The sequence below is a fragment of the Acidovorax sp. LjRoot66 genome (assembly GCF_964253305.1).
Taxonomy (GTDB): domain Bacteria; phylum Pseudomonadota; class Gammaproteobacteria; order Burkholderiales; family Burkholderiaceae_C; genus Acidovorax.
Genome location: NZ_CAXUQU020000001.1, coordinates 551315 through 607068, shown reverse-complemented (window position 1 = coordinate 607068; position 55754 = coordinate 551315). Strand labels below are relative to the sequence as shown.

The 55754-nt window shown below is 67.9% G+C and carries 49 protein-coding genes, 1 pseudogene and 1 riboswitch (2 of these 51 running past the window's edge); of the genes and pseudogenes, 24 read left to right on the top strand and 26 right to left on the bottom strand.

What is annotated here, in order from left to right; translation table 11 throughout:
- The 6 genes from fdxA to ACSQ3Y_RS02835 form a co-directional block, all read left to right on the top strand.
- Positions 1-18: the 3' end of a ferredoxin FdxA gene (fdxA, locus tag ACSQ3Y_RS02860; protein WP_057202717.1), read on the top strand. 312 nt of this gene lie to the left of the window's left edge; 18 of the gene's 330 nt are visible here — the last part of the coding sequence; its start codon lies off the left edge, out of view; its stop codon occupies positions 16-18.
- A gap of 69 nt (positions 19-87) precedes the next feature.
- A complete protein-coding gene (locus ACSQ3Y_RS02855; protein WP_057202718.1) occupies positions 88-861 on the top strand; it encodes a ferredoxin--NADP reductase in 774 nt (257 codons plus the stop codon).
- Between the two features lie 61 nt (positions 862-922).
- Positions 923-1609, top strand: a complete 687-nt coding sequence (locus ACSQ3Y_RS02850) for a TetR family transcriptional regulator (protein ID WP_436176374.1) — start codon at positions 923-925, stop codon at positions 1607-1609.
- Positions 1610-1854: 245 nt separating this feature from the next.
- Positions 1855-3042: an amidohydrolase family protein gene (locus ACSQ3Y_RS02845; protein ID WP_057202720.1), complete on the top strand. Its 1188-nt coding sequence runs from the start codon at positions 1855-1857 to the stop codon at positions 3040-3042.
- A 97-nt stretch (positions 3043-3139) separates the two neighbouring features.
- Positions 3140-3889: an electron transfer flavoprotein subunit beta/FixA family protein gene (locus ACSQ3Y_RS02840; RefSeq protein ID WP_436176373.1), complete on the top strand. Its 750-nt coding sequence runs from the start codon at positions 3140-3142 to the stop codon at positions 3887-3889.
- A gap of 20 nt (positions 3890-3909) precedes the next feature.
- On the top strand, positions 3910-4842 hold the full coding sequence (locus ACSQ3Y_RS02835; RefSeq protein ID WP_436176372.1) for an electron transfer flavoprotein subunit alpha/FixB family protein: 933 nt from the start codon (positions 3910-3912) through the stop codon (positions 4840-4842).
- A gap of 16 nt (positions 4843-4858) precedes the next feature.
- Here ACSQ3Y_RS02835 and ACSQ3Y_RS02830 read toward each other — a convergent pair whose 3' ends face one another.
- Together ACSQ3Y_RS02830 and ACSQ3Y_RS02825 are read right to left on the bottom strand one after the other, a co-directional pair.
- Positions 4859-5617 (bottom strand): glycine zipper 2TM domain-containing protein, encoded by a 759-nt coding sequence (locus tag ACSQ3Y_RS02830; protein ID WP_436176371.1) that lies wholly within the window; start codon positions 5615-5617, stop codon positions 4859-4861.
- 240 nt (positions 5618-5857) lie between these two features.
- The gene (locus ACSQ3Y_RS02825; RefSeq protein WP_436176370.1) at positions 5858-6817 is read right to left on the bottom strand and encodes a YihY/virulence factor BrkB family protein; all 960 of its coding nucleotides are present in this window, start codon (positions 6815-6817) and stop codon (positions 5858-5860) included.
- A gap of 136 nt (positions 6818-6953) precedes the next feature.
- Between ACSQ3Y_RS02825 and ACSQ3Y_RS02820 the strand changes: the two genes are divergently transcribed.
- Positions 6954-8087: a serine hydrolase domain-containing protein gene (locus ACSQ3Y_RS02820; protein WP_436176369.1), complete on the top strand. Its 1134-nt coding sequence runs from the start codon at positions 6954-6956 to the stop codon at positions 8085-8087.
- A 55-nt stretch (positions 8088-8142) separates the two neighbouring features.
- On the top strand, positions 8143-8694 hold the full coding sequence (locus ACSQ3Y_RS02815) for a shikimate kinase (RefSeq protein WP_436176368.1): 552 nt from the start codon (positions 8143-8145) through the stop codon (positions 8692-8694).
- 23 nt (positions 8695-8717) lie between these two features.
- Here the strand turns inward: ACSQ3Y_RS02815 and ACSQ3Y_RS02810 are convergent, their stop codons facing one another.
- Positions 8718-9497 (bottom strand): IclR family transcriptional regulator, encoded by a 780-nt coding sequence (locus tag ACSQ3Y_RS02810; protein WP_305744071.1) that lies wholly within the window; start codon positions 9495-9497, stop codon positions 8718-8720.
- A gap of 93 nt (positions 9498-9590) precedes the next feature.
- Here ACSQ3Y_RS02810 and ACSQ3Y_RS02805 point away from each other — a divergent pair, with 93 nt between their 5' ends.
- Complete coding sequence (locus tag ACSQ3Y_RS02805) at positions 9591-10595, top strand: Bug family tripartite tricarboxylate transporter substrate binding protein (RefSeq protein ID WP_436176367.1); 1005 nt, start codon at positions 9591-9593, stop codon at positions 10593-10595.
- A 32-nt stretch (positions 10596-10627) separates the two neighbouring features.
- Positions 10628-11899, top strand: coding sequence for a fumarylacetoacetase (gene fahA, locus ACSQ3Y_RS02800; protein WP_436176366.1), 1272 nt, complete (start codon positions 10628-10630; stop codon positions 11897-11899).
- A gap of 34 nt (positions 11900-11933) precedes the next feature.
- On the opposite strand, the gene metH is transcribed toward fahA, so the two are convergent.
- The 4 genes and pseudogenes from metH to ACSQ3Y_RS02780 form a co-directional block, all read right to left on the bottom strand.
- Entirely contained in the window at positions 11934-14672 is a 2739-nt protein-coding gene (gene metH, locus ACSQ3Y_RS02795; protein WP_436176365.1) for a methionine synthase, read from the bottom strand.
- A gap of 29 nt (positions 14673-14701) precedes the next feature.
- Positions 14702-14797, bottom strand: a riboswitch (S-adenosyl-L-homocysteine riboswitch).
- Positions 14798-14814: 17 nt separating this feature from the next.
- Positions 14815-15570, bottom strand: coding sequence for a hypothetical protein (locus ACSQ3Y_RS02790; RefSeq protein ID WP_436176364.1), 756 nt, complete (start codon positions 15568-15570; stop codon positions 14815-14817).
- Positions 15571-15602: 32 nt separating this feature from the next.
- Positions 15603-16934 carry an aminotransferase class V-fold PLP-dependent enzyme gene (locus tag ACSQ3Y_RS02785; RefSeq protein ID WP_436176363.1) on the bottom strand — a complete coding sequence of 444 codons (1332 nt, stop codon included), beginning with the start codon at positions 16932-16934 and terminating at the stop codon, positions 15603-15605.
- Positions 16934-17832, bottom strand: a pseudogene (locus tag ACSQ3Y_RS02780) (amino acid ABC transporter substrate-binding protein). The gene ACSQ3Y_RS02785 and the pseudogene ACSQ3Y_RS02780 overlap by 1 nt, the downstream one beginning before the upstream one ends.
- 181 nt (positions 17833-18013) lie before the next feature.
- Between ACSQ3Y_RS02780 and ACSQ3Y_RS02775 the strand changes: the two are divergent.
- Entirely contained in the window at positions 18014-18937 is a 924-nt protein-coding gene (locus ACSQ3Y_RS02775; RefSeq protein WP_436180074.1) for a LysR family transcriptional regulator, read from the top strand.
- Positions 18938-18944: 7 nt separating this feature from the next.
- Here the strand turns inward: ACSQ3Y_RS02775 and ACSQ3Y_RS02770 are convergent, their stop codons facing one another.
- The 8 genes from ACSQ3Y_RS02770 to urtA form a co-directional block, all read right to left on the bottom strand.
- On the bottom strand, positions 18945-19967 hold the full coding sequence (locus ACSQ3Y_RS02770) for an aliphatic amidase (RefSeq protein WP_436176362.1): 1023 nt from the start codon (positions 19965-19967) through the stop codon (positions 18945-18947).
- Between the two features lie 37 nt (positions 19968-20004).
- Positions 20005-20373, bottom strand: a complete 369-nt coding sequence (locus ACSQ3Y_RS02765) for an FmdB family zinc ribbon protein (RefSeq protein WP_436176361.1) — start codon at positions 20371-20373, stop codon at positions 20005-20007.
- Between the two features lie 14 nt (positions 20374-20387).
- Positions 20388-21617, bottom strand: a complete 1230-nt coding sequence (gene fmdA / locus ACSQ3Y_RS02760; RefSeq protein ID WP_436176360.1) for a formamidase — start codon at positions 21615-21617, stop codon at positions 20388-20390.
- 57 nt (positions 21618-21674) lie between these two features.
- The gene (gene urtE / locus ACSQ3Y_RS02755; protein WP_057266746.1) at positions 21675-22364 is read right to left on the bottom strand and encodes an urea ABC transporter ATP-binding subunit UrtE; all 690 of its coding nucleotides are present in this window, start codon (positions 22362-22364) and stop codon (positions 21675-21677) included.
- Positions 22365-22393: 29 nt separating this feature from the next.
- Complete coding sequence (urtD, locus tag ACSQ3Y_RS02750; RefSeq protein ID WP_057200280.1) at positions 22394-23137, bottom strand: urea ABC transporter ATP-binding protein UrtD; 744 nt, start codon at positions 23135-23137, stop codon at positions 22394-22396.
- A gap of 27 nt (positions 23138-23164) precedes the next feature.
- Positions 23165-24367: an urea ABC transporter permease subunit UrtC gene (gene urtC / locus ACSQ3Y_RS02745; RefSeq protein ID WP_428002852.1), complete on the bottom strand. Its 1203-nt coding sequence runs from the start codon at positions 24365-24367 to the stop codon at positions 23165-23167.
- 40 nt (positions 24368-24407) lie between these two features.
- Complete coding sequence (gene urtB, locus ACSQ3Y_RS02740; RefSeq protein WP_436176359.1) at positions 24408-25322, bottom strand: urea ABC transporter permease subunit UrtB; 915 nt, start codon at positions 25320-25322, stop codon at positions 24408-24410.
- A gap of 84 nt (positions 25323-25406) precedes the next feature.
- Positions 25407-26675, bottom strand: coding sequence for an urea ABC transporter substrate-binding protein (gene urtA / locus ACSQ3Y_RS02735; protein ID WP_007860429.1), 1269 nt, complete (start codon positions 26673-26675; stop codon positions 25407-25409).
- 191 nt (positions 26676-26866) lie between these two features.
- Between urtA and ACSQ3Y_RS02730 the strand changes: the two genes are divergently transcribed.
- Complete coding sequence (locus tag ACSQ3Y_RS02730) at positions 26867-30304, top strand: hybrid sensor histidine kinase/response regulator (RefSeq protein WP_428002854.1); 3438 nt, start codon at positions 26867-26869, stop codon at positions 30302-30304.
- Positions 30288-31211, top strand: a complete 924-nt coding sequence (locus tag ACSQ3Y_RS02725; protein WP_436176358.1) for a response regulator — start codon at positions 30288-30290, stop codon at positions 31209-31211. Before ACSQ3Y_RS02730 ends, ACSQ3Y_RS02725 begins: the two co-directional genes overlap by 17 nt.
- A gap of 42 nt (positions 31212-31253) precedes the next feature.
- Here the strand turns inward: ACSQ3Y_RS02725 and ACSQ3Y_RS02720 are convergent, their stop codons facing one another.
- Positions 31254-31595, bottom strand: a complete 342-nt coding sequence (locus ACSQ3Y_RS02720; RefSeq protein ID WP_436176357.1) for a hypothetical protein — start codon at positions 31593-31595, stop codon at positions 31254-31256.
- 158 nt (positions 31596-31753) lie between these two features.
- Positions 31754-32242, bottom strand: a complete 489-nt coding sequence (locus ACSQ3Y_RS02715) for a PACE efflux transporter (RefSeq protein ID WP_057200285.1) — start codon at positions 32240-32242, stop codon at positions 31754-31756.
- 75 nt (positions 32243-32317) lie between these two features.
- Between ACSQ3Y_RS02715 and ACSQ3Y_RS02710 the strand changes: the two genes are divergently transcribed.
- Positions 32318-33298 (top strand): LysR family transcriptional regulator, encoded by a 981-nt coding sequence (locus ACSQ3Y_RS02710; RefSeq protein WP_057266754.1) that lies wholly within the window; start codon positions 32318-32320, stop codon positions 33296-33298.
- Here ACSQ3Y_RS02710 and ACSQ3Y_RS02705 read toward each other — a convergent pair.
- Entirely contained in the window at positions 33284-34069 is a 786-nt protein-coding gene (locus ACSQ3Y_RS02705; protein WP_057266755.1) for an MBL fold metallo-hydrolase, read from the bottom strand. The two genes, ACSQ3Y_RS02710 and ACSQ3Y_RS02705, sit on opposite strands and share 15 nt — an antisense overlap.
- A gap of 91 nt (positions 34070-34160) precedes the next feature.
- Here ACSQ3Y_RS02705 and ACSQ3Y_RS02700 point away from each other — a divergent pair, with 91 nt between their 5' ends.
- From ACSQ3Y_RS02700 to ACSQ3Y_RS02680, 5 genes are all read left to right on the top strand, one after another.
- Complete coding sequence (locus ACSQ3Y_RS02700) at positions 34161-35159, top strand: GlxA family transcriptional regulator (RefSeq protein WP_436176356.1); 999 nt, start codon at positions 34161-34163, stop codon at positions 35157-35159.
- 23 nt (positions 35160-35182) lie between these two features.
- Positions 35183-36052, top strand: a complete 870-nt coding sequence (locus tag ACSQ3Y_RS02695) for a PPK2 family polyphosphate kinase (RefSeq protein WP_057266757.1) — start codon at positions 35183-35185, stop codon at positions 36050-36052.
- 183 nt (positions 36053-36235) lie between these two features.
- A complete protein-coding gene (locus ACSQ3Y_RS02690; RefSeq protein WP_436176355.1) occupies positions 36236-37558 on the top strand; it encodes a Glu/Leu/Phe/Val family dehydrogenase in 1323 nt (440 codons plus the stop codon).
- Positions 37559-37831: 273 nt separating this feature from the next.
- The gene (locus ACSQ3Y_RS02685; protein ID WP_436176354.1) at positions 37832-39451 is read left to right on the top strand and encodes a class I adenylate-forming enzyme family protein; all 1620 of its coding nucleotides are present in this window, start codon (positions 37832-37834) and stop codon (positions 39449-39451) included.
- Positions 39448-40830 (top strand): MFS transporter, encoded by a 1383-nt coding sequence (locus tag ACSQ3Y_RS02680; RefSeq protein WP_436176353.1) that lies wholly within the window; start codon positions 39448-39450, stop codon positions 40828-40830. Before ACSQ3Y_RS02685 ends, ACSQ3Y_RS02680 begins: the two co-directional genes overlap by 4 nt.
- A 4-nt stretch (positions 40831-40834) precedes the next feature.
- Here the strand turns inward: ACSQ3Y_RS02680 and ACSQ3Y_RS02675 are convergent, their stop codons facing one another.
- Positions 40835-41935 carry a hypothetical protein gene (locus ACSQ3Y_RS02675; RefSeq protein WP_057266759.1) on the bottom strand — a complete coding sequence of 367 codons (1101 nt, stop codon included), beginning with the start codon at positions 41933-41935 and terminating at the stop codon, positions 40835-40837.
- A 109-nt stretch (positions 41936-42044) separates the two neighbouring features.
- Here ACSQ3Y_RS02675 and ACSQ3Y_RS02670 point away from each other — a divergent pair, with 109 nt between their 5' ends.
- Positions 42045-42641 (top strand): hypothetical protein, encoded by a 597-nt coding sequence (locus tag ACSQ3Y_RS02670; RefSeq protein WP_057200294.1) that lies wholly within the window; start codon positions 42045-42047, stop codon positions 42639-42641.
- Positions 42642-42665: 24 nt separating this feature from the next.
- On the opposite strand, the gene ACSQ3Y_RS02665 is transcribed toward ACSQ3Y_RS02670, so the two are convergent.
- The 4 genes from ACSQ3Y_RS02665 to ACSQ3Y_RS02650 form a co-directional block, all read right to left on the bottom strand.
- Entirely contained in the window at positions 42666-44009 is a 1344-nt protein-coding gene (locus ACSQ3Y_RS02665) for an SH3 domain-containing protein (RefSeq protein WP_057200295.1), read from the bottom strand.
- A gap of 2 nt (positions 44010-44011) precedes the next feature.
- Positions 44012-45436 (bottom strand): prephenate-dependent tRNA uridine(34) hydroxylase TrhP, encoded by a 1425-nt coding sequence (gene trhP, locus ACSQ3Y_RS02660; RefSeq protein ID WP_057200296.1) that lies wholly within the window; start codon positions 45434-45436, stop codon positions 44012-44014.
- Positions 45437-45467: 31 nt separating this feature from the next.
- Positions 45468-46385 (bottom strand): tRNA 2-thiocytidine(32) synthetase TtcA, encoded by a 918-nt coding sequence (gene ttcA / locus ACSQ3Y_RS02655; RefSeq protein ID WP_436176352.1) that lies wholly within the window; start codon positions 46383-46385, stop codon positions 45468-45470.
- Between the two features lie 162 nt (positions 46386-46547).
- Positions 46548-47612, bottom strand: a complete 1065-nt coding sequence (locus ACSQ3Y_RS02650) for a homocysteine S-methyltransferase family protein (protein WP_436176351.1) — start codon at positions 47610-47612, stop codon at positions 46548-46550.
- Positions 47613-47784: 172 nt separating this feature from the next.
- On the opposite strand from ACSQ3Y_RS02650, the gene recQ reads away from it, so the two are divergent.
- Positions 47785-49653, top strand: coding sequence for a DNA helicase RecQ (gene recQ, locus ACSQ3Y_RS02645; protein WP_436176350.1), 1869 nt, complete (start codon positions 47785-47787; stop codon positions 49651-49653).
- Between the two features lie 10 nt (positions 49654-49663).
- Here recQ and ACSQ3Y_RS02640 read toward each other — a convergent pair whose 3' ends face one another.
- The 3 genes from ACSQ3Y_RS02640 to ACSQ3Y_RS02630 all read right to left on the bottom strand — a co-directional run bounded on the left by ACSQ3Y_RS02640 (position 49664) and on the right by ACSQ3Y_RS02630 (position 52587).
- Entirely contained in the window at positions 49664-50731 is a 1068-nt protein-coding gene (locus ACSQ3Y_RS02640) for a serine hydrolase (RefSeq protein WP_436176349.1), read from the bottom strand.
- Entirely contained in the window at positions 50670-51803 is a 1134-nt protein-coding gene (locus tag ACSQ3Y_RS02635) for a serine hydrolase (RefSeq protein WP_436176348.1), read from the bottom strand. Before ACSQ3Y_RS02635 ends, ACSQ3Y_RS02640 begins: the two co-directional genes overlap by 62 nt.
- Positions 51804-51906: 103 nt before the next feature.
- Entirely contained in the window at positions 51907-52587 is a 681-nt protein-coding gene (locus ACSQ3Y_RS02630; protein WP_436176347.1) for a GntR family transcriptional regulator, read from the bottom strand.
- 114 nt (positions 52588-52701) lie between these two features.
- On the opposite strand from ACSQ3Y_RS02630, the gene ACSQ3Y_RS02625 reads away from it, so the two are divergent.
- The 3 genes in view from ACSQ3Y_RS02625 to ACSQ3Y_RS02615 are tightly spaced (at most 23 nt apart) and all read left to right on the top strand, a layout consistent with a single transcriptional unit that may run on beyond the window.
- Positions 52702-53601: a fumarylacetoacetate hydrolase family protein gene (locus tag ACSQ3Y_RS02625; protein WP_436176346.1), complete on the top strand. Its 900-nt coding sequence runs from the start codon at positions 52702-52704 to the stop codon at positions 53599-53601.
- 23 nt (positions 53602-53624) lie between these two features.
- Positions 53625-54653: a TRAP transporter substrate-binding protein gene (locus ACSQ3Y_RS02620; protein ID WP_436176345.1), complete on the top strand. Its 1029-nt coding sequence runs from the start codon at positions 53625-53627 to the stop codon at positions 54651-54653.
- Between the two features lie 5 nt (positions 54654-54658).
- Positions 54659-55754, top strand: the 5' portion of a protein-coding gene (locus tag ACSQ3Y_RS02615; protein WP_436180073.1) for an FAD-binding oxidoreductase. It continues 293 nt past the right edge of the window; the window shows 1096 of its 1389 coding nt (coding positions 1-1096); its start codon is at positions 54659-54661; its stop codon lies off the right edge, out of view.

Genomic DNA, 55754 nt, shown 5'->3' with positions numbered 1-55754 from the left:
CTGGACATCGCGCTCTGACGCGGCCGGCCCCAGCCTTTCAGCCAGCTTTTTCGCCCTATTTTTCAACTTTTAGCCGACGTAAGCACCATGAGCGCCTTTCTTGAAGAACGCGTATTGACCGTCAACCACCTGACGGACCGCCTGTTTTCCTTCACCACCACGCGCGATACCGCGCTGCGGTTCTCCAACGGCCATTTCACGATGATCGGCCTGCGCGTGAACGGCAAGCCGCTGCTGCGCGCCTACAGCATCGCCAGCGCCAACTACGAGGAACACCTGGAGTTCCTGTCGATCAAGGTGCCCGACGGCCCGCTGACCTCGCGCCTGCAGAACATCCAGGTGGGCGACTCCATTGTCGTGGGCAAGAAGCCCACCGGCACCCTGCTGATCGACTACCTGCTGCCCGCCAAGCGGCTGTACATGCTCTCCACCGGCACCGGCCTGGCCCCCTTCCTGAGCCTGATCCGCGACCCCGAGACCTACGAGAAGTTCGAGGAAGTGGTGCTGGTGCACGGCGTGCGCGAGGTCAAGGAGCTGGCCTACCACGACTACATCACCGAAGAGTTGCCCAAGCACGAGTTCCTGGGCGAGATGGTGAGCAAGCAGCTCAAGTACTACCCCACCGTGACGCGCGAGGATTTCAAGCACCAGGGCCGCGTGACCACCGTGATCGAAAACGGCCAGCTCGCCCGCGACCTGGGCCTGCCAGCGCTGAACCCGGTGGAAGACCGGGTGATGATCTGCGGCAGCCCCGAGATGCTGCGCGACCTCAAGCACATGATGGAAGTGCGCGGCTTCAAGGAAGGCAACACCACGAAGCCCGGCGACTTTGTGATCGAACGAGCCTTCGCTGAGCAGTAATATCCCCGGCAGGCCCGGTCCCTGCATGGCAGGGGCTGCCCTGCCACCCAACGGATCATCCATGTCGGCCACACCCACCAAGACCCGGACTGCTTCCACCCGCGCCCCCTCCGCCCGCCGCACCGGCGTGCGCGAGCAGGCGGCCCAGACCACGCGCGACAACATCCTCAAGGCGGCGATCAAGGTGTTCGCACGCTACGGCTACGAAGGCGGCAGCGTGGAGAAGATCTCCAAGGCGGCCAAGTCCTTCGACCGGATGATCTACTACTACTTCGGCAGCAAGGAAGGTCTCTTCATCGAGGTGCTCGAAGAGATCTACCGGCGCATGAACGACGCCGAGACGGCGCTGGACATCCGGCTCGAGACCCCCGTGGAGGCGCTCAAGTCCGTGGTCCGCTTCGTGAGCCAGTACTACCGCAAGCACCCCGAGTTCGTCACCCTGCTGAACACCGAGAACCTGCACAAGGGCAAGCACATCTCCAAGTCGATGCGCGCGCGCGAGTATTCCTCGCCCGCCGTCTCGGTGATCGAGCAGGTGTTGGCCGCGGGCGTGGCCAGCCAGGAGTTCCGCGCCGACCTGCGCGCGCGCGACCTGTACCTGCTGATCGCCTCCATGGGCTACTTCTACCAGTCCAACCGCTACACGCTCTCCGCCTTCCTGGGCGAAGACATCGACCAGCCCGAGGCCGTGGCCCACTGGGACGAGTTCATGATCGATACCGTGCTGCGGACCGTGCGGGCGTCCTGAGGCGCAACGCGCCCTCCCCGGGGCCCAAGGCCCATATCTTGCAAGAGCCCCCTGCCGATCCGGGCGATCGGCAGGCGCGCAGCCTGCCCGCTTCACCGCAGCGCCTGATCTGCCCCGAGACACTTTGCAGTGCTTGCCATCTTGCACGATGCTGGCCTCTTATGTAGTATTCACTACACGAATTGCAGCCCCACGATCGGCGCAGTTTGCGCCTTCCCCCTCAACCATCCGACTGGTACCTTCCCATGGCAGACATCTCCACCAATGCGGCCTCCGGCAAAGTCGTCATCAAGAACATCGGCCTACTGCTCTCGGGCGACCTGGAACGCCCCATCCTCGACGCCGACACCATCGTCGTGAACGACGGCCTCATCGTGGCCGTGGGCCGCGAGAAGGACTGCGACACCGAACACGCGCGCACCACCATCGACGCGCGCCAGACCTGCGTGGCCCCCGGCCTGATCGACAGCCACGTACACCCCGTCTTCGGCGACTGGACACCGCGCCAGAACCAGATCGGCTGGATCGACTCGACCATGAACGGCGGTGTGACCACCATGGTCTCGGCCGGCGAGGTGCACCTGCCCGGCAGGCCCAAGGACATCGTGGGCTTGAAGGCCCTGGCCATCACCGCGCAGCGCGCGTTCGACAACTTCCGCCCCGGCGGCGTGAAGGTGATCGCGGGTGCGCCCATCATCGAGAAGGGCATGGTCGAGCAGGACTTCAAGGACATGGCCGATGCCGGCGTGACCCTGCTCGGCGAAGTGGGCCTGGGCACCGTCAAGGCCGGTTACGAGGCCCAGCAGATGGTGGCCTGGGCGCGCAAGTACGGCATCCAGAGCACCATCCACACGGGCGGGCCGTCCATCCCCGGCTCGGGCCTGATCGACAAGGACGTGGTGCTGGAGGCCGATGCCGACGTGATCGGCCACATCAACGGCGGCCACACCTCGCTGCCCTGGAAGCATGTCTGCGAGCTGTGCGAGAAGTCCTCGCGCGCCATCGAGTTGGTGCACAACGGCAACGAGAAGATCGCCATCGAGGCCGCACGCGCCGCCATGGAGCTCAAGTGCCCGCACCGCGTGATCCTGGGCACCGACGGGCCCGCAGGCTCGGGTGTGCAGCCCCTGGGCATGCTGCGCATGATTGCGCTGATCTCGAGCTTCGCCAACATCCCGGCCGAGCTGGTGTTCTGCTTTGCCACGGGCAACACGGCGCGCATCCGCAACCTCAACTGCGGGCTGATCGAGCCCGGCCGCGCGGCGGACTTCGTGTTCATGGACCGCGCCCAACACACGGCCGGAGCCACGCTGCTCGAAAGCGTGCAACTGGGCGACATCCCCGGCATCGGCATGGTGATGATCGACGGCCTGGTGCGCTGCGGCCGCAGCCGCAACACGCCGCCTGCCACCGAGATCCCTGTCGTTCTCTGAGCCCCCGGCCTGAACCCCTTCAGCACGCTCACCTCCTTTCCAGCGCAGGCCCACGCGCCTGCGCCGTCCATTTCTTTGTACTGATGGAGTTCCTCCCATGAAAGCAATCGTCGCCGTCAAGCGCGTGGTGGACTACAACGTCAAAGTCCGAGTCAAGTCGGACAGCACGGGTGTGGACATCGCCAACGTGAAGATGAGCATGAACCCCTTTGACGAAATCGCCGTCGAAGAGGCCGTGCGCCTGAAAGAAAAAGGCCTGGTGACCGAAGTCATCGCCGTCTCCTGCGGCGTGGCCCAGTGCCAGGAAACTCTGCGCACCGCCATGGCCATCGGCGCCGACCGCGCCATCCTGGTCGAGACCGACGTCGAACTGCAGCCCCTGGCCGTGGCCAAGATCCTCAAAGCCCTGGTCGACAAAGAGCAGCCCGGCCTCGTGATCCTGGGCAAGCAGGCCATCGACGACGACGCCAACCAGACCGGCCAGATGCTGGCGGCCCTGGCCGACCTGCCCCAGGCCACCTTCGCCAGCAAGGTGGAACTGTCTGCCGACAAGGTCAGCGTGACCCGCGAAGTCGACGGCGGCCTGGAAACCCTGTCCCTCACCCTGCCCGCCGTCATCACCACCGACCTGCGCCTGAACGAGCCCCGCTACGTCACCTTGCCCAACATCATGAAGGCCAAGAAGAAGCAGCTCGATATCGTCAAGCCCGAAGACCTGGGAGTGGATGTGACTCCGCGCCTGAAGACCCTCAAGGTCACGGAACCCGCCAAGCGCGGTGCCGGCGTCAAGGTGGCCGACGTGGCCGCCCTGGTCGACAAGCTCAAGAACGAAGCCAAAGTCATCTGAACAATAAGGAGAACAAGCAAATGACCGTACTCGTTATTGCCGAACACGACAACGCCGCCGTCAAGGGCGCCACCCTGAACACCGTGACCGCAGCCATTGCCTGCGGCGGTGACGTCCATGTGCTGATCGCCGGCCACAATGCCGCGGGCGCAGCCGCTGCCGCAGCCCAGATCGCCGGTGTCGCAAAGGTCGTCCACGCCGATGCCCCCGGCCTGGAACACGGCCTGGCCGAGAACGTGGCTGCCCAGGTGCTGGCCATTGCTGCCAACTACAGCCACATCCTGTTCCCCGCGACCGCCAGCGGCAAGAACGTGGCGCCCCGCGTGGCCGCCAAGCTCGATGTGGCCCAGATCAGCGACATCACCAAGGTGATCTCCCCCGACACCTTCGAGCGCCCCATCTACGCCGGCAATGCCATTGCCACCGTGCAGAGCAGCGATGCCACCAAGGTCATCACCGTGCGCACCACGGGGTTCGACCCGGCAGCAGCATCCGGTGGCAGTGCCGCCACCGAAACCTCCGCCGCAACAGCGGATACGGGCAAAAGCGTCTTCGTGGGCAGCGAGATCGCCAAGAGCGACCGGCCCGAGCTGACCGCCGCCAAGATCATCGTCTCCGGTGGCCGGGCTTTGGGCAGCAAGGAAAAGTTCGACGAAGTGATGACCCCGCTGGCCGACAAGCTGGGCGCCGCCCTGGGCGCCAGCCGCGCTGCGGTGGATGCGGGCTATGCACCGAACGACTGGCAAGTGGGCCAGACCGGCAAGATCGTGGCGCCGCAGCTGTACATCGCTGCGGGTATCTCGGGGGCCATCCAGCATCTGGCCGGGATGAAGGACTCCAAGGTGATCGTGGCGATCAACAAGGACGCGGAGGCGCCGATCTTCAGTGTGGCGGACTATGGGCTGGAGGCGGATCTGTTTACCGCTGTGCCGGAGCTGGTCAAGGCGCTGTGATCAGGCCTGCCGCAGCTCAATAGCCGTTGGCCACGCGCACCGCGCCTGCAGGGGCATTGGTGTAGGCGCCGCCATTCGGGCGGCTGTCGCGCTCGTGGTCGATGCGGTAGCCCTTGCCCTGCAGCGCGACAGGCGTGCCCACGGCCGGGGGCTGCGCGCGCGTGAAGCGGCGCAGCGAACCATCGTCCATGCGGATCGCCACCTGGTACACCGTGCGGGTGCGCGAGCGCTGCTCCACCTGGTGGCCTACGTAGCCACCGCCTACCGCGCCCAGCACGGTGGCGGCCGTGCGGCCATTGCCCTTGCCGATCTGGTTGCCCACCACCGCGCCGAGCACGCCACCCGCGACCGCACCCACACCGGTGGCAGGCTCGGCCTGCTGGATGGCCTGCACCGATTCGACCCGGCCGCAGCTGCTGCACACCGGCGCGCGTTGCACCATCGGAGTCGTGCCGCCGGCCAGGTTCGCACGCTGGGGCTGGAATGGCTCGGGCATGGGCGCAGGCGCACGCTGGGCCGGGGCACCGGCCTGGGGTTGCACCGGACCCAGCGGCTGGGCGGGAACGCCCTGCAGTGATTGGGCCACCACGGTCGGGCTAGCCGCCGTTGAGGCGGCCGCAACTTCAGCAGGACGGTGCTGCACCACCAGCGTGGTACCCAGGGCCACCACACATGCTCCCAGGGAGGCGATGGCGACCCACATCCACTTCATGGGCGAGGGGGTGGAAGGCACTGTGCGCACATCGGACGGCTGCAGGGTGATAGGGTTGTTCATGGTGCTTCCTTCCGCGCGCATGCGCGCCATTCATTCATTGGTTGGTTCGTGTGCCGGGGGGCCGGCGCTCAGTGCACAACGCGGCCCATGGATGCACGGTATACAGGCAATGGTGCGGGGCTTTGTCTGCTTTGTAAGGGTCGGTAAGAAGTGCTGCGAGCACCCCTCAAAGTGCAGAGCCCTGCGGCAGACAGTTGCTGTTGCTTACAGCGCAAAGTGACACCAGCCCCGCTCGTCCATTCAAGGCACGGGCGCCACGCCCGCATCGGCCTGCGGCACGGGGACCGCCGTGGCGCGGCGCCTGCGCACCTGCAGGCCCGCCTCGTCCAGGGCCCGGGCACAGCTGGCCGCGAACAGCAGCACGGCCGACGAGAAATAGATCCACATCAGCAGCACCACCAGCGAGCCGGCAGCGCCGTACGCAGAGACCACGGCAGCGGTCGACAGGTACCACGCCAGCAGCTGCTTGCCGATGGTGAACAGCGTGGCCCCCACCACCGCACCGGCCACCAGGCAGCGCAGGGGCGGTTTGCGCCCACTGCCAATGCGCATCAGCCCCACGAACAGTGCCACGGCAAAGCCGAAGGCCACGACCTCGTTGACCACCAGCAGGATAGGCCCGAGCGGCGCCATCGAGAGCCGTGCACCGGCCCAGCTGGCAAACAGGTTGATGAGGGTGGACAGGGTGAGCGAGACCATCAGCAGGAAGCCGATGGCCAGCACATAGGCCAGCCCGCGCAGCCGCAGCGAAGCCATGTGCCACCAGGCGGCGCGTGCCGGCTCAGGCTCGGTCCCCTGCCACAGGCGCGCCAGCGTCGACTGCAGCTCCACGAACACCCCGGTGGCACCCGAGAGCAGCACGACAAAGCCGATCAGCGACGCAAGCCGACCCTCGGAAGGCTCCTGCGCGCTGGCCAGGGCCTGGCGCACCACGTCGGCCACGCGCTCGCCCATCACCGACTGCACCTGCAGCAGCAGGCTGCTTTCCAGGTAGCTGCGGTCCAGCCACCAGCCGAGCACGCCCACCAACAGGAGCAGCAAGGGGGCCAGGCTGAGCATGCCGTAGAAGGACATGGCGGCGCTCATGCGCAGGCCATCGGCGTCGAGCCACATCTGCACTGCGCGCCACAGCGGCAGCACAGGCTGCACCAGGGGTTTGAGGCGCTCGGTGGCGCGCTGGATTCGGTCGGTGACAGTCATGCACGCAGCATAGGCTGCGGCCCGGCGGCTTTGCACCGGCCGGGCACGGAATTGCCTGTAGGTGCTGTCCCACAGGCGGCTGGGCGTTCCTGCTACTTGTGGCAGGCTGGCACCATCTTGTCCCGGAGCCCCGCCCATGCACGCCCCCAGCCTGACCCGACTGCGAACCGTCCTGCAGGACCACATTGACCGCGGCATCCTGCCTGGCGCGGTGGCGCTGGTGCACCACCGCGGCCAGACCGTGCTGCACGAGCCCCTGGGCGCCCAGGCGCCGGGCGCGGGCGCGCCGGCCATGGCTGCGGATTCGATCTTTCGCATCTACTCCATGACCAAGCCCGTGGTGTCGCTGGTCACGCTGATGCTCATGGAAGAGGGCCGCCTGCCCCTGTCCCACCCCGTAGTGCGCTACCTGCCCTCGTTTGCCGGCCAGGGCGTGTTCGACCCCGCCACGGGCGGCACTGTCGCCGTGCGGCGCGAGGCCACGGTGCATGACCTGCTGCGCCACACGGCGGGCCTGACCTATGCCTGGGACACCGGCCCGGTGGCCCAGGCTTACCAGAGCGCGCGCATTGGCTCGCGCCGCGATGGCAATGCGGCGCTGGCCAAGGCCATCGGGCCCCTGCCCCTGCTGCACCAGCCCGGCAGCTGCTGGGAGTACAGCCGCGCCACCGACGTGCTGGGCGCCCTGCTGGAGGTGGTGGAGGGCGAGCCCCTGGGCGCCATCCTGCAGCGCCGGGTGTTTGGCCCGCTGCAGATGCGCGACACCGGCTTTCACGTGCCGGCGGAGCAACTGCACCGTCTGGCCGAGCCCTTCGCGCGCGACCCGCAGACCGGCGCCGAGGTGGTGCTCAACGACGTATCGCGCCCAGCCACGTTCGAATCGGGCGGCGGCGGGCTGGTGTCCACGGCCGGCGACTACGCGCGCTTTGCGCGCCTGCTGCTGGCCGGCGGCACGCTGGACGGCGTGCGCCTGGCCAGCCGCGCCACCGTGGCCTTCATGGCGGCCGACCATCTGGGCGCGGGCATTCCGGCTGCCGGGGACATCCTGCCCGAGGGCTATGGCTTCGGCCTGGGGGTGGCCGTGCGCCGCAGCGCCGGCCTGGCGCCCCACGCCGCCTCGGTGGGTCAGTACGGCTGGAGCGGCATGGGCGGCACCTTCTTCCTGGTGGACCCGGCCGAGGACCTGGTGGCCATCTTGCTCACCCAGGCGCCCGGCCAGTTGCGCTACCTGTGCGAGCTGTACCCGGCGCTGGTCTACGCGGCGCTGTGACGGCAGCCGGTAAACTCCCGTCCCAGGGGCAAGGCCGGAAAGACACAAGAAACATATGCAGATTCGCTGCGCACTGGTCGGCATGCCCGGCTCGGGCAAATCCACCGTCGGCAGGCAGCTGGCGCACCGCACGGGCGTGCCGTTCATCGACCTGGACCACCGGCTCGAGGAAACGCTGGGCACCAGCATCCGCCAGTTCTTCGAGGAACATGGCGAGGCGCGCTTTCGCGACCTGGAGGCCCAGGAGCTGGCCAAGGCCGCTGCCCAACCCGGCGGCATGGTGCTCTCGACCGGCGGCGGCGCCGTGCTGCGCCGCGAGAACCGCGAGGTGCTGCGCGCCATGGGCCCGGTGCTCTACCTGCGCGCCTCGCCCGAAGAGATCTACAAGCGCGTCAAGCACGACCGCACCCGCCCCTTGCTGCAGGGCGGCAACCCCATGGACAAGCTGCGCGCCCTGTACGGACAGCGCGATGGCCTGTACCGCGAGACGGCGCACTACGTGATCGAGACCGGCCGCCCCACGGTGCACATGCTGGTCAACATGATCATGATGCAGCTCGAAATGGCTGCGAGCGCCGATACGGGTGCCGATCAGGCGCCACATTAGCCCCGATCCGCTGCTGACGACGCTCAGCGCAACGGCGCCGAGTCGCTCCAGTGGAAATGAACCCGCGGCTGGATGTCCGCGATCTCGGTGCGCAGCAGCGCGGCCAACCGCGCCGCCTCGCGCTGGGTGAGCCGCGCCACGGTGGTTGACAGGCTGATGGCCGCGAACGCGCGCCCGCCCACATCCACCACCGCATGGCCCACGGCGGCGGTGTTGGTGTTCAGGCAGCCGCCGCTGCGCGCATAGCCCAGGGTCTGGGTCTGCGCGAGCAACTGGCGCAGGGCCGGCTCGTCCAGCCCGCCGTAGCGGCCCAAGGTGGGGGCATTGGCTTGCATGGCCGCGTCGATGAATTCTGCGTCCTGCGCCGCCATCAGTGCCAGCCCGGCCGCGCCCACGCCCAGCGGGCGGCGCCCGCCCACGGTCACGCTCAGGGGCGGGTCCAGCCGCTGCACGTTGGTATGGGCGTAGCAGACGGCCTCGTGCCCGCTGAGCACGAACAGGTAGGCCGCATAGCCCGTGGCATCGGCCAGGCGCTGCAGGTTGGCGGTGAACAGCGGCGCCACGTCGTGCCGCCCGCGCGCGGCCAGGCCATGCTCGAACGGGCGGCGGCCCAGCACGTAGCCCTTGCCCTCGGGCAGTGCAGCCACCAGGCGGGCCGCCATCATGTCCTGCAACAGCCGGTGTACGGTGGGGTGCGGTATGCCGGACTGGCGCGCGATGTCGGACAGCGACAGCCCGCGCGCGTCGTAGCGCGAGAGCTGGTCGAGGATGCGCAGCACGCGGTCGAGCACCAGGGTGGTCATGCTTGTCCATGCAGTGGAAAGAACGATTGTAGGAAACCGCAGGCCGGCCAAGAATGGCGGCATTCCTATAACCATCCTCGGAGACACCCGAACATGACCGCTTTCGACCGCACCCACACCACCCGCCGCACCCTGCTGTGTACCGCCGCCGCCGCCACCGTGCTCGGTCTGGCCGCCGGCCCCCTGGCCGCTCAGGAGGCAGCCTTCCCGGCCAAGCCCATCCGCTTCGTCGTGCCCTATGCCCCCGGCGGCACCACCGACCTGGTGGCGCGCACCGTGGGTGCCCACATGGCGCAGACCCTGGGCCAGCCGGTCATCATCGACAACCGCGCGGGCGCGGGCGGCAACATCGGCATGGACGCCGTGGCCAAGGCCGCGCCCGACGGCTACACCGTGGGCATGGGCGCCATCTCCACGAATGCGCTGAACCCACACATCTACAAGAAGATGCCCTTCGACCCGCGCAAGGACTTCACGGCGGTGGGCCTGCTGGGCAACTCCACCATCGTGCTCGAGGCCGGCCCCGCCCTGCCCGTGAAAAACGTGGCCGAGCTGCTGGCCCACCTGCGCAAGAACCCCGGCCTGCCCTATGCGACGGCCGGTGCCGGCACCTCCATGCACCTGGCCGGCGTGCTGTTCGCCCAGACCAGCAAGACCGACCTGGTGCACGTGCCCTACAAGGGCAGCGCGCCGCTGATCACCGACCTGATCGGCGGCCAGGTACCCATCGCCTTCGACAACCTGCCCGCCTCGCTGCCCCACATCCAGGCCGGCAAGCTGCGCGCACTGGCCGTGGCGGGCGCTCAGCGCTCCCCGGCCCTGCCCGACGTGCCGACACTGGCCGAAGCCGGCCTGCCCGACTATGCGGTCGAGCCCTGGTTCGGCGTCTACGGCCCCGCCGGCCTGCCTGCGTCCGTGGCCCAGCGCCTGAACAAGGCCCTGGCCGATGCGCTGGCGGACCCTGCGGTCAAGGACAAGCTTCTGGCCGCCGGCTTCACCCCGCGCAGCGCCAGCGTGGCCGACTTCGACGCCCTGACCAAGCGCGAATACGAGCGCCTGGGCAAGGTCGCCCACAGTGCGCAGATGAGCGCCGACTGATCTCATACCCCCTTTTTCTTAGCACCGTGACCATGACCACTACCCTTGATGCCACCCACGGCACCCATCTGCGCAGTTGGGTCGCATCCGCCAACACGGCGGGCTGCGATTTCCCCATCCAGAACCTGCCTTTCGGCCGCTACCGCAAGGCGGGCAGCGGCGACGCGCTGCGCATCGGCGTGGCCATCGGCGACCAGATCCTGGACCTGCAGGCCGTGGGCCTTACCGCCTCCAACGACATGAACGCGCTGATGGCTGCCACGCCAGCCGCGCGCCAGGCCCTGCGCCAGCAGCTGTCCGAGGGCCTGCGCGAAGGCAGCGGCCAGCAGGCTGCCTGGTCCCAGGCGCTGTCGCCCCAGGCCGATGCCGAAATGGCTGTTCCCTGCCAGATCGGCGACTACACCGACTTCTACACCAGCGTGCACCACGCCACCACGGTGGGCAAGCAGTTCCGCCCGGACAACCCGCTGCTGCCCAACTACAAGTGGGTGCCCATCGGCTACCACGGCCGCGCCTCGTCCATCGGCATCAGCGGCCAGCGCGTCAAGCGCCCCCAGGGCCAGACCAAGGCACCCGAGGCCGCCGCACCGGTGCTCGGCCCCTGCAAGCGGCTGGACTACGAGCTGGAGCTGGGCTGGTTCATCGGCCAGGGCAATGCGCAGGGCGAGCCCATCGCCATCGGCCAGGCGGAGCAGCACCTGTTCGGCGTGGCCCTGTTCAACGACTGGAGCGCGCGCGACATCCAGGGCTGGGAATACCAGCCGCTCGGCCCCTTCCTGTCGAAGAACTTCGCCAGCACGCTTTCGCCCTGGCTGGTGACCATGGAGGCGCTGGCGCCGTTTCGCGCCCCGTTCGAGCGCGACGCGGCTGACCCGCAGCCCCTGCCCTACCTCGACTCGCCCGGCAACCGCGCCCAAGGCGCCTTCACCATCGCGCTGGAGGTGCTGCTGCAGACCGCGCGCATGCGGGAAGCCGGCGAGCCCGCTGTGCGCCTGGCCCTGACCAACACCCAGCGCGCCGCGTACTGGACGCCCGCGCAACTGGTGGCGCACCACACGGTGAACGGCTGCAACCTGCAGCCCGGCGATTTGATGGGGTCAGGCACGCTTTCGGGCCCCGAGGCCAGCGAAGCTGGCTCGCTGCTGGAGCTGACCGGCGGCGGCAAGCAGCCCGTGACCCTGCCCAATGGCGAGAAGCGCAGCTTCCTGGAAGACGGGGACACGCTGACCCTCAAGGGCTGGTGCGAGCGCGAAGGCGCCGTGCGCATCGGCCTGGGCGAAGTGAGCGGAACCATCATCGCCTGACGCCCCGCCGGCGGCCCCTTGGAGGGGCTGCCTTTTACAGGTTGGGCGCCAGCAGCCGCGCCAGCACGGCCTCGTCCATACCGCGGCGTTGCGCCATGTCGTGCAGCTGGTCATCGCCGATCCTGCCGACGCTGAAGTACGTGCTCTCGGGGTGGCCCAGGTAGAAGCCGCTCACGCTGGCGGCCGGCATCATGGCCAGGCTCTCGGTCAGGGTCATGCCCACCTCCTCGCACTGCAGCACGCGGAACAACTCGCTCTTGGCGCTGTGGTCGGGGCAGGCAGGATAGCCGGGCGCGGGGCGGATGCCGGCGTATTTCTCGCCGATCATCTCGTCGTTGGTCAGTTGCTCGCCTGCCGCATAGCCCCACAGGTCGGTGCGCACGCGGTGGTGCAGGCACTCGGCAAAGGCCTCGGCCAGGCGGTCAGCCAGGCTCTTGAACATGATCGCGGAATAGTCGTCGAGCGCGTCGATGAAGGCCTTTTCCTTCTTCTCGATGCCCAGGCCCGCCGTCACGGCGAACATGCCCGCATAGTCGGCGATGCCGCTGGATTTGGGCGCAACGAAGTCGGCCAGGCAGCGGCTCGGGCGGGTCACGCCGTCGATGACGTGCTTTTCGGTCTGCTGGCGCATGCCGTACCAAGTCATGGCGACCTCGGTCCGCGTCTCGTCGGTGTAGAACTCGATGTCGTCGTCGTTCACGCTGTTGGCCGGGTACAGGCCCATCACACCGCTGGCGGTGAGCCAGCGGCCCTCGATGATCTTTTTCAGCATGGCCTGCGCATCAGCGAACACGCGCGTGGCCTCCACACCAACGACTTCGTCGGTCAGGATGGCGGGGTACGGGCCGGCCAGGTCCCAGGTCTGGAAGAACGGGCCCCAGTCGATGTAGCGCGCCAGCTCGGCCAGGTCGAAGTTCTTGAACACGCGCCGGCCCAGCGCGCGCGGCACGGTGGGCTTGAACGCAGCCCAGTCCACCGGGGTCTTGTTGGCGCGGACCTTGGCCAGCGACCACAGCGGGGTCTGCTTCTTGTTGGCGTGCTGGGTGCGTACCTTGTCGTAGTCGGCGTTGAGCTCCTGCACGTAGTGGTCCACGCCGTCGCCCAGCAGGCTCTGGGCCACGCTCACGCTGCGCGAGGCATCGGGCACGTAGACCACGGGGCCTTCGTAGTGCGGCGCGATCTTCACGGCGGTGTGCACGCGGCTGGTGGTGGCACCGCCGATGAGCAGCGGGATCTTCTTGATGCGGAAGTGCTCGTCCTTCTGCATTTCGCCGGCCACGTACTGCATTTCTTCGAGGCTGGGGGTGATCAGGCCCGACAGGCCGACGATGTCGGCACCCTCGACCTTGGCGCGCGCCAGGATCTCGTGGCAGGGCACCATCACGCCCATGTTCACCACCTCGAAGTTGTTGCACTGGAGCACGACGGTGACGATGTTCTTGCCGATGTCATGCACATCGCCCTTGACGGTGGCGATGATGATCTTGCCCTTGCTGCGCACGTCGCGCCCGGCCAGCTCGTCCAGGCGCTTTTCCTCCTCGATGTAAGGGATCAGGTGGGCCACGGCGGACTTCATCACGCGCGCGCTTTTCACCACCTGGGGCAGGAACATCTTGCCCGCGCCGAACAGGTCGCCCACGACGTTCATGCCGTCCATCAGCGGGCCTTCGATCACGTGCAGCGGGCGCCCGCCCCTGGCCAGCACGATCTGGTAGGCCTCTTCGGTGTCTTCGACGATGAAATCGGTGATGCCATGCACCAGCGCGTGCGACAGGCGCTCGCCCACGGTCTTGGGGGCCTCGGGCGTGCCGCGCCATTCGAGGCGCTTGCTCTCGTCCTTGGCACCGCTCTTGGCGGTCTCGGCCACCTCGACCAGGCGCTCGCCGGCATCGGGGCGGCGGTTGAGCACCACGTCCTCCACGCGCTCGCGCAGCGTAGGCTCCAGGTCGTCGTAGACGCCGACCATGCCGGCGTTGACGATGCCCATGTCCATGCCGGCCTTGATGGCGTGGTACAGGAACACGGTGTGGATGGCCTCGCGCACCGGGTCGTTGCCGCGAAAGCTGAAGCTCACGTTGGAGACACCGCCCGAGACCTTGGCGCCGGGCAGGTTCTGCTTGATCCAGCGCACGGCCTCGATGAAGTCGACCGCGTAGTTGTTGTGCTCTTCGATGCCGGTGGCCACCGCGAAGATGTTGGGGTCGAAGATGATGTCCTCGGGCGGGAAGCCCACCTCGTCGACCAGCACGCGGTAGGCGCGCTCGCAGATCTCGATCTTGCGCTCGTAGGTGTCGGCCTGGCCCTGCTCGTCGAAGGCCATGACCACGGCGGCAGCGCCGTAGCGGCGCACCAGGCGCGCCTCGTGCTTGAATTTGTCGACGCCCTCCTTCATGGAGATGGAGTTGACGATGCCCTTGCCCTGCACGCAGCGCAGGCCGGCCTCGATCACCTCCCATTTGGAGCTGTCGACCATGATGGGAACGCGCGCGATGTCGGGCTCGGAGGCGATCAACTGCAGAAAGCGCACCATGGCCGCCTTGCTGTCGAGCATGGCCTCGTCCATGTTGATGTCGATGACCTGGGCGCCGTTCTCCACCTGCTGGCGGGCCACGGCCAGGGCCTCCTCGTACTGCCCGTTCAGGATCATGCGGGCGAAGGCCTTGGAGCCGGTGACGTTGGTGCGCTCGCCGATGTTGACGAACAGCGTGCCCTCGCCAATGGAGACGGGCTCCAGGCCGGACAGCTTCAGGGGGGGCATGGGAAGGGCGGACATCAGACTCACCTGCGCAATCGGTTCAGTAACGTAGGTGAGCGTCGTTGCGGGGTGGTCGGCCCCGAGCCTGACGAACAGCCGGCATCTGTGTGCCTGGGCGGTCCGCTGCAACGCTCCTCGGGGGAGGCATGATTTTACCTGCTCAGCGCACAGGGAGGAATTGCAGGAAAGTGCCCCCCACAATCCCCTGCACATAGCTGATGGCCGCGCGGCGGTATTTTTCGGTCACCACCAGCGCCACCAGGTCCAGGCGGGCGATGACCTTGCCGAATTCGCGCTCGAAGCTCAGGTTGCGCCCCTGGGGACCGATCTCGTCGGCCCACAGCAGCGGCTGGCCCGCGGCATTGCGCCGCTGGGACAGCAGCCACACGGCCGATTCGACGTTGCGGGCGGCGTTGTACAGGTGCTGGGCGTCGAGCGAGTCGAGCAAAAAGAACTCGCTCTTGCCGCCATGGGCGGTGACCAGCATGTCGGCCGAGGCGACGATGAACGCGGCCACCCGGTCGCCCGTGAACTCGGGCGCCAGTGCAAACGCCAGGGCGGCGATGTCGCGCCGGCCCTGCAGCGGCGCCCAGGGCTGGCGCTGCGCGATGGCGGCGCGCACCTGCTCCATGGCCTGCTCACGGCTGGCCGCGCCGGCCTTGCGCCACTCGGCCGGGTTGCGGCGGTAGAGCTTGTCCATCAGCAGGGTCAGGCTGGCCAGGTTGTCGCGCATGGCCAGGGTGGCCATGCGGTTCACATCGGACTGGGCCAGCTCGCCCGTGCTGGTGGGCGCACCCCGCACCTCGCCGCGCGGGGTGGGCGCCGGGGCCGCACAGCCAGCCAGCAGGGCCAGGGCGGTCAGGGCCGCGCAGGCCAGGGGTAAAAACGAAGGGAGAAGGGATGCAGGCGCCACCATGTGGGCCGCATTATGGCCATGGCTGTCCCGGCCTACGCAATCGCGAGCGAACGCGCAGCGACATCGCGCACGATGTCCTGCGTGGTGTGCAGGAACCGGTCGACATCCGCGGGCGAGTGGCAGTGCAGCGGCGAGACCCGCACGGCGCCCTGCAGCCCGAACGATTCGAGCATGCGCCGCGAGTAGATGCTGGCCGCGCTGCGCTCGTACACCGTGACGCCGCGCAGGCCGTACTCGTGCACCGCCTGGGTGCAGTCGATCCCCGAAAGGCCGATGGCGATGATCAAATCGCGCCGCGCCAGGTCGCCATGGTCCAGGTAGACCTGCACGCCCTCCATGGCGCGCAGCCCGGGCACCTCGGCACTGCCGTCGAGCAGGCGCGCCAGCAGTGCGCGCTCGTGCAGCAGGATGCGCTCCATGCCCACAGCAAAGCGCTCGCGGCGGCCTGCGGCACCGGGCGCGGCAACACCCGAGGCATCGCCCAGCCAGCACACGTAGTCCATGATTTCGGTGAGCACCGCGAACTGCCATGGCGCAGCGCTGCCCAGGTCCCAGAAATCGGGCGCCTTGCCGGCCAGCTTGTGGTGGGGCAATGCGGCCGCGCGGTCCGACAGCCAGGCGAGGCCCGAGCCGCGGCAGCCAAAGAACTTGTAGGGCGCGATGTTGATGCCATCCACCGGCGTGGCCTGCAGGTCGATCAGGCCGTGGGGCGCATGCTGCACGGCGTCCACGATGATGTACAGGTCGGGCTTCACGGCGCGGGCGCGCTCCACGATCTGCACCATGTCGAGCTTGGCGCCCGATATGTTGGACGCATAGATCACGTTGAGCAGGCAGGTGCCCCCATCCACCAGGCGCACGATGGCATCCACGTCGACACCGCCGGTGGCTGGGTTGCTCGGCGCCACGCGCAGCTCGCGCCCGGTCTGGCGCGCGTAGTGCTCCATGGCGTCGAAGGACGAGGGGTGCTCAAGCACCGTGGTAACCATATTGGTGCCGGGCACGTTCTCGGCCACGGCGCGCACCATGTCGAACATGGCGCCTGATGCGGTCAGGGCCGCATAGACGCTGCCTCCCTGCGCGTTGAGCAATGTGCGCAGGTCACCCGCACCTGTGGCCTGCACGCCCTGCAGCTCGCGCGCCACCTCGTGGATGCGCTCGGTGTTGTCGGGCACGGCATCGACCTGGCCCATGCGCTCCACGGCGGCCTTCAGGCGCAGCGAGCCGCCCGCATTGTCGAAGTACAGGCGCTCACTCCCGCGGTGGTCATGCTCCACCTGCAGGAAACGCTCGCGCACCGCCCGCATCAGGTCCTCGGGGAACAGCAGGCCGTCGGGATGCCCGGTCAGAGAGGATGCAGCCATCACACCCCCTTGTTGTTGGGGTTGCGGTAGGCCTCGCGCACCGCATCGGTCATCGGAAAGTTGATGTTGATATTGCTCGGCGGGATGGGCTGGGTGAACCAGCGCGCATACAGGCGCTCCATCTCGCCGGACTTCATGAGCTGCGTGACAGTCTGGTCCACCAGCGCCTGAAAGGGCGCATCGTTCTTGCGCAGCATGATGCCGTAGGGCTCCTGGCGCAGCACCACGTCCTTCAAGATCACGTAGTCACCAGGGTTGGGTGACACGGCAATCAGCCCTGCGAGCTGCACGTCGTCGAGCACGTAGGCCACGGCCCGGTCACTGGCCAGCAGCAGGAAGGCGTCGGCAGTGTCCTTGCCCGAAATCTCCTGCACCTCCAGGTTTTCTGTGCGGCGGAAGCTGCGCAGCAACTGGATCGAGGTCTGCCGGCCACGGTCGCCACGCTCTTGCCCGCCAGGTCTGCCAGCGAGGTGATGCCCGACTTCTTCTTGACCGCCACAGTGATGTTGGTGACGAAGTGGCTGGGCGCAAATGCGACCTGTTGCTGGCGTGTCACCGAATTGGTGGTGGTGGCGCAGTCCAGGTCCACGGTGCCGTTCTGTATCAGTGGAATGCGGTTCAGCGAATTGAGCAGGGTGTACTGCACGCGCAGCGCAGGCAGGCCGAGTTTGGCCTTGACGGCGTCGACGATCTTCAGGCAGATGTCGTTGGAAAAGCCGACGGGGTCACCGCTGCCCGCAGGCTTGTACGAGAAGGGGACGGAGCTGTCGCGGTTGCCAATGTGGATGGTGCCGCTCTCCTTGATCTTGCGCAGGGTGTCGATCTCCTGCGCCATCGCAGCGGATACCAGCACGGTGGCGCCCAATGCAGCGAGAGCAGACATCTTGAAGAGGTGCATGGCGGTCTTTCCAGAAAAGCGGGGCGGTCGACGGGACCAGGGTCGCCACCGGAAATCTCTCGGTCAGTGCATTCGGTGGCGGGCTGGAACGGATTCTGGAATTGCTCTTACTTTAAAAAAAGCGATTTTTTGTGCTCGAATTGCATGAATAAAAGTGATTTGAAAGCCACGCACTCCCATGATGACCTTCAAGCAGCTCGAAGCCCTGTACTGGATCGCCCAACTGGGCGGCTTTGCCCAGGCGGCACACAAGCTGCACACCTCGCAGTCGGCCGTGTCCAAACGGGTGCATGAGCTGGAGCAGCTGTTCGACACCCCGCTGTTCGACCGCAGCCAGCGCACCGCACGGCTCACTGAAAAGGGCGAAGAGATGTTCGTGCTGGCACGCCAGCTGCTGCGCCAGCGCGATGCGGCGGTGGAGCAGTTCAGCAAGCCGGGGGTGATCGAGCGGCGCCTGCGCATCGGCGTGACCGAACTCACGGCCATGACCTGGCTGCCCCGGCTGGTGGCGCTGGTGCAGCAGCACTACCCCAAGGTGACGCTGGAGCCAGACGTGGACGGCAGCCTGCCGCTGCGCGACAAGCTGCTGGCCGATGACCTGGACCTGGTCATCGTGCCCGATGCGTTTGCCGATGCGCGCCTGCCCGCCAAGGCCGTGGGCCAGGTGGAGAGCGCCTGGATGTGCCAGCCCGGCCTGCTGCCCGCCGGCCCGGTGCGCCTGCACCAGCTCGCGCACCAGCGGCTGCTGGTGCAGGGGCAGTCGTCAGGCACCGGCCGGCGCTACGACGCATGGATGAAGGAACTGGGCGCCGAGCCCTCGGACGCCATCGTGGTGAGCAACCTGATCGCGCTGATCGGCCTGACCATCTCGGGGCTGGGCGTGAGCTACCTGCCGCGCCACTGCCTGGACCCGCTGATCGGCGCCGGCCTGCTGGCCGTGCTGGAAGTGGACCCACCCCTGCCGCCCGTGCCCTACGTGGCGCTGTACAAGGGCGAGCACCGCAGTGCGCTGGTGTCGTCCATCACCATGCTGGCCCAGTCCTGCTGCGACTTCACGCGCGCTTTCCAGGCGTTCCCGATGGGGGATGGCACAGAGCGACCCTGACCCGGGCCTATGCGTGCGGAATGCCATCGATGGGGCATTCGGCTGTGCCCACCGTGTCGCGCGTCAGCGCCTCCACCGCGGCGCGCGTGCTCTCGGGGTCGGTCACCCAGCGCTGGTAAAAGCCGTAGGGGCAGGCGGCCACGCCTTTGTCCCCCTCGCCGGAGTTGAGGAGGCCGGTGTAGCCGCGGTGCAGCAGCTTGAACAAATGGTTCTCGGACTGGCCGTTCCTGCGGAAGTCGCGGATCAGGCTGGTGGACAGGGCCGCATACTGCACGCCGTACTCCTCTTCGCCGCACTCGCCCAGGGTGCGGCCGTCGAAGCCGATCAGTGCCGAATGGCCGAAGTAGCTGTACACGCCATCGAACCCCGCCGCATTGGCCACCGCCACGTAGGTGTTGTTGGCGAAGGCCATGGCCTTGCTGATGAGGATCTGCTGCTCCTTGGCCGGGTACATGTAGCCCTGGCAGCGCACGATGAGCTCGGCGCCCTTCATTGCGCAGTCGCGCCAGATCTCGGGGTAGTTGCCATCGTCGCAGATGATGAGGCTGATCTTCAGGCCCTTGGGCCCGTCGCTCACATAGGTCTGGTCGCCGGGGTACCAGCCCTCGATGGGCGTCCAGGGCATGATCTTGCGGTACTTCTGCACGATCTCGCCCTGGTCGTTCATCAGGATGAGCGTGTTGTAGGGCATCTTGTGCGGATGCTCCTCGTGCCGTTCCCCCGTGAGCGAGAACACTCCCCAGACCTTGGCCTTGCGGCAGGCAGCCGCGAAGATTTCCGTCTCGGGGCCAGGAATGGTGGTGGCGGTCTCCATCATCTCCTGGCGGTCGTACATGATGCCGTGGGTGCTGTACTCGGGGAAGATCACCAGGTCCATGCCCGGCAGGCCGGTCTTCATGCCCCCCAGCATGTCGGCGATCTTGCGCGCGTTGTCCAGCACGTCGGCCTTGGTGTGCAGGCGCGGCATCTTGTAGTTGACGACCGCGACGCCAACGGTGTCCTTGCTGCTCGAAATATCGCCGTGGATCATGGCGGGTTCTCCTTGGATCGGTACTCGGTGGCCAGCGTCAATGGCTGATCATCCAGGGCCTTTTGGTGGGAAAAGTCTTGGCGCCATTCGGTGCCGTGACCGTCCCGCCGCGCTTGGTAGTGCCGCCGCCGCTGCAGCAACCACACCCCGAGGGATGGCGCAGCCGGCCGTAGCTGCCGGCATCACCATCGCGCGAGGACGAGCGCGGGGTGTGCTGGGCGCGCTCGTTGGTGTCGTGCGCGCGGCGCTGCTCGGGGCTCACGCAGGCCAGGTGCGGCGCATGGGCGAACACGCGTGCCGCAGCCGCCCCGCAGGCGGGGCAGGCGCAGGGCTCGTTGCGCAGGGCCACGCTGCGCAGCGCATCGAAGTTGCCGCAGTCGGCGCAGGCGTAGTCGTAGGTGGGCATGGGGGCCTGCCTTGCTACTTGTCTTGCGAGATCGGCATGTCGATGCTGCCGTCGAGCATCTTCACCGGGCCAGCGGCCGTGGGGTTGATGTCGAAGTCGAAGATCTCGGTGGGCAGCCACAGCGTGGCGCAGGCGTTGGGCACGTCCACCACGCCGCTGATGTGGCCCTGCACCGGAGCGGTGCCCAGGATGGAATAGGCCTGCGCGCCGCTGTAGCCGAACTTCTTGAGGTACTCGATGGCGTTCAGGCAGGCCTGGCGGTAGGCCACCGTGACATCGAGGTAGTGCTGCTTGCCCGATTCGTCGACCGAGATGCCCTCGAAGATCAGGTAGTCCTTGTAGTTGGGCGTAACGGGGCTGGGCTTGAAGATCGGGTTCTTGATGCCGTACTTGGCCATGCCGCCCTTGATCAAGCTGACCTTCATGTGCACCCAGCCGGCCATCTCGATGGCGCCGCAGAAGGTGATTTCGCCGTCGCCCTGGCTGAAGTGCAGGTCGCCCACCGACAGGCCCGCGCCTTCCACGTAGACCGGGAAGTAGACCTTGGAGCCGCGCGAGAGGTCCTTGATGTCGCAGTTGCCGCCATGCTCGCGCGGCGGCACGGTGCGTGCGCCCTCGGCGGCGGCCTTGGCCCTGGCCTCGCCCTGCAGCTGGCCCATGTGGGCCGTCACACCGTTGGGCGGGTTGGCCAGGCCGGGCACACGATCGGGATCGGTGGCGATCAGCTCGGCCTCGCGGGCGTTCCAGGCGTCGAGCATCTTCTGGTCGGGCAGGCAGCCGATGAGACCGGGGTGGATCAGCCCCGCGAAGTTCACGCCCGGAATGTGGCGGCTGTTGGTGAACATGCCGTGGAAGTCCCAGATGGACTTCTGCGCCAGCGGGTAATGCTCGGTGAGGAAGCCGCCGCCGTTCTTCTTGGAGAAGAAGCCATTGAAACCCCACAGGCTGTCGTCGCGCGCGCCGATGTCGAGCAGGTCCACCACCAGCAGGTCGCCCGGTTCGGCGCCCTTGACGCCCACCGGGCCCGAGAGAAAGTGCACGGTGGACAGGTCCACATCGCGCACGTCGTCGGCGCTGTCGTCGTTCTTGATGGCGCCACCGGTCCAGTCGTAGGTCTCGAGCTTGAACTCCGCGCCGGGCTCCACCCAAACGGCCATGGGGATGTCCGGATGCCAGCGGTTGTGTACCAGCGGGTTCTCGTACGGGGACTGCTTGAGGTCCACCTTGATCAGGGTATCGGCCATGGCGTGTTGCTCCTTGGATGGTTGTGGAAGGGGAACGAAAAGAGACGGGAGAGAGGATCAGACGGAAAGGTAGGCCTTGATGTGCTGCTGATCGGTGTCGGCACGCGCGGTCTCGTGTACCAGGCGGCCGCCTTCGATGACGAACAGGCGGTCGGCCACGTCCATGGCGAACGAGAGCACCTGCTCGCTGACCACGATGGTGATCTGGCGCAGCTTGCGGATCTCGTTGAGGGCGCGGGCGATGTCCTTGATGATGGAAGGCTGGATGCCTTCGGTCGGCTCGTCGAGCAGCAGCACCTTGGGGTCGGTGACCAGCGCGCGCGCAATGGCCAGTTGCTGCTGCTGCCCGCCCGAGAGGTTGCCGCCCTTGCGCCGGCGCATGTCCCAGAGCACGGGGAACAGGGCGTAGATCTCCTCGGGGATCTCGCGCGTCTTCGAGTTTTCGAGGCCCGTCTGGATGTTTTCTTCCACCGTCAGTGTCGGAAAGATCATGCGGCCCTGGGGCACGTAGGCGATGCCCTTGGCCACGCGGCGAAAGCTCTCGTCACGCGTCACCTCCTGGCCGGCCACGCTGATGCTGCCGCTCTTGACCGGCATCACGCCCATGAGGCTCTTGAACAGCGTGGTCTTGCCCATGCCATTGCGGCCCATGATGGCCACGGTCTCGTTGGCCCGGCCCGAGAACGAGATACCGTGCAGTGCTTCGCTCTGGCCGTAGGCCACGAACAGGTCCTTGACTTCCAACATATGGGTGCTCCTGTGCGGGGGGTGGTCGGTCAGTGGCCGAGGTAGACGTCGATCACCTTGGGGTCGTTCTGGACCTTGTCCATCGAGCCTTCGGCCAGGATCTTTCCCTGGTGCATGACGGTGACCTTGTGCGCGATGCGCTTGACGAACTCCATGTCGTGCTCGATCACGATCACCGCGCGGTTCTTGCAGATGCGCTGCAGCAGCTCGGCCGTGAGCTCGCGCTCGCGCGCGCTCATGCCGGCAATCGGCTCGTCCAGCATCAGCAGCTCGGGCTCCTGCATCAGCAGCATGCCGATCTCCAGCCACTGCTTTTGGCCGTGCGAGAGCAGGCCGGCCTCGGTGGCGAGCTTGTCGCCCAGGCCGATATCGTCGGCCACGGCCTGCACGCGCTCCTTCACTGCGGGGGTGCAACGGAAGGCGAGTGCGCCGAACACGGAGCGGCCCGAGGGGTAGGAGACCTCCAGGTTCTGGAACACCGAGAGGTTCTCGTAGATCGAGGGGGTCTGGAACTTGCGGCCTATCCCTAAGCGCACGCGCTTGTGCTCGGCCATGCGCGTGAGCTCCTCGTTCTTGAACTTGATGCTGCCACCGGTGGCGCGCGTCTTGCCGCAGATCAGGTCCAGCAGCGTGGTCTTGCCCGCGCCGTTGGGGCCGATGATCACGCGCAGCTCGTTCTTGTCGACGTACAGCGTGAGGGCGTCGATGGCCTTGAAGCCGTCGAACGAGACCGTGAGGTCTTCCACGGCCAGGGCGAAGTCGGTGTTGCTCATGAAGGGTGCTCCGGGTGCGGGGTGCGCTCAGGCGCTCTGGCTGCTGGTGCCTTCGGGCAGGCCGGGCGCATGCTGGGCCTTGGCGGCTTCGGCGTCAGTGGGCGCGCGCGGGGCGGTGGCGGGGGGTGGCACGGCGGCCTGGCGCAGCGCTTCGCGCCGGCCCTTCCACCAGGGCACGATGTGGCTCTCCCACAGGCCGGCCAGTCCCATGGGGAAGGCCATGGTCACGCCGATGAACAGGGCCGCCATGAGGAACAGCCACAGGTCGGGAAAGCTCTCGGAAAAATAGGTCTTGCCCGCATTCACCAGCAAGGTGCCGTAGACCGCACCCACCAGGCTCATGCGCCCGCCCACGGCGGCATAGATCACCATCTCGATGGAGGGCACGATGCCCACGAAGCTCGGCGACATGAAGCCCACCTGCAGCGAGAACAGCGCGCCGCCGATGCCCGACAGCGCGGCGGCCAGGCAAAAGGTGAAGACCTTGAAGTTGGCCACGTCGTAGCCCGAAAAGCGCACGCGGTCTTCCTTGTCGCGCATGGCCAGCAGCAGGGTGCCGAGCTTGCTGGTCTGGATGAAGCGGCACAGCACGATGGACAGCACCAGCAACGCCACGCACACGTAGTACAGGATGTACTTGGCGCTGTCGGTGCGCGTGTCCCAGCCCCACAGGGTCTTGAGGTCGGTCATGCCGTTGACGCCGCCGGTGTAGCCCTGCTGGCCGATGATGAGCACGGTGCAGATCAGCGCCACGGCCTGGGTGATGATGGCGAAGTACACCCCGCCCACGCGGCGCTTGAACATGGCGAAGCTCACGATCCATGCCAGCAGCGTGGGCACCACGATCACCGCGGCCAGCGAGAACGGCAGGCTCTTGAACGGCACCCAGAACGCGGGCAGCTCGGTGATCTGGTTCCAGTCCATGAAGTCGGGGATGCCGGGGGTGGACTGGATCTTGGTGCTGACCGGGTCGGAGGCTTCGAGCTTGAGGAACATGGCCATGGCGTAGCCGCCCAGGCCGAAGAACACGCCCTGCCCCAGGCTGAGCACGCCGCCATAGCCCCAGACCATGACCAGGCCGATGGCCACGAAGGCGTAGGTGAGGTACTTGCCGACCAGGTTCAGGCGAAAGATGTCGAGCGCCAGTGGCAGCACCACGGCCAGCAGCACGGTGAGCAGCACCAGGCTGGCGAGCTGGTAGCGCTGGATCCAGGCTTTGAGGGCATTCATGAAGTGACTCCGGTGAACTCAGGGTGAAATCGACAAACGCTCAGCGGCGCACCTTGGAGGCGAACAGGCCCTGCGGCCGCACCATCAGGATCAGCACGATCAGCGACAGCGTGATCACCTTGGCCATGGAGCCGGCCAGGAAGAACTCGGTGATGGACTGGGTCTGCGCGATGCCGAAGGCCGAGACCACCGTGCCCAGCAGGCTGGCCGCACCGCCGAAGGTGACGACCAGGAAGGCATCCACGATGTACAGCGAGCCCGAGGTCGGCCCCGTGGAGCCGATGGTGGTGAAGGCGGCCCCGGCCACACCGGCAATGCCGCAGCCGATGGCGAACGTCAGGCGGTCGGTCTTTTGCGTATCGATGCCCGTGGCGTTGGCCATCACGCGGTTGGCCACCGTGGCACGCACCCTGAGGCCCCAGCAGCTTCGGTGCAGCGCCAGCAGCACACCGCAGGTGACCACCGCCGTGAGGCCCAGCACGAACATGCCGTTGATGGGGATGTCCAGGCCCTCGACGGGCGCCCACGAGCCCAGCAGCCAGTCGGGCAAGGTGGGGCTCACTTCCTTGGGGCCGATGAAGGTGCGAAAGCACTGCTGCAGCGCCAGGCTGATGCCCCAGGTGGCCAGCAGCGTATCGAGCGGGCGCTTGTACAGGTGGCGGATCAGCCCCCACTCCACCAGCCAGCCCGCGGCAAAGGCAAAGCCGAAGGCCGCCACGATGGCCACCGGAAAATAGTAGGCCACCAGCTGCGGCGCATGCGTCGACGCGAGCGTGGAGCCCAGGTAGATGGTGTAGGCGCCGATGGTCATGAACTCGCCATGCGCCATGTTGATCACGCCCATCTGCCCGAAGATGATGGCCAGCCCCAGGCCCATGAGCAGCAGCACGGCAAACAGGCTCAGGCCCGCAAAGCCCTGCATGAGGCCGATGTTGAGCATTTCTGAAAAGTTCATGGGTGCCAGACTCCATTCACGGCAAACAAGGGGGCGGCCATGCGGCGGCCCGGCCTGGTGGGCCGGACGCTGCAGCGGGAGGATTTACTGGTAACCCTTGGGGAACGGATCGGGCTTGATCAATTCCGGCGATTCGGCAACGACCTTGAAGCTCGCGTCCGGCATGCCCATGGCGATGCGCGACTTGCTCCACAGGTGGTGGTTGGCGTCGAGCTTGACGTAGCCCTCGGGTGCGGTCTTGAGCTCGATGCCCGGCGAGGCGGCCACCACCTTGTCCACGTCGAAGCTCTTGGCCTTCTCGACCGCGGCCTTCCACAGCCACGGGCCGAGGTAGCCGGCCTGGGTCACGTCGCCGATCACGGCGTCCTTGCCGTACTTGCCCTTGAAGGCGGCGACGAACTTCTTGTTGTTCTCGTTGTCCAGCGACTGGAAGTACTTCATCGACGAGAAGAAGCCCGCGAAGTTCTCGCCGCCCACGCCTGTCATCTCGTCCTCGGTGACCGACAGCGTGACCAGCAGTTGCTTGTCACCCGTGATGCCGGCAGCCTTGAGCGCCTTGTAGAAGGCCACGTTGGAGCCCCCCACCACGGCGACGAACAGGCAGTCGGGCTTTTGCACCTTGATCTTGTTCATCAGCGAGCCGAAGTTGGTGCTGCCCAGCGGGTAGTACTCCTCGCCCACGATCTTGCCTTTCTGGAAGTTCTCCACGTGCTTGCGCGCGATCTTCATCGAGGTGCGCGGCCAGATGTAGTCCGACCCGATCAGGAAGAAGGTTTTGGCCTTCTTCTCGGTCTTGGCCCACTCCAGGCTGTACAGGATCTGCTGCGTGGCTTCCTGGCCGGTGTAGATCACGTTCTTGGACTGCTCCAGGCCTTCGTAGAAGGTGGGGTAGTACAAGAGACCGTTCTCTTTTTCGAACACCGGCAGCACGGCCTTGCGCGAGGCGCTGGTCCAGCAGCCGAACACGGCGGCGCAGTGGTCGTTGATGAGCAGCTTCTTGGATTTTTCGGCGAAGGTGGGCCAGTCGGAGGCGCCGTCTTCCTTGATGACCTTGATCTTGCGGCCCAGCACGCCGCCCATGGCGTTGATCTGGTCGATGGCGAGCTGCTCGGCCTGGATGGAGCCGGTCTCGGAGATGGCCATGGTGCCGGTGGCCGAATGCAGCTGGCCCACGGTGACTTCGGTGTCCGTCACGGCCAGCTTGGTGGTGTTGACGGCGGCGGTGGTCTGGCCGAAGGACCAGGCGGGCAGGCCCGCCATCGATGCGGCGCCCATGGCCTGCAGCAGGCGACGGCGGCCGCCGTCCGTGGAGGGAGGAAGGCCCAGGGCATTCGGATCGGTGAGGTGCTTCATGGTGAAAACGCTCCTTGCTACAGACGGGTTGGGGTGGTGTGCGGCGCCGGCCGGCTGGGTTGCCGTGGGTGCCGCGCTGGTGCCAAGATTAGGGACAACCCTGGTACGCGCCCATACGTCAATTAACGTAGCCCCTGCGTACGCACCTCGCGGCAAGCGTTGCTAGAACGTTTCTTGCATGGGCCCCGTGCATGCCCTCCACCCCTCCGTCCGGCGCACCGCAACCTGCCCAGCAGACGATCTTTCGCTTCCGGCGCGAGTACAACGCCTGGGTGGCCGACGAGACCATGGAGGACTACGCACTGCGCTACACCCCCAAGAGCTTTCGGCGCTGGAGCGAGTTCCGCGTGGCGAACACGGCGTTCGGCTCGCTGTCCTTCCTGGCGCTGGAGGCCATCGGCGGGGCCATCGCGCTGAACTACGGCTTTTCCAACGCCATGTGGGCCATCCTCGCGGTGGGGGTGCTGATCTTCCTCACCGGGCTGCCGATTGCCTACTACGCAGCGCGCTACGGCCTGGACATGGACCTGCTCACGCGCGGCGCGGGCTTCGGCTACCTGGGCTCGACCATCACCTCGCTGATCTACGCGGTGTTCACCTTCATCTTCTTCGCGCTGGAGGCAGCCATCATGGCGCTGGCGCTGCAGATGGTGGTGGACTGGCCGCTGCAGTGGTGCTACGTGGTCTCGTCCCTGGTCATCCTGCCCCTGGCCATGCGCGGCATCACGCTGATCTCGCGGCTGCAGGCCTGGACGCAGCCGCTGTGGCTGTTTTTGCTGCTGCTGCCCTTCGTCTGGATCGCGCTGGCGCAACCGCAGCTGTACCGCGACTTCGCGGGGCTGTCGGGCCTCAAGAGCGGCAGCAGCCAGTTCAACCTGCTGATGTTCGGCGTGGCGGGCACGGTGATCTTCTCGCTGGTGGTGCAGATCGGCGAGCAGGTGGACTTTCTGCGCTTCCTGCCCGAGCGCACGGCCGCCAACCGCTGGCGCTGGTGGGGCGCGGTGCTGGTGGCGGGCCCGGGCTGGATCGTGATGGGCATGCTCAAGATGGCGGGCGGCGCCTTCCTGGCTTTTGCGGCGCTGCAGTTCGAGGTGGGCACCACGCGCGCGGCCGAGCCCACGCAGATGTTCCTGGCGGGCTTCCACCAGGTCATGGCGGCGCTGGGCCTGCCGGGCCTGGCGGTGGCGGTCACGGTGCTCTTCGTCGTGGTCTCGCAGATCAAGATCAACCTGACGAATGCCTACGCGGGCTCGCTCGCCTGGTCCAACTTCTTTGCGCGCATCACGCGCAGCCACCCGGGGCGTGTGGTCTGGCTGGTGTTCAACGTGGGCATCGCCACGCTGCTGATGACACTCGGGGTGTTCGGCGCGCTCGAGAAGGTGCTGGCGGTCTACAGCAACGTGGCCATCGCCTGGGTGGGCGCGCTGGTGGCCGACCTGGTGATCAACAAGCCGCTCGGGCTGTCACCGCCGGGCATCGAGTTCCGCCGCGCGCACCTGTACGACTTCAACCCCGTGGGCCTGGGCTCCATGGTGCTGGCGGCCACGGTGGCCTGCTGCGCCTATGCCGGCATGCTGGGCGAGATGGCGGCGGCGTTCTCGCCCTTCATCGCACTGGTGCTGTCGATGGCGCTGGCGCCGCTGCTGGCCTGGGCCACCAAGGGGCGCTACTACCTGGCGCGCCAGCCCGATACCACCTGGCAGCCCGGCGAAGCGGTGCGCTGCACGGTGTGCGAGAACCAGTTTGAGTCCGAAGACATGGCGCGCTGCCCGGCCTACGGCGCGGCGATCTGCTCGCTGTGCTGCTCGCTCGAATCGCGCTGCCACGACCGCTGCAAGACCGGCTCGCGCGCCACCGACCAGTTGCGCGCCGTGGCCGCTCTGCTGCTGCCACGCCACTGGGCGGCCAAGGTCAACTTCCGCATGGGGCAGTACCTGATGGTGATGGTCTCGCTGTGCGCGGTGATGGTCTTCCTGCTCGGCGTGGTCTATGTGCAGGAGAGCATCGAGACGCCCGCACAGTTCTTGCGCATGCCCTTCTTCAAGGTGTTCGCGCTGCTGGCGCTGTTGGCCGCCGTGTGCGCCTGGTGGGTGGTACTGAGTACCGACAGCCGGCGCATGGCGCAGGACGAATCGGAGCGGCAGACGCAGCTCTTGCTGCAGGAGATCGAGGCGCACAAGCGCACCGATGCCGAGCTGCAGGCCGCCAAGGACCAGGCCGAATCGGCCAGCCTGGCCAAGACGCGCTACGTGGCCGGCATGACGCACGAGCTGCGTTCGCCGCTCAACAGCATCCTCGGCTACACCCAGATCCTGCTCAAGAACCCGCAGACCGAGGGCTGGCTGCGCGAGAGCCTGTCCACCATCCAGCACAGCGGGCAGCACATGCATGCGCTGATCGACGGCTCGCTGGAGCTGGCGCGCATCGAGGCCGGCCGCCTGCGCCTGGACCTGCTGCCCCTGCCCCTGCCCGAGCTGATCCAGAACGTGGAGGGCATGCTGCGCCCGCAGGCCGAGGCCAGGGGCCTGCGCTTCGTGGTGCAGACCGAGGGCACCATGCCCGGCTGGATACGGGCCGACGCCAAGCGGCTGCGCCAGATTTTGATCAACCTGCTGTCCAACGCGGTGCGCTTCACCGAGCGCGGCGAGGTGCGGCTGCGCATGGATTTTCGCCCGCATGTCTCGCGCATCGAAGTGATCGACACCGGCATCGGCATCGAGCCGCAAGACCTTGAACGCATCTTTCTGCCGTTCGAGCGCGGCAGCGCCGGACGCCGCGCGAGCGAGGCCGGCACCGGCCTGGGCCTGACCATCACACACCTGCTCACGCAGCTCATGGGGGGCGAGCTCACGGTGGCCAGCACGCCCGGCCAGGGCAGCACCTTCACCGTGCGCCTGTACCTGCCCGGCATCTCGCCCGACCCGGCCTGGCGCCCGGCCCACATGGTCGCCCTGCGCCCGGTGATCGGCCACATCGCCCCGCGCCGCACGCTGCTGGTGGTGGACGACCAGCCACTGCAGCGCCAGCTGCTGGCCGGCCTGCTGGTGCCACTGGGCTTCATCGTGCGCGAGGCCGCCAGCGGGCGCGAGTGCGTGGAGATCGTGCGCCAGACCCCGCCCGACCTGGTGCTGCTGGACATTTCCATGGACGACCTCGACGGCTGGCAGACCGCCGCGCTGCTGCGCACATTGCTGCCAGCCAGCGAACTGCCCATCGTCTTTGTCTCGGCCAACCAGTTCGACCACGAGCCCGGGCGCCTGGCGGCCATGCAGGTGCAGGGCTTCGTGGGCAAGCCGGTGATCGAGTCCGAGCTGCTGCGCGCGCTGCAGGCGGCGCTGCAGCTCGAATGGGTGCACGACAACACGCCGCAGCCCTTGCCTGCCCCGGCCCGCAATGACGGCAAACCGCCACCCTCCCCCGCCAGCCTGCCCCAGGAGCTGCGCGACGACCTGACCCGCCTGGCACGCCAGGGCCAGGCCGGCGCCGTGCGCGAGCTGCTGCGCCAGGCGCGCACAACGCTGCCGGGGCACGCTGCGGCCCTGGCGGTGCTGCAGGCCTGCGCGGACCGTTTCGACTTCGAGGCCCTGGCCCGCCACCTTCGCGAACCCGACCATGAACAGTCCCTTTGACCCCTCTCTGGCCAGCCCCTCGGAGCCCGGCCAGCGCGTCATCCTGGTGGTGGACGACGCCCTGGACACCCTGCGCATGCTCTGCGACGCGCTCGCCGCAGAGGGCTACGCCGTGCTGGCCGCGCGCGATGCGCAGGAGGCGCTGCAGCGCTTCGACATGGTGGTGCCCGACGGGGTGCTGCTGGACGCGGTGATGCCCGGCATCGACGGCTTTGCGCTGTGCCGCCAGCTCAAGGCCACGCCGCCCTGGTCGCACGTGCCCATCGTGTTCATGACCGGGCTGTCGGACACGGCGCAGATCCTGCAGGGCTTTGACAGTGGCGGGGTGGACTACGTGGTCAAGCCGCTGCGCATCCCCGAGGTGCTGGCGCGCCTGGCGACCCACGTGCGCAATGCCCAGGCCACGCGCATGGCGCGCGAGGCAGTGGACGTGGCCGGCCTGGGTGTAGTGGTGCTCGATGGCCAGGGCCGCATGGCCTGGCGCTCACCCCAGGCCACGCGCTGGCTGGAAGATGCCTTTGCCCATGCCGAGGCTCCCGCGGAACTGGCCGCTGCCTGGCTGGTGCGGGCACAGCGCGATGGCGAACAGACCCTGGCATTGGCCGACGGCCGGCAGCTGCTGGCCCGGCACATGGGGGCCAGCGGCTTGGCCGAATCGATGCTGCTGCTCAGCCACGCCCGGCCCGAGGCCGCGGCGCCGCGACGCCTGCAACAGGTGGCGCTGACCCCGCGCGAAACCGAGGTGCTCTCGTGGCTGACCAAGGGCAAGACCAACCGCGACATCGCCGATATCCTGGGCATGAGCCCGCGCACGGTGAACAAGCACCTGGAGCACATCTTCGAGAAGCTGGGGGTGGAGACGCGCACCGCCGCAGCAGCCATCGCGGGGCAGCTGCTGCAGGGCTGATGCGGTTGTGCGACCGGGGCGGTCCTGAGAAAGGCGGCGGCCCTATTTCATGCCGAACACGATGATGGCCGTGACAGCCACCACCCCGATGACGACCAAGCCCACCACCTGCACGACCATCTCGGCGCGAATGAGGTTGACCCAGAAGCCACCGCCTGCAGGCGGTGACGGTTTCTTATCCTGGTTTTGATCCATGCTGGCTCCTTGATTGACTGTTTTCAGATAGGGCGTGTCATCATTCATTTCACCCCCGCGCTGGCCTCGGCATGCGGATGGATGCGCGAAGCGCGGCGCAGCCAATAGCGGGCTATTGGCAAGCCGAGCGACAAAGCAGACGCCGCATGCCGGGGCCAGCCCGAAGGGAAAGCCTGCAGCGCGGCGCATTGCGGCGTTGCCCTTCGTTTGTGTAGCCGTGCTACACGGCACTCAGGGCGCCTTGCACTGCACCGCGCTGCAGGCTTTCGCGGGGGTGAAATGAATGATGACACGCCCTAAGCAGCCTGTGCATCCCCCGGGTAACAAAGCGCACATTGCGTGCGGCGTCAGACCTGTGCAGCCCCCTGCGCACTGGCGGGCAGGCCGAACACGTGGTCGAACACCCAGTTGAAGACAAAGGTGTAGCACAGGAAGAAGACGATCATGCCGATGTCCATCACCAGTGCCTGCCACAGGCTGATCTGGAACCACCAGGCGAAGATCGGCACCAGGGTGATCACCAGGCCCATCTCGAAGCTCACGGCATGCACCACGCGGCGGGCTGCGCTGCGCCCGCGCACCTCCTGCCGCGCCTCCCAGCGCTCGAAAGCCCAGTTGAACAACACGTTCCACGCCACGGCGATCAGGGCTGCCACGGCAGCGATCACGCCGGCATGCGCCGCGCCCTGCCCCGAGAGAAAGGCCAGCCCCGCCGTGGCGGCTGCAATGGCGATGAGTTCGTACAGCGTGACGTAGACGACGCGGCGCTTGACGCCCTGCAGGCCGGCGGCGGTCTGGGTTGCTGTCAGGGAAGTGGTGGTGTTCTGCGATTCCATGGGCAGGACTGTATGTGCCAGAGGCTGATATAAAAAGTTAGCTTGTGTCAGTTTTTCTGATAGATTGAGCCCTCTATGGCTTTTTCGTCGGACAACATCCAGGTCTTCCTGTCCGTGCTGGACCAGGGCTCCTTCTCGGCAGCGGCCCGCAGCCTCTCGCGCGTGCCGTCGGCCGTGAGCATGGCGATTGCCCACCTGGAGGCGGAGCTGGACATGCCGCTCTTCGACCGCAGTGGCCGTGAGCCCCGGCCCACCGCCGCCGCACGGGCGCTGGAGCCCCAGGCGCGGCTGCTGGCTGGCCAGTTGCAACAACTCAACGCCCAGGCGCTGTCGCTCACCCAGGGGCTGGAGGAACGGCTCACGGTGGCCATCGCACCCGAGCTGCTGGCATCGCGCTGGACCGAGCCGATCGCCGCCCTGGCGCGCGAGTACCCGCTGCTGCAGGTGGAGGTGCTGGCCGCGCCCCAGGTCGATGCGCTCGAGTTGCTGCACACCGGGCGCGCGCAACTGGCGCTGGTGTTCGAACGCCCCAGCATCGACGGGCGCGAAGGCTTCCAGGAGGTAGGCAGCGAAACCCTGGTGGCGGTGATGGCGCCCGACCACCCGGTGCTGCAGGCCGCGCGCGAAGCCGCCACGGAGCGCTGCGAGCCGGCCGGGGAGGCGCAATTGCGCGAGGAGCACCTCACGACCACGCGGCAGATCGTGGTGGCCAGCCGCGACCTGGCGCAGATCGACCGGCGCTTCGTCTTCGCGCGCCACCACTGGCGTACCGACAACCACCTGGCCGCCCTGGGCCTGATCGAGGCGGGCCTGGGCTGGGGCTGGCAGCCACGTGCCCTGGTGCAGCCGCGCATTGACGCCGGCACGCTGGTGGAGATGCCGTTCGAGAACCTGAGCAATGGCACGGCCCTATGGGTGGACGTGGTGTGGTCCAAGGAGCGGCCGCTGGGCCTGGGCGCGCGACGCTTCGTGGACCTGATGTCGCACGACGCACACCGGGCTGGACACCCCGCCGAGCAGGTCTGCTCCACGACGCCCGCATCAGAACACGCGTGACTCGCCATCCTGCGGAATCCACAGCCGTTGCTGCACGCCAGCCTCTGCGGCCAGGCCCGCCAGGCCGGAGCGCGTGGTAGGGCAATGGTCGAGTGCTTCCAGGTGGTTGGCCACCACCGTGCCGGGGGCCAGGGTGCAGGCCCCGATCACGTCTTTCCCATCCATCAGGATCTCGCCCCCCAGGTCGAAGCGCGCACCGCCGGCCGGCAGCACGGCCACGTCGGGGCGCAGGCGGGTGAGGCAATCGCGCAGCTCGGGCGTGAGCACCGTGTCCCCGGCGATGTAGACGCTGGGCTCGCCCGGCATCTCGATCAGGTAACCATGGCCATGCTCCATGAGGCGGCCGACCCAGCCGCGCCCGTGCAGGCAGGCGATGGGCGTGATGTACCCACTGCCCAGAAAGGGCTGGCGGCCCGGGCCCGCCAGCGGCTGCACCGCCAGGCCGCGCGTGGCCAGGTAGTCCGCATCGCGGGGCATGCAGAAGACGGGCGTGCCCTTCCCGCGCAGGAACTGCTTGCCCGCCCGATCCAGGTGGTCGAAGTGGCCGCGCTGGCAATGGGTGATGAGGGCATGCGTCACGCGGCCCAGCACGGCATCGGCTACTTCGGGCAGCTCCACGATGGGGTTGCGGCGGCGCGTGCCCCCCAGGTAGCGCAGCGTGGGCAGGCCACCCTGGCGCGAGAGCATGGGGTCGACCAGCAGGGCCACGGGCGCGCCCTGGGCCGTGAATTCCAGCACGATGGTGGCGTTGCGCAATTGGGTGATCTTCATGGGGCAGGTGCTGTGGCAATGGATGAAGCCCTATTGTTCAAAGGCGTGCGTCTGGTGAAAATGGCTGGAATGGACAATTCATTGCCAATCCATGCCAGGCCTGGGAGCTGATTCCCCTTTCCCCGCGCGCCCCCTGCGCCTGGCCCTGCTGCTCTACGAGGGCTGCATGCCGGCAGGCCTGTTCGCGACGGCCGACATGGCGCGCGCGGCCAACCTGCGCGCGGGCCGGCCGCTGTTCGACGTGCAGTGGGTGGGCCTGGACCTTCAGCCGGTATCCACATGGCAGGGGCCGGCACTGCTGCCCACGTCAACCCTGGCGCAGACACAGGCCGATGCCGTGCTGGTGCCGGGCCTGTGGCTGTCGTCACCCGACGAAGTGCGGGCCCAGCTGCGCCCCCTGCAGCCCCTGGTGCGGGCGCTGCGCGCCCTGCCGCGCCGCACGCAGGCGTGGAGCTACTGCGCCGGCGTGGTGCTGCTGGCCGCCAGCGGCCGGCTCGATGGCCATGCGGCCACGGCCACCTGGTGGCTGCAGGCGGCGTTGCAGCAGGAGTTCACGGCCGTGCAATGGCGCTTTGATGAACCCCTGGTGGCGCACGCAGTGGCCACCACCGCCGCCGGGGCCAGCGGCTACCTGCCGCTGATGCTGCACGCGCTGGCGGCACGGCTGCCGCCCCAGGCCGTGCAGGACCTGCAGGAGGTGCTGATGCTGCCCCGTCCGCGCGCCACCCACCCCGTGTTTGCCGGGCTGGATCTGATGGCGCAGGCGGAGCCTGCCCTGCGCAGCGCCATGCTATGGGTGCAGCGCAGCCCGGCCCAAGGTCTGTGCCTGGCCGACCTGGCGGTGGCCATGCACCTGTCCACCCGCACCCTGGCGCGGCGGGTGCGCGAGCACACGGGCCTGGCTGCGGCACACTGGATGCGCCGCATCAAGCTGCGGCAGGCCGCAGATGCCCTGTGCCAGACCCGCCATCCGCTCAAGCGCATCGCCCAGGACCTGGGCTTTGCCAGCGAGGCCGGCCTGCACCGGGCCTTTACCCATGCGGTAGGCCAGACCCCCATGGCCTACCGCATGGCCCACGGCAACCATTGATACCCCCTTTCAAACCACTGGAGATGCACACCATGACCCCTCCCTTCCAGAGCAGCAGCAAGGCCTTCGGCGAGCGTTGGTCGGCCTGGCAGCCCAAGGCGGGCGGCAAGAAAGGCAAGACCTCTGCCCTGGCCGACTGGGATCCAGGAGCCAAGCCGTTCTCGCTGGGCAGCAAGACCGAAGACAAGGCCGCCGTGGAGGCCCTCGCGCTGGAGCTCGACGAGTTGCAGAACCTGTTCTATGCCGACAAGCGCTACAAGCTGCTGGTGGTGCTGCAGGGCACCGACACCTCGGGCAAGGACGGCACCATCCGCGGCGTGTTCGGCCGCATGAGCGCCCTGGGCGTGCACACCGTGGGCTGGAAGGCCCCCACCGAGACCGAGCGTGCGCACGACTACCTCTGGCGCATCCACCAGCAGGTGCCGCAAGACGGCGACATCACGGTCTTCAACCGCAGCCACTACGAGGACGTGCTGGTGCCCGTGGTCAACGGCTGGATCACGCCCGAACAGCAACAGCAGCGCCTGGCCCACATCAACGACTTCGAGCGCATGCTCAGCGAGACGGGCACCATCGTGCTCAAGTTTCTGCTGCACATCAGCCCCGAGGAGCAGCGCCTGCGCCTGCAGGAGCGGCTGGACGACCCGGCCAAGCACTGGAAGTTCAGCATGGGCGACATCGAGGTGCGCAAGCAGTGGAAGGACTACCGCCGGGCCTATGACACCCTGCTCAACGCAACGCACACGCCCTGGGCACCCTGGACCATCGTGCCGGCCGACTCCAAGACCCACCGCAACCTGATGATCGCCAGCGTGCTGCGCCAGGTGCTGCAGAACCTGGACCTGCGCTATCCGCCGGGCGATCCGCTGCTGGCGGACTTCAAGGTGGAGTGAGGCGGCCCTGCCTGCCGCGAAGGGGCACTGGCACGACCCCTTTGCACAGACTCGGCGAAGGCCAGGATCGTCTTTTCAAGGTTATGCATCGATTGCATAATCCTGTAACACTCCGGCCTTGGACAGGCTTGCGGGGCAGGAATAAGCTTCGTGGCTTGAACTTATCCCACAAGGAAATTCACCATGTCGCAATCTTCCGGCGCGCCGGCCACCCCCTCCAAATTGGGCGCCGTCCACACCCTGCCTTCGTACCTGCAGGCCGACAACCTCGGGCCCTGGGGCATCTACCTGCAGCAGGTAGACCGCGTCACGCCCTACCTGGGGCACCTGGCCCGCTGGGTGGAAACCCTCAAGCGCCCCAAGCGCGCGCTGATCGTGGATGTGCCGATCGAGCTGGACAACGGCACCATCGCCCACTTCGAGGGCTACCGCGTGCAGCACAACACCTCGCGTGGCCCCGGCAAGGGCGGCGTGCGCTTCCACCAGGACGTGACACTGTCGGAAGTGATGGCCCTGTCGGCCTGGATGTCGATCAAGAACGCGGCGGTGAACGTGCCCTACGGCGGTGCCAAGGGCGGCATCCGCGTGGACCCCAAGAAGCTCTCCATGGGTGAACTGGAACGCCTGACGCGCCGCTACACCAGCGAGATCGGCATCATCATCGGCCCCACCAAGGACATCCCGGCACCCGACGTGAACACCAACGGCCAGATCATGGCCTGGATGATGGACACGTACTCGATGAACACCGGCTCCACCGCCACCGGCGTGGTCACCGGCAAGCCCGTGGACCTGGGCGGCTCGCTGGGCCGCGTGGAAGCCACCGGCCGCGGCGTGTTCACCGTGGGTGTGGAAGCCGCCAAGCTCACCGGCCTGCAACTCGAAGGCGCCCGCCTGGCGGTGCAGGGCTTCGGCAACGTCGGCGGCATCGCCGCCAAGCTGTTTGCCGAAGCCGGCGCCAAGGTGGTGGCCGTGCAGGACCACACCGGCACCATCTTCAACGGCAAGGGCCTCGATGTGCCGGCCCTGCTGGCGCACGTGAAGATCCGCGGTGGCGTGGGCGGCTTTGCCGGCGCCGACACCATGGCGCCCGAAGAGTTCTGGGGGGTGGATTGCGAGATCCTGATCCCCGCCGCGCTGGAAGGCCAGATCACCGAGCACAACGCCGGCCAGATCAAGGCCAAGCTGGTGATCGAGGGCGCCAACGGCCCCACCACCCCCGAGGCGGACGACATCCTGCACGACAAGGGCGTGCTGGTGCTGCCCGACGTGATCGCCAACGCCGGCGGTGTGACAGTGAGCTACTTTGAATGGGTGCAGGATTTCTCCAGCTTCTTCTGGAGCGAGGACGAGATCAACGCCCGTCTGGTGCGCATCATGCAGGACGCCTTTGCCGGCGTGTGGCAGGTGGCCCAGGAGCACAAGGTGAGCCTGCGCACCGCCACCTTCATCGTGGCCTGCCAGCGCATCCTGCATGCCCGCGAAATGCGCGGCCTGTATCCATGAGCTTGCGCCGTTCTCCGGACTGAAGCGGCCCACCCGGCAGCTTTCAGGTCCAAAGCAACCGCCAGCGCCGCACCCCGGCCCTGGCGGTTTTTTCATGGGCAGGGCTGTTGCGCGCGGGCGACGCCCCGTGCCCTCGTTCACGCCTGTTGTCGGCACGATGCAACCGCTTGGCGGGCCGTGAAACAGGCAGATACGCAGGCCAACAAATGGAAATGATTGCACCGGGGGCCACATGGGAGACTGCTTTGCATTCGGCAATCCCAGGAGACCACGGTGGCCATTCCCTCCCTGCGCAGCGTCATGGCGCGCTTCATGCTGAGCCGCCTGCGCACCGCCCGCTCGGTGGCCCGCCTGGCCTACCGCCTGCACGGCAACAAACGCGCCCTCATCGACCGGCGCGGCACCCTCACATATAAACAGCTGCATGAGCGCGTGCTGCGATTGAATGGCTGGATGCAGGCGCAGGGCGTGAAGCAGGGCGACATCGTATTCACCTGGCTGCCCGAGACCGGCGAGCAGTACGAGACGCGCCTGGCCACGTTCGAAAACGGCACCATCTTCGCCAGCTTCCACAAACACCTGTCGGCGCAGGCGGCGCTCGATACGCTGCTGCGCGTGAAGCCCACGGTGTTCATCCACGACCCGGCGCTGAGCGCACCCATTCTGGCCACCGTGCGCGAGCGCATGCCCGGCCTGCACATCCTGGCCCTGGGCAAGCCCTACGAGGACGCGCTGGCCCAGGCCACGCCCACGCGCGGCACGGCCAAGGTGCACGAGGACGAGGTGTTCGCACTGCACATGACCTCGGGCACCACGGGGCTGCCCAAGGCCATCGGCTATACCCACCGCAAATACCTGGACAGCGTGCGCTTCATCGCGCAGTCGATCAACTTCACGCCTCCCGCCAGCGGCCAGGACATCAACATGCTGGGCCTGCCGCTGACGGGGCCGGGCTCGGGCCTGGTGCTGCCCACGCTGCTCTCGGGCGCGGTGCTGGTGATGCCCGAGAACTTCCGCTCGGCCACGCTGGCCGGGCTGATCGAGCGCCACAAGGTCTCGCGCGCCTTCCTCTCGCCCTCGGCCATCATCGACCTGCTGGACGACCCGGAGCTGCCGCGTTACCGCCTGGCCTCGCTCACGCACGTGCCCTATGGCTCGGAGATGATGCCCGCGCCCAAGATCGCCGAGGCGATCCGCCACTTCGGACCCATCTTCCAGCAGGGCTACGGCTGCCTGGAGGCGCTGCCGCCCATCACCTGGCTGCTGCCGCACGAACATGTGGACGCGAGCGGCGCGCCGGTGGGCCTCCACATCCTGTCCTCCGTGGGCCGCGTGATGCCCGGGGTGGAGGTGGTGGTGCGCGATGACGCCTTCAACCCCCTGCCCCTGGGGTCCACAGGCCTCATCACGGTGAAGACGCCGGTCAGCTTCGAGCGCTACTGGCACGACCCCGAGAAGACGGCCGAGACCCTGCGCGACGGCTGGGTAGTAATGGGCGACATGGGCTACTTCGACAAGGAGGGCTACCTGCACGTGCTGGGCCGCAGCGCCGACCGCGTGCACAAGGACGGCCGCATGCTCAATCCGCGCGAGGTGGAAGAGGTTACGCACCAGCACCCAGCCGTCAAGGAATGCTGCCTGGTGCAGCACGGCGAGCAGGCCGTGCTGGTGGTGAGCCTGCGCCAGAGCTGGCGCACCGAGCACAGCTGGCGCGCGCTGGAGCACGACATCACCGAGTACATGGGCGAGAACCTGTCCGCGGCCTTGCAGCCCGACCGCGTGCGCATCGTGCCCGAAATCCCGCGCAGCTTCCTCAACAAGATGCTGCGCCGCGAGGTACGCGCCATGCTCGACGCCGAGGAGCCCGTGGCCGAACCGGCGCACGCGTTGTGAGCGGGACGACCGCCGACACCAGGCTGCCGCTGGCCACCAAGCTCAGCTATGCCGTGGGCAATGTGGGCCTGCAAATGCTGATCGCCGCCATGGGCTTTCTGCTCATGATCTTCTACACCGACGTGGCCCTGGTACCGCCGGCGGTGGCGGGCGCCGCGCTGCTGGTGGGCAAGGTGTGGGACACCATCAACGACCCGCTGTTCGGCTGGGTGACGGACCGCACGCGCTCGCGCTGGGGCCGCCACCGGGTGTACCTCATCTACGGCGCCATTCCGCTGGCCGTGGTGTCGGCGGCGGTGTGGATGGTGCCGCCGGGCCTCTCGCCCGTGGCCGCCTTCCTGTGGATTGCCATAACCTACACGCTGTTCGACACGCTGATGACGCTGGTGCAACTGCCCTACCAGGCCATGGCCGCCAACCTCACGCGCGACTATGACGAGCGCACCAGCCTCACGGCTTTTGCCTCGCTGGGTGCGCTGCTGGGCTTCTTCGCGGGCAGCGTGCTCATGCCCGTGCTGGTGCGGGCCGCGCCCGATGCGCGCACGGGCTATGCGCTGGCGGGTGCCTGCTTCGGCCTGGTGGCCGGCATGGCGGTGGCCGTGGTGGCCTGGCGCGTGCGAGAACCCGCAGTCGAGGAGGCCACAGCCGAGCCGGCCCCTGCCTGGGACTCGGTGCGCCGCACCCTGCTGGGCACGCTGCGCAACCGGCCCTTCTTGCTGCTGGTCGGCGCCGCCGGCCTGGTGCGCCTGGGCCTGACGCTGGTGCAGGGCGCGCTGGCCTACTTCGTCATCTACCAGTTGCAGGGCACGCAGGGGGATCTGCCGCGGCTCATGGCCATCCTGCTCGGGGTGGTGGGCATCTCGCTGTTCGTCTGGAAGCGCGTGGTGGACCGCTGGGAGAAGAACCGGGCCTACCTGCTGGGCCTGGTGTTCAGCGCCACCGGCCTGTTGACGCTGTACTGGATCGGGCCGGGCCAGCAGGGGGCCGTGCCGGTCGTGCTGGCGCTGATCGGCGTCGGCATGGGTGCGCACTGGATCGTGCCGTTCGCGATGGTGCCCGACACCATCGACCACGGCCACATGCTCGCAGGCGAGCGCACCACCGGCATGTACTACGGCCTGTTCGGCCTGGTGGACAAGATCGCGCGCACCCTGGCCACGGTGGTCGTTGCGGCCGTGCTCGACCTGACGCACTACGTGCCCAACGTGGCCCAGTCGGCCCAGGCGCTGGGCGGCATACGGCTGATGACCGGCCCGCTGCCCGCGCTGTGCCTGGCGCTGGCGATACCGCTGCTGCTGGCCTACCCGATCACGCGCGCACGCCACGGCGAGATACGCCGCAGTGTGGGCGATGTGCGGGACAGCCAGTTCGCTGGCTGAGACTTCAGGCCCCGGGTCCGGCCGGCCGGACCGGAACGACGGGCTCCACCCAGCGCAGGGCCAGGCAGAACGGCTGCGCGCAGGGGGATCGCCCCGCATAAGGGCAGCCAGACACCTCGCACATCGGCCGGTCGCGCTCGCGGGCTTCCTCGGTGGGCAGGTGGCCGCTGGCCTGCAGCACGGCCATCTGCGTCCAGGGGTCCAGGCGCTGGGCCTGCGGCAGCAGCATTTCACGGCCGTAGACCGCGGCGGGCAACTGGGCCTGGAAGTCCAGCACCAGCAGCGCGCTGGTGCGCGCAGCGACCGCCTCCGGCCCCTGCAGCACCAGCGCAAACACCCCCGATTGCAAGGACTGCGCGTTACCGGAGAACGGTAACTGCAGCGGCGCCGGCGGGGGCGATGCCACGGCAGAGGGTGCCGACTGCGATGCCATCCAGGGCACGGGCATGCGCAGGGTCAGTGCAAAGCCGCGCGGCCCTTCGGGAGTCTGCACCGTGCCCTGGCGCACCAGCCAGGTCTGCAGCGGCGGTTGCCCGGGTTCGGCGTCGCCTCTTTCGAGTGCATGGGCCAGGCCCACGGGCCAGGGCTGGGCGGCGACCACCCGCTGCGGCATGCCGCCGCCCCCGGTCAGTTGCGCCACCATGGCGCTCACCATGCGCAGCACGGGGGCGTCGAGGCCCTCGGCGGGCCAGGTGGCCGCAGCGAGCAGCGCCGTGCCGGTGGCCGGTACAGCCTGGGACGCCGCCAAGGGCGCCCCCGCAGGCGGCAGCATCGGCAGCGAGGTCCGCGCCGCCGCGCTGGCACCCGCGCCGCCGGCGGGCAGGGCCTGGCGCGGGTCAAACCCTGCGCCCAGCTGGCCGCGCGCCTGGGCCGAGATACTGGCCTTGTCGGCCGGGGCCGCTGCTGGTGCCGAAGGAGGAACCGGCGTAGCGGAAGGCGACGGCACAGGGCTCCCTGCGGGGTCGGCCACCGGAACCGGCGCGCGCACCGCAGTCGGCTTGTCCAGCCCGAGCAGCGAAGACTGCCGCTGCAGCGCGGCCTCTGCCAGGAACTGGGCCACGGGCGGCAAGGCGCCAGGGCGGGAGGAGTCGATGGGGGTGGCCATGCGTGACTGTGGGTAGACGCCTGATTCTGGAGCGATTCAGTGCCGATGAACAGGGCGGCCGCACCCGGGGCCCCCTGCCTGCGTCAGAATTCGGCCAGCCCTCGCCACCATGACCCTCCCACCCTCGCCTGCACCACCACCCCATGCCTGGGTCGCTCCGGCCGTGCTTGCCGCAGTGGCCGGCTTCCTGCTGCTGAGCGCCTGCCTGTTCGCGCCCAGTTGGGAGCGCGCCTTGCGCTCCGACGCATCCCCAGCCTCCTGGCTGTCAAGCGCCCTGCTGCTCACGCTGGGTGTCACCGCCCTGCGGCTGACCGCCGAACGCGCCCTGCCCCGGCCACTGGGGATCTGGCTGGTGCTGGCCTTTGGCGCGCTGGCGCTGGACGAGCAGTTCATGCTGCACGAACTGTGGAAATTCCGCTGCATCGAATGGACCACCGCCTGCCATTCGCATTGGGTGCGCGAGGCACCGATGCTGGCCGTGGGCCTGGTCGGTGCGGCCACCCTGGCCTGGCTGCACCGGGCTCTCGTCCACCGCAGCACGCAGGCGCTGATGTGGGCCGGCCTGCTGATGGGCCTGTGGGCGATTGCGGTCGACCAGTGGCCCGGGGTGCCCCCGGAGCTGGCAACCTTCGAGGAGGTTTTCGAGGTCCTGGCCGAAACGCTGGTGCTGGCAGCACTGCTGCGCCAGCCGGCGCGCGCTGGCTGACCCCGCCTGCTCAGCCCCGGCTGGTCAGGTGCATTCCTGGTCCACCCAGTGGCCGGCCCGGAACCACTGGCCGCCGACGTTGAGGTACCAGTGGTGCGTGAATACCGGCTGGCCCGACATCTCGCCCTTGGACGGAATCTCGATGCGCAGGATGTCGGCAATGCCGTCGCGGTCGAGGTCGATCTCGTAGGCCACCACGGCGGTCTGGATGCGCACGGGCTGGGGCACCTCGGGAGGGCTGGCCGCAATGGTCCATTCCTTGGGGTGGCGCCGCGCCTGCACGGCTACCGCGCTGGCGGGCAGGGCTGTGGCGGTTACCAGGCGGGTGAGAACCTGGGCCGTGTCAGACAGGCGTGCATAGCCCTTCACGTTGACCAATTCGTCGCCACCGCCGGCGGGCGGGTCTTCGAACCCGGGGCCGGTGTAGTGGCCCCCGCAATAGAAATCCCCGTTGTCGATCATCCAGGTGCGCTTGCGCAGGCCCTGCGCGCCCACCAAGCCCTGGTGCGTGATCGCGTAGATCGTGAGCGGAGGATCGAAGACAAGATAGGCCGCGCCCACGTCCCAGAAACCCGTGACGAATTCGATCTCCGGGCCGTTGTGGCGGTTGTGGCCGCCCATGGGCACATCCGTGGGGACAACTGCAAGGCGGCTGCCCGCCACCGCCGCCAGACCATCGGCCTCGGTGTCGTGCAGCAGCGCCACCTCGCCATGGCGCTTGAAACGCGAGGGCGCGATGGGCTTGAGCGCCAGGCGTACCCCCGGGATGCTGATATCGGCCACCGGGTCCACCGGCTTGCCGCGCGCGATCTCGTTCGTTGGGTCGAGCAGTACGCCGGCGCGCAGCAGCCGCTTGGCGGCCTCGAACTCGGGCCGGGCCGGATAGCGCACCTCGGCCCCCAACGCATGGGTCTTGATCAGTGCCGGCATCTGCAACGCGGCGGGGCGGGGCAAGGCATTGCCATAGGCGCGCAGCCGCTTGGGCGACGGCGCCACCCAGAAGGCGCGTGCCGGGTCTTTCGCTGCCTGCACCAGCGCCAGGGGTGCCGGCGCGAGCAGGTTGCAGGCCACGTGCGCCTGCAGCGGCAGGGGGGAAGCCAGTGCGCCCTTGCCGCCGGCATTCAGGCGCGGATCGCCGCGGTAGGACACCTCGCACCAGCCATCGCGCTCGGCCAACTGCTGCAGCACGGTGTTGGCGGGCACCTGGGCCAGCACGCGCGCATCGGCGCGCGGGGCCTCGCGCAGGTTGACCCACGAGCCTTGCACGTGGCGCACCTCGGGTGCCGTCTGCTGCGCCGCCGCGCCGTGCACCCACAGGGCCGACCCGGCGAGCCCTACGGCCACAGAGCAGACAGAGCGCAGTCGCATGCTCAGGCCACCAGTTCGGGCGCGGAGGCCGGCTGCTCCACCACCCGCGCCAGCAGGGCGCCCGCATAGCGCGCGGGCAGCGGAATCCACACACGCACCGGATTGCCCTGGGCCACGGCCACGGGCTGGCCGTGCATGTCGTGCATGCGCTCGAGCCGCAACTGCACATTGCCGCTCGGGTGCACCACCTCCAGCAGGTCGCCCACGGCGAAGTGGTTCTTGGTCTCCACCTGCACCCAGTCGCCGACGAGGCCCACGGCGTCCTGGCCGTCGGCGCCCAGCACTTCGCCTGCGAACTGGCTGCGCTGCGTGGCCGAATGGCCGCTGAGGTAATTCTGGTAATCCTGGCTGGGGCGGCGCTCGAGCAGGCCGCCGGTGTAGCCGCGGTTCGAGAGGCCTTCGAGCTCGACCAGCAGTTCGGGGTTGAAGGGCCGGCCGGCCACGGCGTCGTCGATGGCGCGGCGGTACACCTGCGCGGTGCGCGCCACGTAGTACAGGCTCTTGGTGCGGCCTTCGATCTTGAGCGAATTCACGCCGATCTGCGCCAGGCGCGCCACATGCTCCACGGCGCGCAGGTCCTTGCTGTTGAGGATGTAGGTACCGTGCTCATCTTCCATGATGGGCATGAGCTGGCCGGGCCGGCCCAGGTCTTCGAGCAGATAGACCTGGTCGGCCGCCGGGTGGCGTGCGCCGTCGCCACAGGTAGAGAACGACTGCTCGGCCTCCTGCTGGGCGGTGGCGAAGTCGAAGCCGGCCTCCATCTTCTGCGCCACGGCTTCGCCCGTGGTCGGGTCCACATCGGCGCCATGCGTGGCATAGCCCCAGCGGCAGGCGTTGGTGCAGGTGCCCTGGTTCGGGTCGCGGCGGTTGAAGTAGCCGCTGAGCAGGCAGCGGCCCGAATAGGCGATGCACAGCGCGCCGTGCACGAATACCTCGATCTCCATGTCGGGGCATTCCTGGCGGATCTGCGCGATCTCGTCCAGGCTCAGCTCGCGCGAGAGGATGACGCGCTCCACACCCATCTTCTGCCAGAACTTCACGGCCGCCCAGTTGGTGGTGTTGGCCTGCACCGAGAGGTGCACCGGCACATCGGGCCACTTGTCCTTGACCATCATGATGAGGCCGGCGTCGGCCATGATCAGGGCGTCGGGCTTCATGTCGATCACGGGCTCGATGTCGCGCAGGTAGGTACGGATCTTGTCGTTGTGCGCGATCAGGTTGCTGGTCACGAAGAACTTCTTGCCGCGCGCATGCGCCTCGGCGATGCCCTGGCGGATCTGCTCCAGGCGGAACTCGTTGTTGCGCGCGCGCAGCGAGTAGCGCGGCTGGCCCGCGTACACGGCATCGGCACCGAAATCGTAGGCTGCGCGCATCTTGTCGAGCGAGCCGGCGGGCAGCAGCAGTTCAGGGGCTTTGAGGGCGGTCATCGGGGGGCCATCCAATCGGGTTGTGTGGGGTTCAGCGCGGCACCGGCATGGCGATGGCCTGCGGGAATTGCTCGCCATCGAAGGCCTTGTCGCCATCGGCATCGGCCACGCCGTTGGCCACCAGGCCCTGGAAGTCGAAGTGGCGCGGGTCCATGAAGTGCGAGGGCACCAGGTTGCGCAGCGCCACGGCCATGTTCTCGATGCGGCCGGGGTACAGCTGCTGCCAGTCGCGCAGCATCTGCCCGATCTGCTTGCGCTGCAGGTTCTCCTGGCTGCCGCACAGGGTGCAGGGAATGATGGGGAATTCGCGCAGCTCGGCCCAGCGCGTGAGATCGGCTTCGGCCACATAGGCCAGCGGGCGAACAATGACGTGATCGCCCCGGTCGCTCTGCACCTTGGGCGGCATGCCCTTGAGCTTGCCGCCGAAGAACATGTTCAAAAAGAAGGTCTGCAGCATGTCGTCGCGGTGGTGACCCAGCGCGATCTTGGTGCAGCCCAGCTCGTCGGCCACGCGGTAGAGGATGCCCCGGCGCAGGCGGCTGCACAGGCTGCACATGGTCTTGCCCTCGGGCACGTGCTGCTTGACCACGCTGTAGGTGTCGCGCGTCTCGATGTGAAAGGGCACGCCGAGGCCCGCCAGGTACCCGGGCAGCACCTGGGCCGGAAAGCCCGGCTGCTTCTGGTCGAGGTTGACGGCAATGAGTTCGAAGCGGTTGCCGTTGCGCTGCTGCAGCATGCGCAGCACGTCGAGCATGCCGTAACTGTCCTTGCCGCCCGACACGCAGACCATGACCTTGTCGCCATCGGCGATCAGGCCGAAGTCGGCGATCGCCTGGCTGACCTGGCGCACCAGGCGCTTTTCGAGCTTGATGGCCTCGCGGTCCGTACTGCCCGCCACGGGAGCGGGTGGTGCGGCATCGGGGAGCAAGGTGGGGGCGTCGGTCAGCATGGGGGCAGGAAAATCAAGGCGGCAGCCGGCATGCGCCGGGCAGGCCTGCCCGGCCGCACCATAGTCTGCAGCTCAAATTGCTATGTTTTGTATAGCGCAAGGCGATGGCACACCCATCGCATGGGTCGATTTTCGTACAAATCGGCCCGCTGGCCCGCGGAGTCAGGCCTCGGCGGCGTAGAACATGCGGCGCGCCGGCACTGCCTCCACCGCGCGCGCAATCGCGCCTATGTGGTCGGGCGTGGTGCCACAGCATCCACCGACGATGTTCACCAGCCCCTCGGCCGCGAACTCGTGCACCAGCCGGCTCGTGACCTCGGGGGTCTCGTCGAAGCCGGTGTCGCTCATGGGGTTGGGCAAGCCGGCATTCGGGTAGCAGCTGATGAAGGTATCGCCCGCCACGCGGTTCAGTTCCTGGATGTAGGGGCGCATCAGCGTGGCGCCCAGGGCGCAGTTCAGGCCGATGGCCAGCGGGCGCGCATGGCGCACGCTGTTCCAGAAGGCCGTCACGGTCTGGCCCGAGAGGATGCGTCCCGAGGCATCGGTGACGGTGCCGCTGATGATCAGCGGCAGGCGCTGGCCGCTGTGCTCGAAATACTCGTCGATGGCGAACAGCGCGGCCTTGGCGTTCAGCGTGTCGAAGATGGTCTCGACCAGCAGCACGTCGGAGCCGCCCTCGACCAGGGCCTCGGTCTGCTCGTAGTAAGCGGCGCGCAGCTGCTCGAAGTCGATGTTGCGCGCGCCGGGGTCGTTCACGTCGGGGCTGATGCTGGCCGTCTTGGGCGTGGGGCCCAGGGCGCCGGCCACGAAGCGCGGCTTGTCGGGCGTGCTGTACTTGTCGCAGGCGGCGCGGGCCAGCTGCGCCGACTTGAGGTTCATCTCGCGCGCCAGGTCGGCCATCTTGTAGTCCTCTTGCGCGATGGTGGTCGCGCCGAAGGTGTTGGTCTCGATCAGGTCGGCACCGGCGGCCAGGTAGCGCTCGTGGATGTCGCTGATCACATCGGGCCGCGTGAGGCTCAAGAGCTCGTTGTTGCCCTTGACGTCGCGCGGAAAGTCCTTGAACCGGTCGCCCGCACCGCCGGGGCCGGTGTAGCCCTCGCCCCGGTACTGCGCCTCGCCCAGCTTGAAGCGCTGGATCATGGTGCCCATGGCGCCATCGAGGATGGCGATGCGTTGGGCGAGGATGTCGGGCAGCTGCTGGGCGCGGGTGTAGTGGAGGGCTTGCATCCCCCTATTGTAGAAAGTGCGGCCGCGCCCCGCATGCAGCGCACAATATGCGCCTGCCGCGCAACAGGCCAAATGGCATCTGCCAGGCCCCATTGATACAACTGGCTGCCATCGCTTGCTGAAAAAGCGCCAACGGCCCTTAAACCCGAGTATTCGTTTGTCTTCTCGTCCTTTGTCATCCGCCCCGTCACCCGCCCACACCGTCCTGCACGACGTCTTTGGCTACGAGCAGTTCCGGGGCCCCCAGCAGGACATCGTCGAGCACGTGATCGGCGGCAGCGACGCATTGGTGCTCATGCCCACGGGCGGCGGCAAGTCGCTGTGCTACCAGGTGCCGGCCATCGTGCGCCAGCAGCAGGGCCGCGGGGTGACCATCGTCATCTCGCCGCTGATCGCGCTGATGCACGACCAAGTCGGTGCCCTGCACGAGGCGGGGGTGGATGCCGCCTTTTTGAACTCCACGCTGAGCTTCGACGAGGCGCAGGACGTGGAATTTCGCCTGCAGACCGGTGCCATCACGCTGCTCTACGCGGCACCCGAGCGGCTGAACACTCCGCGCTTCCTGGGCCTGCTCGACAGCCTGTACAACGAGGGGCACCTGTCGCTCTTCGCCATTGACGAGGCGCATTGCGTGAGCCAGTGGGGCCACGACTTCCGCCCCGAGTACCGCGCCCTCACGGTGCTGCACGAGCGCTATGCCGGCGTGCCGCGCATCGCGCTCACCGCCACGGCCGACGACCTCACGCGCGCCGACATCATCGAGCGCCTGCAGCTCGAGGACGCACGGCTGTTCATCAGCAGCTTCGACCGCCCCAACATCCGCTACACCATCGTCGAGAAGAAGGACGCCACCACCCAGCTGCTGCGCTTCATCGAGCGCGAGCATGCGGGCGAGGCCGGGGTGGTGTACTGCCAGTCGCGCAAGCGCGTGGAGGAACTGGCTTCCACCCTGAGCGACGCGGGCCTGGCCGCCCTGCCCTACCACGCGGGCCTCGATGCCAAGGTGCGCCAGAAGAACCAGGACCGCTTCCTGCGCGAGGAAGGCATCGTGATGGTGGCCACCATCGCCTTCGGCATGGGCATCGACAAGCCCGACGTGCGCTTCGTCGGGCACGTGGACATGCCCAAGAACATCGAGGGCTACTACCAGGAAACCGGCCGCGCAGGCCGCGACGGCCTGAACGCCGACGCCTGGATGGCCTATGGCCTGAACGACGTGGTGAACCAGCGCCGCATGATCGACGAAAGCCCGGCCGGCGAGGAGTTCAAGCAGGGCCTGCGCGGCAAGCTCGATGCGCTGCTGGCCCTGGCCGAGGCCACCGATTGCCGGCGTGTTCGGCTGCTGGCCTATTTTGGCGAAGCGTCCACGCCCTGCGGCAACTGCGACAACTGCCTGACGCCACCCGCCATATGGGACGCCACGGACGCAGCGCGCAAGCTGCTGTCCACCATCTACCGGGTACAGCAGGTCAGCCGTATCGGCTTCGGCACCGGCCACATCATGGACATCCTGCGCGGCAAGCAGACCGAAAAGGTGCTGCAGTTCGGGCACGAGAAGATCTCCACCTTCGGCATCGGGGCCGATCTGTCGGAGCCCCAGCTGCGCGGCGTGCTGCGCCAGCTGATCGCCACCGGCGCCCTGGGCCTGCAGAAGGTGATGCTGGACAGCGGCCACAGCTTCGACACCCTCTGCCTGACCGAAGGCTCGCGCGCCGTGCTCAAGGGCGAGGTCCCCGTGCAGCTGCGCGAATCGGTATCGGCAGCGCAGGCCAAGCGCACCCGCAAGGGCAGCGCGCCCCCGGCGGCCGCCGCCAACCTGGGGCCCGATGCGCAGGTGCGCTTCATCAACCTCAAGGCCTGGCGTGCCGAGGTGGCCAAGGAGCACAACCTGCCGGCCTATGTGATCTTCCACGACGCCACGCTGGCCGCGATTGCCGAGCGCAACCCGGCCACCCTGGAGGACCTGCAGGGCATCAGCGGCATGGGTGCCAAGAAGCTCGAAGCCTACGGCAACGAGGTGCTGCGCGTCAGCGCGCAGTAGCCTCGGTTGCTTATCGGCCGGGCTTCTTGCCCGGCAGCAGGGTCGCGGTGATGGCCCGGCCGATCTGCTCGAAGGCCTTGCCCGCCTCGCCATGCTCGTCCAGGTCTTCGGCGCAGGTGGCCACCACGATGGCCGCGCGGCCGCCGTCCTGCGGGTTGACCACGCCCATGTGGCAGGCGCGGTGCAGCTGGGTGCCCGTCTTGTGGATGAAGCGCTCGCTGCGCGGCAGGCCGGCTTCGAGCCGGTAGGCATCGTAGCTGGCGTACTTGAGGTCGGTGAACAGGCGCTGCTGGTGCGCGGGGGAGAGCAACTTGCCGCTGACCAGCTTCTCCAGCATGCCGCCGTAGGCTGACAGCGGCGCGGAATTGAGTCCGCGCGCGTAATAGCGCTGGTAGGCCTCGTCCATGGTCTTCACGCGGAAATCCGCCTTGTCCACCTCGATGGTGCGTGCCAGCGCGTCCACACGCTGGGGCCCCATCGGTGCGGCCGCCAGGCGCACCAGGTCCATGTTGGTCATGGTGAGTGCATCGGGGTGCAGCTCGGCATAGACGTCATAGCGCACCTGCGCGAAGTTGGTGATGCGCTCGAAGCCCTTGGCACCGAGCAGGTCGCGCGCGCGGCGGTTGAGCGCGTCGTCGCCGATGGTGCGGATCAACATGTTGGCGGCCGTGTTGTCGCTCTCCATGAGCATGCGTTTGAGCAGTGCGTCCACCCGGTAGCGGGTGCCGGCCTTGTTCCAGACCACATTGCCCGAACCGTCGACCTTGTCCGTATCCTGCAAGGTGACCTGTTCGACGAGACTGTGTTTTCCCTGCTCCACCTCCTGCAGCATGGCAATGGCCACCGGCAGTTTGGCCGAGGAGCCCAGGTACCAGGGCCGGTCCGCCTGGTAAGACAGCACTTCGCCATTGTCCAGCCGCTTGACGTACACGCCCAGCTGGCCGGGCGTGGCCTGGTCGATGCGTTCGATCTGCTGGCGCAGCGCGTCGCTCCAGGCGGCGGCATGCGCAGCCAGGCTAGCGCTCGCCAGGATCAGCGCGGTGCAACACGCGCGCAACGGGAGGGCACTCTGGGTCATGGGTTCGTCCGTCGGTCAGCAGGCCAGAGTTGCACAGGGCCGCCCCCACGTCGCGCAGGGCACGGTCTGAACGCGCGCTGGACAGCTCTCCACGCGTACAGGCAACCACAATAACCCGCTGGTCGCGGCCCAGGCGTGGGACAGTGACCAATCCGGAGTCGCATGTGCGCGCCCTTTGCGTGCCGGTCTTGTGCGCAAAGCGCGCCGTCCTGGGCAGGCCGGCCTGCACGCGGTGGACCCCCGTCTGCACCCGCTCCATCACCCCCAGCAGGTAGCGCGTGTGCGCGGCATGCAGTACCTTGCCGTTGACCAGCAGCTCCAGCAGGTCGGCGTACGCATCGAGCCGGCCCGAGTTCAAGCCGCTGGCGTAGTAGGCCTCGAAGGCATCGCCCACGCTGGGCAACAGGAAGGACACGGCCGGCACGTGCAGCAGGCGCGACAGCACCTGCACCCGGTCCGCATCGCTGCGCTGCTGCTTGATCACCAGGAAGTCATGGCCGGACAGGTGCGATGCCTGCGGCGTGAGGTGGCCATAGGCGTGGCGGCGCACATCGGCCAGGCTGGTGATGCGTTCGAAGCCCCGGGGCACGAGCTGCTCGACCAGGGCATTCACGGCGCGGATGCCGACCAGGCCGATCAGCATGTCGCTGGCGGTGTTGTCGCTGTAGATGACCATCTGCTCGATGAGGTAGCGGATGCTCAGCGCCGTGCCCACGGGCTTGGCGTTGGTATGGCCTGCACCGTCCACGTAGTCGGAAGCACGCAGGCGCAGCTTGGTATCCAGCGTGAAGTCGCCCCGCTCCACGGCCTGCAGCACCGCCAGCGCCACCGGGATCTTCACCGTCGAGGCCAGGTACCAGCGCTCCTGGCCGCGATGGGACACGGCGATGCCGCTCTCCAGGTCGCGTACATAGACGCCGATGCCCGCCGTGTTCTGCGCCGCCACCTGGTTGAGCTGATCCTGCAGCAGCTCAGGCCAGGCAGGACGGGCCGCGGCCGCTCCCTGCGCGCAGGCGGAACCTGCCCCCAGCGCGGCGGCGATCAAGGTCAGCGAGAGAAACAGGCTGTGCAAACGGGCGATGGCGACGCCTCCGTAAACACGCCACGGTACACCCCGTGCTGCCACAGGCCGGTAACACTCTGTGATCCAGAGGGTTACAGCGAGCGCAGCGGCCTCAGCCTTCCTGCAGCAGCGGCGAGCGCAGGATGATCTGCGCCGTGGCGAACAGGTGGGTGTCGATGGCCGCGAACGCACGGGCCTCGTCGCGCGCCAAGGCCGCCTCCATGATCTGGCGGTGCTCGCCGCGCACGTCGCGGTGGTCGGTGCTCAGCGGCACCGAAAGGCGGCGGTAGCGCTCGCTTTGGCGGTAGAGCATGTGCCGCATGCGCAGCAGCCACTGGTTAGGGCAGGCGCTCACCAGCGCCTCGTGGAACTCGCCATGCGCATCGTTCCACGCGGTGGTGGACCGCGCCTCGACCTCGGACGGCAGGGACTGCAGCCGCTCCATGCGGTGGGCCGCTGCGACGATGCGCGTCTCCCACTCGACCTCGCCGTGCTCCATGGCCTGGCCCAAACACAGGGATTCCATCTCCACGCGGGCGCGGGTCAGGTCCAGCAGCTCGTCCTTGCTCACCGGGCTCACGCGGTAGCCGCGGTGCGACTCGCCCACCACCATGCCCTCGGCCCCCAGGCGCGACAACGCCTCGCGCACGGCGCCCAGGCTCAGCTCCAGCCGCTCTTCGACAGCCTTGATGTTCAGCTTGGCGCCCGGCGGCAGGCGCCCGTCCAGGATTTCGGCACGGATGAGGTCACAGGCGGTCTCGGCCTGGGTGCGCTTGGGAGGGATGGTCAGCATGGCATCGCCATTTTATCCGGGAATCTACCAACAAGAGAATAATAGATTATTTGATCAAATATATATCCATGCAGCCAGGGCACCACGCCCCGTGGCCGCCCACCAGGAGAACCCATGAAATTGCTTCGCTTCCAATCGGCCGGCCGAGAGGGCTGGGCCGTGTGCCACCCGTCCACCGGGGCCTGGCATGGCACCACCGAGGGCCATGGCGCCTACCCCGGCGATGTGGACGACTTGCTGCGCCAGGGTCGCACTGCGCTGGACGCCGCGGCAGCCACCATGGCCCGCCAGGGCACCGTGGATTTGACAGCCGTGCAACTGCTGCCCCCCGTGGCGCGGCCGGCCAAGATCATCTGCGTGGGCCTGAACTACCGCGACCACACGGCCGAAAGCGGCTTCGTGCAGCCCGCCTACCCCACGCTGTTCGCGCGCTTCAACTCCAGCGTGATCGCGCACGGCGCACCCCTGCTGCACTCGCCGCTGTCGGACTCGCTCGATTTCGAAGGCGAGCTGGTCGCGGTGATCGGCACTGGCGGCAGCCGCATCGCGCGGGAGGACGCGCTCTCCCACGTGCTGGGCTATTCGGTGTTCAACGACGCCAGCGTGCGCGAGTACCAGTTCAAGACGCCGCAGTGGACCATGGGCAAGAACTTCGACGGCACCGGCGCCTTCGGCCCCTGCCTGGTGACCGCCGACGAGCTGCCCCCCGGCGCGCGCGGCCTGCTGCTGCAGACGCGGCTGAACGGCCAGACCGTGCAATCGGCCAACACCGACGACATGGTGTTCGACATCGAGTCGCTGATCGTCACCATCAGCGAGGCCATCACGCTCGAGGCGGGCGACCTCATCGTGGCCGGCACCCCGGCGGGCATAGGCCACGCCCGCGAACCGCGCCTGTACATGAAGCCCGGCGACGTCTGCGAAGTGGAGATCGAGCGCATCGGCCTGCTGCGCAACTCCGTACACGCCGTGGCCGCCACGGCGCCCCGCCCCTTCGAGCCCGCCACCGCATAACGCCCAAACCCCAGGAGACTGCCATGCCATTGAACCGATTGCTGCGCACCGCCCTCATCGGCACCCTCACCGCCCTGGCCGCCCTCGGCGTGCAGGCCCAGGACGCCAAGCCCCGCACCGCCCGCTTCGGCCATGGCCTGGCCGACAGCCACCCCGCCGGGCTTGCCGCCAAGCAGTTCGCCGCCGACATGGACAAGGCCACCGGCGGCAAGATGAAGATCACCGTGATCGCCAACCAGGCCCTGGGGCCCGACCCGCAGATGCTGGGCGCCCTGCAGGGTGGCGTGCAGGAGTTCTACACCGGCAGTGCGCTGGCGCTGCTGGGCCAGGTCAAGGAGCTCGGGTTCCAGGACGTGCCCTTCCTGTTCAACACCGAAGCCGAGGCCCACGCGGTGTTCGACGGGCCCGTGGGCCAAACCCTCAACACCAAGCTCGCCGGCGTGGGCATCCACGTGCTGGGCTGGTGGGAGAACGGCTTTCGCCACATCACCAACTCGCGCCGCCCGGTCAACAAGCTCGACGACCTCAAGGGCCTGAAGCTGCGCACCCAGCCCAACCCGCTAACGCTCGATGCGTTCAAGGCCATCGGCGCCAACGCCTCGCCGCTGCCCTGGTCCGAGCTGTTCGTGGCGCTGGAGACCAAGGCCTTCGACGGCCAGGAGAACCCCATCGTGCTGATGTACACCCAGCGCTTCTATGAGGTGCAGAAGTACATGACGCTCTCGGGCCACGTCTACTCGCCGCTGATCTTTGCGGTGTCCAAGAAATACTGGGACAGCCTCTCGGCCGACGAGAAACAGATGATGACCAGCGCTGCCAAAAGCGCCACGGCCTACCAGCGCAAAACCACCGCCGCCGAGGCGGGTGCGGCCCTCCAGGGCATGAAGGACAAGGGCATGCAGGTGACGCAGTTCTCCGAGGCCGATCTGCAGGCCATCCGCGACAAGGTGCCACCGGCGATTGCGCCGCACCTGGAGAAGATCGGCCCCGAGTTCATGGCCCTGGTGCGCAGCGAGATCGCCAAGGCGCGCGCCGCGGCCAAGCCGCAGTGATGGACATGCCCGACCGCCCGCCCCTGCCGCCCGCCTTCCTCGAAGCATTGGGCCAGTTGCTTGGCCCGCGCCTGTCCACCAGCCTGGCGGTGCGCGAGCACCACGGGCGCGACGAGTCGATTTTTGCCGCCATGCCGCCCGACGCCGTGGCCCATGCACGCACGCAGGACGAGGTGGTGGCCATCGTGCGCCTGTGCCGCGACCACCGCGTGCCGCTGGTGCCCTATGGCGCGGGCTCGTCGCTCGAGGGCCACACCCTGGCCACGCGCGGCGGGCTGACGCTGAACCTGCAGCCCATGGACCAGGTGGTCGCCATCCACCCCGAGGACCAGACCGCCACCGTGCAGCCGGGCGTGACACGCAAGGCGCTCAACGCGCAGCTGCGCGATACGGGCCTGTTCTTTCCCATCGACCCGGGGGCCGATGCCACCATCGGCGGCATGTGCGCCACGCGCGCCAGCGGCACCAACGCCGTGCGCTACGGCACCATGCGCGAGAACGTGCTCAACCTCACCGTGGTCACGGCCGATGGCGAGGTGGTGAAGACCGGCCAGCGTGCGCGCAAGTCGGCCGCGGGCTACGACCTCACGCGCCTGTTCGTGGGCTCCGAAGGCACGCTGGGCGTGGTGGTGGAAGCCACCGTGCGCCTGTACCCGCTGCCCGAGAGCGTGATGGCCGCCGTGTGCGCCTTTCCCGACATCGACGCGGCCGTGCAGGTGGTGGTACAGACCATCCAGCTCGGTGTGCCGATCGCGCGCTGCGAGTTCGTCGACGCCACGGCCATCCGTGCGCTCAACGGCCACAGCCGCACCGGCCTGCCCGAGCAGCCGCACCTGTTCTTCGAATTCCACGGCAGCACGGCCGGCGTGCAGGAGCAGGTGGCGAGCGTGCAGGCCCTGGCGCTGGACGGCGGGGGCGCTCAGTTCCAGTGGGCCAGCAGCCCCGAGGAGCGCACGCGCCTGTGGGAGGCGCGCCACAACGTCTACTTCGCCGCACTGCAGCTGCGCCCGGGCTGCCGCTCAGTGGTCACCGATGTCTGCGTACCGATCTCGCGCCTGGCCGAGTGCGTGGGCCAGACCGCGCAGGACCTGCGGCAGTCGG

Coding starts and splice junctions, on each gene's coding strand:
- ACSQ3Y_RS02640 (WP_436176349.1), bottom strand. CDS start 50,731: ATGACCCAGAGTGCCCTCCCGTTGCGCGCGTGTTGCACCGCGCTGATC.
- ACSQ3Y_RS02845 (WP_057202720.1), top strand. CDS start 1,855: ATGGCAGACATCTCCACCAATGCGGCCTCCGGCAAAGTCGTCATCAAG.
- ACSQ3Y_RS02770 (WP_436176362.1), bottom strand. CDS start 19,967: ATGATCCACGGCGATATTTCGAGCAGCAAGGACACCGTTGGCGTCGCG.
- ACSQ3Y_RS02695 (WP_057266757.1), top strand. CDS start 35,183: ATGCACACCATGACCCCTCCCTTCCAGAGCAGCAGCAAGGCCTTCGGC.
- ACSQ3Y_RS02840 (WP_436176373.1), top strand. CDS start 3,140: ATGAAAGCAATCGTCGCCGTCAAGCGCGTGGTGGACTACAACGTCAAA.
- ACSQ3Y_RS02625 (WP_436176346.1), top strand. CDS start 52,702: ATGAAATTGCTTCGCTTCCAATCGGCCGGCCGAGAGGGCTGGGCCGTG.
- ACSQ3Y_RS02815 (WP_436176368.1), top strand. CDS start 8,143: ATGCAGATTCGCTGCGCACTGGTCGGCATGCCCGGCTCGGGCAAATCC.
- ACSQ3Y_RS02855 (WP_057202718.1), top strand. CDS start 88: ATGAGCGCCTTTCTTGAAGAACGCGTATTGACCGTCAACCACCTGACG.
- ACSQ3Y_RS02790 (WP_436176364.1), bottom strand. CDS start 15,570: ATGGTGGCGCCTGCATCCCTTCTCCCTTCGTTTTTACCCCTGGCCTGC.
- ACSQ3Y_RS02665 (WP_057200295.1), bottom strand. CDS start 44,009: ATGCGACTGCGCTCTGTCTGCTCTGTGGCCGTAGGGCTCGCCGGGTCG.
- ACSQ3Y_RS02725 (WP_436176358.1), top strand. CDS start 30,288: ATGAACAGTCCCTTTGACCCCTCTCTGGCCAGCCCCTCGGAGCCCGGC.
- ACSQ3Y_RS02835 (WP_436176372.1), top strand. CDS start 3,910: ATGACCGTACTCGTTATTGCCGAACACGACAACGCCGCCGTCAAGGGC.
- ACSQ3Y_RS02830 (WP_436176371.1), bottom strand. CDS start 5,617: ATGAACAACCCTATCACCCTGCAGCCGTCCGATGTGCGCACAGTGCCT.
- fmdA (WP_436176360.1), bottom strand. CDS start 21,617: ATGGCCGATACCCTGATCAAGGTGGACCTCAAGCAGTCCCCGTACGAG.
- ACSQ3Y_RS02850 (WP_436176374.1), top strand. CDS start 923: ATGTCGGCCACACCCACCAAGACCCGGACTGCTTCCACCCGCGCCCCC.
- ACSQ3Y_RS02670 (WP_057200294.1), top strand. CDS start 42,045: ATGACCCTCCCACCCTCGCCTGCACCACCACCCCATGCCTGGGTCGCT.
- ACSQ3Y_RS02630 (WP_436176347.1), bottom strand. CDS start 52,587: ATGCTGACCATCCCTCCCAAGCGCACCCAGGCCGAGACCGCCTGTGAC.
- ACSQ3Y_RS02715 (WP_057200285.1), bottom strand. CDS start 32,242: ATGGAATCGCAGAACACCACCACTTCCCTGACAGCAACCCAGACCGCC.
- ACSQ3Y_RS02730 (WP_428002854.1), top strand. CDS start 26,867: ATGCCCTCCACCCCTCCGTCCGGCGCACCGCAACCTGCCCAGCAGACG.
- ACSQ3Y_RS02690 (WP_436176355.1), top strand. CDS start 36,236: ATGTCGCAATCTTCCGGCGCGCCGGCCACCCCCTCCAAATTGGGCGCC.
- fahA (WP_436176366.1), top strand. CDS start 10,628: ATGACCACTACCCTTGATGCCACCCACGGCACCCATCTGCGCAGTTGG.
- urtA (WP_007860429.1), bottom strand. CDS start 26,675: ATGAAGCACCTCACCGATCCGAATGCCCTGGGCCTTCCTCCCTCCACG.
- ACSQ3Y_RS02620 (WP_436176345.1), top strand. CDS start 53,625: ATGCCATTGAACCGATTGCTGCGCACCGCCCTCATCGGCACCCTCACC.
- ACSQ3Y_RS02710 (WP_057266754.1), top strand. CDS start 32,318: ATGGCTTTTTCGTCGGACAACATCCAGGTCTTCCTGTCCGTGCTGGAC.
- urtE (WP_057266746.1), bottom strand. CDS start 22,364: ATGTTGGAAGTCAAGGACCTGTTCGTGGCCTACGGCCAGAGCGAAGCA.
- ACSQ3Y_RS02765 (WP_436176361.1), bottom strand. CDS start 20,373: ATGCCCACCTACGACTACGCCTGCGCCGACTGCGGCAACTTCGATGCG.
- urtD (WP_057200280.1), bottom strand. CDS start 23,137: ATGAGCAACACCGACTTCGCCCTGGCCGTGGAAGACCTCACGGTCTCG.
- ACSQ3Y_RS02805 (WP_436176367.1), top strand. CDS start 9,591: ATGACCGCTTTCGACCGCACCCACACCACCCGCCGCACCCTGCTGTGT.
- ACSQ3Y_RS02720 (WP_436176357.1), bottom strand. CDS start 31,595: ATGCGCCGCGCTGCAGGCTTTCCCTTCGGGCTGGCCCCGGCATGCGGC.
- ACSQ3Y_RS02775 (WP_436180074.1), top strand. CDS start 18,014: ATGACCTTCAAGCAGCTCGAAGCCCTGTACTGGATCGCCCAACTGGGC.
- ttcA (WP_436176352.1), bottom strand. CDS start 46,385: ATGCTGACCGACGCCCCCACCTTGCTCCCCGATGCCGCACCACCCGCT.
- urtB (WP_436176359.1), bottom strand. CDS start 25,322: ATGAACTTTTCAGAAATGCTCAACATCGGCCTCATGCAGGGCTTTGCG.
- metH (WP_436176365.1), bottom strand. CDS start 14,672: ATGTCCGCCCTTCCCATGCCCCCCCTGAAGCTGTCCGGCCTGGAGCCC.
- trhP (WP_057200296.1), bottom strand. CDS start 45,436: ATGACCGCCCTCAAAGCCCCTGAACTGCTGCTGCCCGCCGGCTCGCTC.
- ACSQ3Y_RS02675 (WP_057266759.1), bottom strand. CDS start 41,935: ATGGCCACCCCCATCGACTCCTCCCGCCCTGGCGCCTTGCCGCCCGTG.
- ACSQ3Y_RS02700 (WP_436176356.1), top strand. CDS start 34,161: ATGCCAGGCCTGGGAGCTGATTCCCCTTTCCCCGCGCGCCCCCTGCGC.
- ACSQ3Y_RS02820 (WP_436176369.1), top strand. CDS start 6,954: ATGCACGCCCCCAGCCTGACCCGACTGCGAACCGTCCTGCAGGACCAC.
- ACSQ3Y_RS02810 (WP_305744071.1), bottom strand. CDS start 9,497: ATGACCACCCTGGTGCTCGACCGCGTGCTGCGCATCCTCGACCAGCTC.
- ACSQ3Y_RS02825 (WP_436176370.1), bottom strand. CDS start 6,817: ATGACTGTCACCGACCGAATCCAGCGCGCCACCGAGCGCCTCAAACCC.
- urtC (WP_428002852.1), bottom strand. CDS start 24,367: ATGAATGCCCTCAAAGCCTGGATCCAGCGCTACCAGCTCGCCAGCCTG.
- ACSQ3Y_RS02705 (WP_057266755.1), bottom strand. CDS start 34,069: ATGAAGATCACCCAATTGCGCAACGCCACCATCGTGCTGGAATTCACG.
- ACSQ3Y_RS02650 (WP_436176351.1), bottom strand. CDS start 47,612: ATGCAAGCCCTCCACTACACCCGCGCCCAGCAGCTGCCCGACATCCTC.
- ACSQ3Y_RS02785 (WP_436176363.1), bottom strand. CDS start 16,934: ATGGCTGCATCCTCTCTGACCGGGCATCCCGACGGCCTGCTGTTCCCC.